The 53,681-nt window shown below is 69.2% G+C and carries 51 protein-coding genes and 1 tRNA gene (1 of these 52 only partly in view); 26 read left to right on the forward strand and 26 right to left on the reverse strand.

Annotated elements, in window-relative coordinates; translation table 11 throughout:
* On the reverse strand, nucleotides 1-786 hold the beginning of the coding sequence (locus GP2_RS10400) for an ABC-F family ATP-binding cassette domain-containing protein (RefSeq protein ID WP_006900467.1). 798 nt of this gene lie to the left of the window's left edge; the window shows 786 of its 1,584 coding nt (coding positions 1-786); the start codon lies at nucleotides 784-786; its stop codon lies beyond the left edge, outside the window.
* A gap of 262 nt (nucleotides 787-1,048) precedes the next feature.
* Between GP2_RS10400 and GP2_RS10405 the strand changes: the two genes are divergently transcribed.
* Nucleotides 1,049-2,056, forward strand: a complete 1,008-nt coding sequence (locus GP2_RS10405; RefSeq protein ID WP_006900468.1) for an enoyl-CoA hydratase/isomerase family protein — start codon at nucleotides 1,049-1,051, stop codon at nucleotides 2,054-2,056.
* Between the two features lie 8 nt (nucleotides 2,057-2,064).
* Here the strand turns inward: GP2_RS10405 and GP2_RS10410 are convergent, their stop codons facing one another.
* Nucleotides 2,065-2,862, reverse strand: coding sequence for a hypothetical protein (locus GP2_RS10410; RefSeq protein ID WP_174320718.1), 798 nt, complete (start codon nucleotides 2,860-2,862; stop codon nucleotides 2,065-2,067).
* Between the two features lie 11 nt (nucleotides 2,863-2,873).
* Complete coding sequence (locus GP2_RS10415; protein WP_006900470.1) at nucleotides 2,874-4,478, reverse strand: peptide chain release factor 3; 1,605 nt, start codon at nucleotides 4,476-4,478, stop codon at nucleotides 2,874-2,876.
* A 142-nt stretch (nucleotides 4,479-4,620) separates the two neighbouring features.
* On the opposite strand from GP2_RS10415, the gene GP2_RS10420 reads away from it, so the two are divergent.
* Nucleotides 4,621-5,490: a type IV toxin-antitoxin system AbiEi family antitoxin domain-containing protein gene (locus tag GP2_RS10420; protein WP_040526750.1), complete on the forward strand. Its 870-nt coding sequence runs from the start codon at nucleotides 4,621-4,623 to the stop codon at nucleotides 5,488-5,490.
* A gap of 77 nt (nucleotides 5,491-5,567) precedes the next feature.
* Here the strand turns inward: GP2_RS10420 and GP2_RS10425 are convergent, their stop codons facing one another.
* From GP2_RS10425 to GP2_RS10435, 3 genes are all read right to left on the reverse strand, one after another.
* The gene (locus GP2_RS10425) at nucleotides 5,568-6,584 is read right to left on the reverse strand and encodes a beta-ketoacyl-ACP synthase III (protein WP_006900472.1); all 1,017 of its coding nucleotides are present in this window, start codon (nucleotides 6,582-6,584) and stop codon (nucleotides 5,568-5,570) included.
* A gap of 193 nt (nucleotides 6,585-6,777) precedes the next feature.
* The gene (gene pth / locus GP2_RS10430) at nucleotides 6,778-7,344 is read right to left on the reverse strand and encodes an aminoacyl-tRNA hydrolase (RefSeq protein ID WP_040526773.1); all 567 of its coding nucleotides are present in this window, start codon (nucleotides 7,342-7,344) and stop codon (nucleotides 6,778-6,780) included.
* Nucleotides 7,345-7,372: 28 nt separating this feature from the next.
* The gene (locus GP2_RS10435) at nucleotides 7,373-7,984 is read right to left on the reverse strand and encodes a 50S ribosomal protein L25/general stress protein Ctc (protein WP_006900474.1); all 612 of its coding nucleotides are present in this window, start codon (nucleotides 7,982-7,984) and stop codon (nucleotides 7,373-7,375) included.
* Nucleotides 7,985-8,223: 239 nt separating this feature from the next.
* Here GP2_RS10435 and GP2_RS10440 point away from each other — a divergent pair, with 239 nt between their 5' ends.
* On the forward strand, nucleotides 8,224-8,682 hold the full coding sequence (locus GP2_RS10440; protein WP_006900475.1) for a limonene-1,2-epoxide hydrolase family protein: 459 nt from the start codon (nucleotides 8,224-8,226) through the stop codon (nucleotides 8,680-8,682).
* Between the two features lie 613 nt (nucleotides 8,683-9,295).
* Here GP2_RS10440 and GP2_RS10450 read toward each other — a convergent pair.
* From GP2_RS10450 to glmU, 5 genes are all read right to left on the reverse strand, one after another.
* Nucleotides 9,296-10,093 carry an SDR family NAD(P)-dependent oxidoreductase gene (locus GP2_RS10450; protein ID WP_040526775.1) on the reverse strand — a complete coding sequence of 266 codons (798 nt, stop codon included), beginning with the start codon at nucleotides 10,091-10,093 and terminating at the stop codon, nucleotides 9,296-9,298.
* A gap of 57 nt (nucleotides 10,094-10,150) precedes the next feature.
* Entirely contained in the window at nucleotides 10,151-10,504 is a 354-nt protein-coding gene (locus GP2_RS10455) for a VOC family protein (RefSeq protein WP_006900477.1), read from the reverse strand.
* Nucleotides 10,505-10,624: 120 nt separating this feature from the next.
* Nucleotides 10,625-10,966 carry an arsenate reductase (glutaredoxin) gene (arsC, locus tag GP2_RS10460; RefSeq protein ID WP_006900478.1) on the reverse strand — a complete coding sequence of 114 codons (342 nt, stop codon included), beginning with the start codon at nucleotides 10,964-10,966 and terminating at the stop codon, nucleotides 10,625-10,627.
* A 176-nt stretch (nucleotides 10,967-11,142) separates the two neighbouring features.
* Nucleotides 11,143-12,120: a ribose-phosphate diphosphokinase gene (locus tag GP2_RS10465; protein ID WP_006900479.1), complete on the reverse strand. Its 978-nt coding sequence runs from the start codon at nucleotides 12,118-12,120 to the stop codon at nucleotides 11,143-11,145.
* Between the two features lie 78 nt (nucleotides 12,121-12,198).
* The gene (gene glmU, locus GP2_RS10470) at nucleotides 12,199-13,683 is read right to left on the reverse strand and encodes a bifunctional UDP-N-acetylglucosamine diphosphorylase/glucosamine-1-phosphate N-acetyltransferase GlmU (protein WP_006900480.1); all 1,485 of its coding nucleotides are present in this window, start codon (nucleotides 13,681-13,683) and stop codon (nucleotides 12,199-12,201) included.
* Nucleotides 13,684-13,959: 276 nt separating this feature from the next.
* Between glmU and fabG the strand changes: the two genes are divergently transcribed.
* Nucleotides 13,960-14,715 (forward strand): 3-oxoacyl-ACP reductase FabG, encoded by a 756-nt coding sequence (fabG, locus tag GP2_RS10475; protein WP_006900481.1) that lies wholly within the window; start codon nucleotides 13,960-13,962, stop codon nucleotides 14,713-14,715.
* Between the two features lie 124 nt (nucleotides 14,716-14,839).
* Nucleotides 14,840-14,914, forward strand: a tRNA-Gln gene (locus tag GP2_RS10480).
* 117 nt (nucleotides 14,915-15,031) lie between these two features.
* On the opposite strand, the gene GP2_RS10485 is transcribed toward GP2_RS10480, so the two are convergent.
* Nucleotides 15,032-15,430 carry an ankyrin repeat domain-containing protein gene (locus tag GP2_RS10485; RefSeq protein ID WP_083900230.1) on the reverse strand — a complete coding sequence of 133 codons (399 nt, stop codon included), beginning with the start codon at nucleotides 15,428-15,430 and terminating at the stop codon, nucleotides 15,032-15,034.
* 602 nt (nucleotides 15,431-16,032) lie between these two features.
* Here GP2_RS10485 and GP2_RS10490 point away from each other — a divergent pair.
* Nucleotides 16,033-16,707: a hypothetical protein gene (locus GP2_RS10490; RefSeq protein ID WP_006900483.1), complete on the forward strand. Its 675-nt coding sequence runs from the start codon at nucleotides 16,033-16,035 to the stop codon at nucleotides 16,705-16,707.
* Between the two features lie 204 nt (nucleotides 16,708-16,911).
* On the opposite strand, the gene GP2_RS10495 is transcribed toward GP2_RS10490, so the two are convergent.
* Genes GP2_RS10495 through GP2_RS10510 form a run of 4 tightly spaced genes read right to left on the reverse strand, consistent with a single transcriptional unit; the run spans nucleotide 16,912 to nucleotide 20,682 of the window.
* Nucleotides 16,912-17,895 carry a glycine betaine ABC transporter substrate-binding protein gene (locus GP2_RS10495; protein WP_040526755.1) on the reverse strand — a complete coding sequence of 328 codons (984 nt, stop codon included), beginning with the start codon at nucleotides 17,893-17,895 and terminating at the stop codon, nucleotides 16,912-16,914.
* Nucleotides 17,892-18,695, reverse strand: a complete 804-nt coding sequence (locus GP2_RS10500; protein ID WP_006900485.1) for an ABC transporter permease — start codon at nucleotides 18,693-18,695, stop codon at nucleotides 17,892-17,894. Before GP2_RS10500 ends, GP2_RS10495 begins: the two co-directional genes overlap by 4 nt.
* The gene (locus GP2_RS10505; protein WP_006900486.1) at nucleotides 18,692-19,999 is read right to left on the reverse strand and encodes an ABC transporter ATP-binding protein; all 1,308 of its coding nucleotides are present in this window, start codon (nucleotides 19,997-19,999) and stop codon (nucleotides 18,692-18,694) included. The genes GP2_RS10500 and GP2_RS10505 overlap by 4 nt, the downstream gene beginning before the upstream one ends.
* On the reverse strand, nucleotides 19,996-20,682 hold the full coding sequence (locus GP2_RS10510; RefSeq protein ID WP_006900487.1) for an ABC transporter permease: 687 nt from the start codon (nucleotides 20,680-20,682) through the stop codon (nucleotides 19,996-19,998). Before GP2_RS10510 ends, GP2_RS10505 begins: the two co-directional genes overlap by 4 nt.
* A 145-nt stretch (nucleotides 20,683-20,827) precedes the next feature.
* Here GP2_RS10510 and GP2_RS10515 point away from each other — a divergent pair, with 145 nt between their 5' ends.
* Nucleotides 20,828-21,487 carry a vitamin K epoxide reductase family protein gene (locus GP2_RS10515; RefSeq protein ID WP_006900488.1) on the forward strand — a complete coding sequence of 220 codons (660 nt, stop codon included), beginning with the start codon at nucleotides 20,828-20,830 and terminating at the stop codon, nucleotides 21,485-21,487.
* Between the two features lie 65 nt (nucleotides 21,488-21,552).
* Entirely contained in the window at nucleotides 21,553-22,260 is a 708-nt protein-coding gene (locus GP2_RS10520; RefSeq protein WP_006900489.1) for a TetR/AcrR family transcriptional regulator, read from the forward strand.
* Nucleotides 22,261-22,300: 40 nt separating this feature from the next.
* Here the strand turns inward: GP2_RS10520 and GP2_RS10525 are convergent, their stop codons facing one another.
* Entirely contained in the window at nucleotides 22,301-23,089 is a 789-nt protein-coding gene (locus GP2_RS10525; RefSeq protein ID WP_006900490.1) for a dioxygenase family protein, read from the reverse strand.
* A 157-nt stretch (nucleotides 23,090-23,246) separates the two neighbouring features.
* On the opposite strand from GP2_RS10525, the gene GP2_RS10530 reads away from it, so the two are divergent.
* Nucleotides 23,247-24,830, forward strand: a complete 1,584-nt coding sequence (locus GP2_RS10530) for a cation:proton antiporter domain-containing protein (RefSeq protein ID WP_006900491.1) — start codon at nucleotides 23,247-23,249, stop codon at nucleotides 24,828-24,830.
* A 7-nt stretch (nucleotides 24,831-24,837) separates the two neighbouring features.
* Here GP2_RS10530 and GP2_RS10535 read toward each other — a convergent pair whose 3' ends face one another.
* Nucleotides 24,838-25,380 carry a GNAT family N-acetyltransferase gene (locus GP2_RS10535; protein WP_006900492.1) on the reverse strand — a complete coding sequence of 181 codons (543 nt, stop codon included), beginning with the start codon at nucleotides 25,378-25,380 and terminating at the stop codon, nucleotides 24,838-24,840.
* A gap of 75 nt (nucleotides 25,381-25,455) precedes the next feature.
* On the opposite strand from GP2_RS10535, the gene GP2_RS10540 reads away from it, so the two are divergent.
* From GP2_RS10540 to GP2_RS10560, 5 genes are all read left to right on the forward strand, one after another.
* A complete protein-coding gene (locus GP2_RS10540) occupies nucleotides 25,456-25,998 on the forward strand; it encodes a hypothetical protein (protein ID WP_006900493.1) in 543 nt (180 codons plus the stop codon).
* Between the two features lie 80 nt (nucleotides 25,999-26,078).
* On the forward strand, nucleotides 26,079-26,612 hold the full coding sequence (locus GP2_RS10545; protein ID WP_006900494.1) for a copper chaperone PCu(A)C: 534 nt from the start codon (nucleotides 26,079-26,081) through the stop codon (nucleotides 26,610-26,612).
* Nucleotides 26,602-27,858 carry a Dyp-type peroxidase gene (locus tag GP2_RS10550; RefSeq protein ID WP_006900495.1) on the forward strand — a complete coding sequence of 419 codons (1,257 nt, stop codon included), beginning with the start codon at nucleotides 26,602-26,604 and terminating at the stop codon, nucleotides 27,856-27,858. Before GP2_RS10545 ends, GP2_RS10550 begins: the two co-directional genes overlap by 11 nt.
* Before the next feature lie 47 nt (nucleotides 27,859-27,905).
* Nucleotides 27,906-31,490, forward strand: coding sequence for a transcription-repair coupling factor (gene mfd / locus GP2_RS10555; RefSeq protein ID WP_006900496.1), 3,585 nt, complete (start codon nucleotides 27,906-27,908; stop codon nucleotides 31,488-31,490).
* Between the two features lie 64 nt (nucleotides 31,491-31,554).
* Nucleotides 31,555-32,460, forward strand: coding sequence for a nucleoside triphosphate pyrophosphohydrolase (locus GP2_RS10560; protein WP_006900497.1), 906 nt, complete (start codon nucleotides 31,555-31,557; stop codon nucleotides 32,458-32,460).
* 13 nt (nucleotides 32,461-32,473) lie between these two features.
* On the opposite strand, the gene efeB is transcribed toward GP2_RS10560, so the two are convergent.
* From efeB to efeU, 3 genes are read right to left on the reverse strand one after another with little or no spacing between them, the layout of a single operon-like run.
* Entirely contained in the window at nucleotides 32,474-33,802 is a 1,329-nt protein-coding gene (efeB, locus tag GP2_RS10565) for an iron uptake transporter deferrochelatase/peroxidase subunit (RefSeq protein WP_006900498.1), read from the reverse strand.
* Nucleotides 33,799-35,007, reverse strand: a complete 1,209-nt coding sequence (efeO, locus tag GP2_RS10570) for an iron uptake system protein EfeO (RefSeq protein ID WP_006900499.1) — start codon at nucleotides 35,005-35,007, stop codon at nucleotides 33,799-33,801. Before efeO ends, efeB begins: the two co-directional genes overlap by 4 nt.
* On the reverse strand, nucleotides 35,004-35,957 hold the full coding sequence (gene efeU / locus GP2_RS10575) for an iron uptake transporter permease EfeU (protein ID WP_006900500.1): 954 nt from the start codon (nucleotides 35,955-35,957) through the stop codon (nucleotides 35,004-35,006). Before efeU ends, efeO begins: the two co-directional genes overlap by 4 nt.
* A gap of 379 nt (nucleotides 35,958-36,336) precedes the next feature.
* Here efeU and GP2_RS10580 point away from each other — a divergent pair, with 379 nt between their 5' ends.
* The 6 genes from GP2_RS10580 (at nucleotide 36,337) to GP2_RS21820 (ending at nucleotide 41,029) form a co-directional block, all read left to right on the forward strand.
* On the forward strand, nucleotides 36,337-37,104 hold the full coding sequence (locus GP2_RS10580; RefSeq protein ID WP_040526759.1) for a lytic murein transglycosylase: 768 nt from the start codon (nucleotides 36,337-36,339) through the stop codon (nucleotides 37,102-37,104).
* A gap of 138 nt (nucleotides 37,105-37,242) precedes the next feature.
* Nucleotides 37,243-38,526, forward strand: coding sequence for a phosphopyruvate hydratase (eno, locus tag GP2_RS10585; RefSeq protein ID WP_006900502.1), 1,284 nt, complete (start codon nucleotides 37,243-37,245; stop codon nucleotides 38,524-38,526).
* Between the two features lie 12 nt (nucleotides 38,527-38,538).
* Nucleotides 38,539-39,204 (forward strand): septum formation initiator family protein, encoded by a 666-nt coding sequence (locus tag GP2_RS10590; RefSeq protein WP_006900503.1) that lies wholly within the window; start codon nucleotides 38,539-38,541, stop codon nucleotides 39,202-39,204.
* A gap of 88 nt (nucleotides 39,205-39,292) precedes the next feature.
* Complete coding sequence (locus GP2_RS10595; protein ID WP_040526761.1) at nucleotides 39,293-39,835, forward strand: DUF501 domain-containing protein; 543 nt, start codon at nucleotides 39,293-39,295, stop codon at nucleotides 39,833-39,835.
* Nucleotides 39,832-40,779: a Ppx/GppA phosphatase family protein gene (locus GP2_RS10600; RefSeq protein ID WP_006900505.1), complete on the forward strand. Its 948-nt coding sequence runs from the start codon at nucleotides 39,832-39,834 to the stop codon at nucleotides 40,777-40,779. The genes GP2_RS10595 and GP2_RS10600 overlap by 4 nt, the downstream gene beginning before the upstream one ends.
* A 76-nt stretch (nucleotides 40,780-40,855) precedes the next feature.
* Nucleotides 40,856-41,029 carry a hypothetical protein gene (locus GP2_RS21820; RefSeq protein WP_006900506.1) on the forward strand — a complete coding sequence of 58 codons (174 nt, stop codon included), beginning with the start codon at nucleotides 40,856-40,858 and terminating at the stop codon, nucleotides 41,027-41,029.
* Nucleotides 41,030-41,101: 72 nt separating this feature from the next.
* Here GP2_RS21820 and GP2_RS10605 read toward each other — a convergent pair whose 3' ends face one another.
* The 4 genes from GP2_RS10605 to GP2_RS10620 all read right to left on the reverse strand — a co-directional run bounded on the left by GP2_RS10605 (nucleotide 41,102) and on the right by GP2_RS10620 (nucleotide 44,807).
* The gene (locus tag GP2_RS10605) at nucleotides 41,102-41,602 is read right to left on the reverse strand and encodes a DUF4395 domain-containing protein (RefSeq protein WP_006900507.1); all 501 of its coding nucleotides are present in this window, start codon (nucleotides 41,600-41,602) and stop codon (nucleotides 41,102-41,104) included.
* Nucleotides 41,603-41,735: 133 nt separating this feature from the next.
* Entirely contained in the window at nucleotides 41,736-42,236 is a 501-nt protein-coding gene (locus GP2_RS10610) for a hypothetical protein (protein WP_006900508.1), read from the reverse strand.
* 173 nt (nucleotides 42,237-42,409) lie between these two features.
* Nucleotides 42,410-43,609, reverse strand: coding sequence for a fatty acid desaturase family protein (locus GP2_RS10615; RefSeq protein ID WP_006900509.1), 1,200 nt, complete (start codon nucleotides 43,607-43,609; stop codon nucleotides 42,410-42,412).
* Between the two features lie 70 nt (nucleotides 43,610-43,679).
* Nucleotides 43,680-44,807 (reverse strand): ferredoxin reductase, encoded by a 1,128-nt coding sequence (locus GP2_RS10620; RefSeq protein ID WP_006900510.1) that lies wholly within the window; start codon nucleotides 44,805-44,807, stop codon nucleotides 43,680-43,682.
* 157 nt (nucleotides 44,808-44,964) lie between these two features.
* Here GP2_RS10620 and GP2_RS10625 point away from each other — a divergent pair, with 157 nt between their 5' ends.
* From GP2_RS10625 to GP2_RS10640, 4 genes are all read left to right on the forward strand, one after another.
* Entirely contained in the window at nucleotides 44,965-45,642 is a 678-nt protein-coding gene (locus GP2_RS10625) for a TetR family transcriptional regulator (RefSeq protein WP_006900511.1), read from the forward strand.
* Between the two features lie 310 nt (nucleotides 45,643-45,952).
* Nucleotides 45,953-47,131: an LLM class flavin-dependent oxidoreductase gene (locus tag GP2_RS10630; protein WP_006900512.1), complete on the forward strand. Its 1,179-nt coding sequence runs from the start codon at nucleotides 45,953-45,955 to the stop codon at nucleotides 47,129-47,131.
* 53 nt (nucleotides 47,132-47,184) lie between these two features.
* Entirely contained in the window at nucleotides 47,185-48,297 is a 1,113-nt protein-coding gene (gene sfnG / locus GP2_RS10635) for a dimethylsulfone monooxygenase SfnG (protein WP_006900513.1), read from the forward strand.
* Nucleotides 48,294-49,535, forward strand: coding sequence for an SfnB family sulfur acquisition oxidoreductase (locus GP2_RS10640; protein WP_006900514.1), 1,242 nt, complete (start codon nucleotides 48,294-48,296; stop codon nucleotides 49,533-49,535). The genes sfnG and GP2_RS10640 overlap by 4 nt, the downstream gene beginning before the upstream one ends.
* Before the next feature lie 133 nt (nucleotides 49,536-49,668).
* On the opposite strand, the gene GP2_RS10645 is transcribed toward GP2_RS10640, so the two are convergent.
* Nucleotides 49,669-50,964, reverse strand: coding sequence for a TerD family protein (locus GP2_RS10645; protein WP_006900515.1), 1,296 nt, complete (start codon nucleotides 50,962-50,964; stop codon nucleotides 49,669-49,671).
* Between the two features lie 167 nt (nucleotides 50,965-51,131).
* Between GP2_RS10645 and GP2_RS10650 the strand changes: the two genes are divergently transcribed.
* Nucleotides 51,132-52,694 (forward strand): serine/threonine-protein kinase, encoded by a 1,563-nt coding sequence (locus GP2_RS10650; protein ID WP_006900516.1) that lies wholly within the window; start codon nucleotides 51,132-51,134, stop codon nucleotides 52,692-52,694.
* A 98-nt stretch (nucleotides 52,695-52,792) separates the two neighbouring features.
* Nucleotides 52,793-53,680 carry a serine hydrolase gene (locus GP2_RS10655; protein ID WP_006900517.1) on the forward strand — a complete coding sequence of 296 codons (888 nt, stop codon included), beginning with the start codon at nucleotides 52,793-52,795 and terminating at the stop codon, nucleotides 53,678-53,680.
* The last annotated feature ends 1 nt before the right edge of the window (nucleotide 53,681 follow it).

The raw sequence follows: 53,681 nt of genomic DNA on the forward strand, positions 1-53,681 counted from the left end.
CAGGTCACCGGCGGCGTTGGCGACCGCTGCCGCCGCGGCCTGCTGCTCGGCGTCGACGACCTCGCGGTAATGCGAGTAGGGGCCGCCGAACACCCGCACCTCGCCCCGGTACAGCTCCAGGGTGGCATCCACGCGTTCGAGGAGCTCGAGGTCGTGACTGACCACGACGACCGTGCCGGCGAAGTGTTCGATGGCGTCGAAAAGCCGTGCACGCGAGTCGGTGTCGAGATTGTTCGTCGGCTCGTCGAGCAGGAGCAGCGACGGGCGCCGCATGAGGGCCGCCACGATGGACAGCAGCGTCGCCTCGCCGCCGGACATCGAGCCGACGGCGCGGTCGAGGTCGGGCGGCAGGCCCATCTGTGCCAGCAGGGCAAGGGCCCGTTCTTCGACGTCCCACTCGTCGCCGACGATCTCGAAGTCGTCGGGGTCGACCGATCCGTTCTCGATGCGGCGAAGCGCCGACCGGACGTCTGCGATGCCCAGTGCGGCGTCGACCGTCGCGCGCGGATCGGACTGCGGGTCCTGCGTCACCAGGCCCACCTCGGCGTCGGCACCGGCGGACAGGGTGATGCTGCCCGACGCCGGTTCGAGGCGACCCGCGAGCAGCGCCAGCAACGTAGACTTGCCTGCGCCGTTGGCGCCGATGAGCGAGTACGTCCCCGCGTTCAGCGTGAGGTCGAGGTGGTCGAAGACGGCGGTGCCGTCCGGCCAGGCGAACGAGACATCGGACAACAAGACCGACGATGCGGTCGACGGGTTGCGGAAAGGGGAGGTGGAAGCAGACACACGGACTCCTGAAGTGGTCGGGATTCACCGGCGAGATCACGCCGGCCGGGGCCACTTCAGCTGTTCATCGTGTGAGATCACTCCTCGCATGTCGGGAAGCCGCCGAAGGCGACGACAACTCCACGGTAGCGCGGCACGCGTGGCCCGCCAACGGGTTTTCTCGACGGGGTACTTCCCGGCCGGGTTCTTCCCGACCCGCGCTCCCACCGCCGGTTTTCCCCACCGCGTCGCCTCCACCGGTGACATCGCTACGGTTGAGGGCATGTCCTTCATCCGCACCTCGGTGAGCAACGGCGTCGGTGAGATCGTCCTCGATCGGCCGAAGGCCCTGAACGCGCTGGACCAGACCATGATCGACGAGATGTACCGGACTCTCGGCGAGTGGGGCGACGACGACTCGATCGAGACGGTCCTCGTCACCTCGGTGAGCGACCGCGCCTTCTGCGCGGGCGGCGATATCAAGTCGATCCGCGAGTACGCGCTGAACGGGGACTCCGCCGCCATCAGCCGGTACTTCCGGAGTGAGTACCGGCTCGACCAGCTGATCGCCGAATACCCCAAGCCCTACGTCGCCCTCATCGACGGCGCCGCGATGGGCGGAGGCCTCGGCATCAGCGTCCACGGAGAGATCCGCGTGGTCACCGAGAAGGCGATGATCGCGATGCCCGAGACCGCGATCGGCTTCTTCCCGGACATCGGCTCCACCTACTTCCTGCCCCGGCTGCCCGACGGCGTCGGCATGTGGCTCGGTCTCACCGGTGCCCGCATCCACGGCATCGACGCCGTGGCCATCGGTCTCGCAACGCATTTCGTGTCCTCGGCCGATCTGCCCGCGGTCGCCGGATCGATCCGCGCCGGCGAGGACCTCGTCGACGCGCTGGCGAAGTCGGGGACGTCGGAAACCAGCGACGTGCCGCTGCGCAAGATCGGGGAGTACTTCGCCGACGACAACGTCGCCGCGATCATCGGCGGCCTCCGCGGCGCGGTCGGCGACGAGTGGGCGCAGGAGATGGTCGGACTGCTCGAGAAGGCCTCGCCGACGAGCCTCTGGGTCACCGCCGCGATGCTCGACGCGGGCGCCCACTCGGGTCTCGACGAGTGCTTCGACCGCGAACTGCATGCGGCAGAACAGATCACGAAGACGCACGACTTCGCCGAAGGCGTGCGGGCGGTGTTGGTCGACAAAGATCGCAACCCCAGGTTCGATCCGGCCTCCGTCGACGACGTCGACCCGAAGCTGGTGGCGCGTATCGTCGGCGAGTCGGTGTAGTCCGCTCGCTACGGCCTGAGCTCGAACCAGCCGCCGAGGAGCACGGTGTCGGCCGTCGCCCCCGGATCCGGCTGCGGCGCCGCCGACGACTCGTCCGCGTCGAAGGGCACGTCGTCGTCGGGAGCGAACGGATTCGCGTCGACCCGCGTCGCCGCCGGACACGTGAACGAGCCGGCCGCGAGCTTGCCCGACATCGCGGTCAGCGCGAGCTGACAGGCGGGCGAGTGGTGGTAGACGCCGTCGACCGACACACCGATCTGCGCGTTGATCGGCCGCAGCAGCGGGCCGGCCGTCGGACGGGGACCGCCGCCCGCGGGCGGGACGATCCCTCCGGTGAGTTCGCTGATGACGAACTCGATCTGGGCGCCGTCGGTCCCGGCGCCCTTGAACACGAACAGGAGTGAGTCCGGAGGGACGTCGGGCTGCTGCGGGCCCCAGCGCTCGAACTCGTAGCAGCGCGACTCGGGTTCGGCATCTGGTCCCGGCGCGCCGGATTCCGTCGCCTTGGGTGTCGCCGAGGTGGTGGCCCCGGGCGGCGATCCGGGCGGTGGGGGAGCCTGCGAGATCGCGATTCGGATGCTCCCGGTCGAGAACTTCAGGTTCTGGCCGCTGCGGTCGACCGAACCCTGGGGCGGGGTCTGTGCGCACGCCTCCGGATCGACGGGGCGCGAGGCCGGGGTCGTGGTCGTCGCCGACGACCCGGCGCTCGGGGTCTCGTCTGCGCCGCACCCTCCGACGAGGACGGCCACCGCCGAGACCGAGGCCAGCACGCCGAGGGCGCGGGTGCACACGCTGGGAAGCCTCATCGGTGCAACGGTCAGTCCGCCGCCGCGACGAGCGGCTCGAGCGTCAGGTCGGGATGTTCTTTCTCGATGTACTGCAGTCGCCACTTGTCGCTGAACAGCGCCAGGATCGCGCCGTCGGTGCGGGTGAACACCTCGACGCCCCGCTGACGGTCGAGTTCGGGTGCGCTCTCCGCGTCGGTCCGGCGGGCGATCGTGTACCCGAGCGGCTCGATGATGGTGTCGACGTTGAACTCCGCCTTCATGCGCGCGGTCATGACCTCGAACTGCATCGGGCCGACGGCTGCGAGCACCGGCGACATCTCGCCGCGCGTGTCGTTGCGCAGCACCTGCACGACGCCCTCGCTGTCGAGCTGATCCATCGCCTTGCGGAACTGCTTGTACTTGTCGGCCGTCGTCGCGCGCAGCGCCGAGAAGTGCTCGGGCGCGAAGGACGGGATCGGCGGGAACTGGACCTTCGGGCCGTCGTACAGGGTGTCGCCGGGGGCGAGTGCGGTCGCGTTGACCAGGCCGACGACGTCGCCGGGGTAGGCGGTGTCGACGGTCGAGCGGTCACGCCCGAACACGGCCTGGGCGTACTTGGTGGCGAACGGCTTTCCGGTCTGGGCGTGGGTGACGACCATGCCGCGCTCGAACTCGCCGGAGACGATCCGCATGTACGCCAGGCGATCCCGGTGGCTGGCATCCATACCGGCCTGCACCTTGAAGACGACGGCCGAGAACGGGTCGGTCACCTGCCGCTCGCCGCCCTCGACGTCGGTGCGCGGGCCGGGCGGCGGCGCCAGTTCGACGAGGGTCTCGAGCAGTTGGCGCACGCCGAAGTTCAGCATCGCCGAGGCGAAGATCATCGGCGAGGTCTGCCCGGCGAGGAACAGCTCCTGGTCGTGGTCCTGGCCCATCTCGGAGAGCAATTCGCTCTCCTCCACGGCCGCGGTCCACGCGTCGCCCTCGCGCTCGGCCGCGGCGTCGGCGCTCATGATCTCCTCGGGCGCGATCTTGGCGCCGCCCGCGGTGCGGGTGAAGTGGACGTACTCGCCGGTCCGCCGGTCGAGCAGGCCGCGGAAGTCGCCGGCGATGCCCACCGGGAAGAACAGCGGCGTCGGCACCAGGCCGATGCGTTCGGTGATCTCGTCGATCAGCTCGAGCGGCGTCTGGCCGGGCCGGTCCCACTTGTTGATGACGGTGATGACCGGGATGCCGCGGTGGCGACACACCTGGAACAGTTTCAGCGTCTGCGGCTCGAGGCCCTTCGCCGCGTCGATGAGCATGACCGCGGCGTCGACCGCGGTCAGCACACGGTAGGTGTCCTCGGAGAAGTCGGCGTGGCCGGGGGTGTCGACGAGGTTGATGACGCTCGGGACACCCGGCTCGCTGTGCTCGGCGAGGTAGTTGAACTGCAGGGCGGTCGAGCTGACGGAGATGCCGCGGGCCTTCTCCATCTCCATCCAGTCGGAGACGGTGGACTTGCGTCCGGCCTTGCCGTGGATCGCACCCGCCTCGCTGATCATGCGCGCATGCAACGCCAACGCCTCGGTCATCGTCGACTTACCGGCGTCCGGATGGGAGATGATCGCGAAGGTACGTCGGCGCTTGACCTCGGATGCGACGTCAGAACTCACGAGATCCGAGGCTACTCGGCTGGTCGGGGGCCTCCAAACCGGCGGCCACACGGCAGGTGCGGCAACTGGTGCCGGATGGCGAGACCAGATGCCGCAATCTCAGATGCCGGAACCGGCCAGGGCTCGGCGGCGTCCAATCCGCGTGCAGACGCCACCGGGCCTTCGACGCCACGCACTCGGCCGTGACGGAGTGTTCACCATCGGCGACGCCGTCGAACATGGACTCACCAGGTCAGGAGTCCACCGGCGCTTGAAGGCCGGACTCTGGACGCCGCATTCGCGCGGGGTCTACACCCTCGCCGACCATCCCGTCACCGCACGGACCCGAGCACGCCTGGCCGTGGCCGCGGCCGGCAAGAACGCCGTCTTGTCCGGGCTGGGGGCCGCCTGGTGGCACAAGATCGTCGACGATCCGCCGAAGAGGTTCACCGTCACGGCGCCTCGCAGCCGTCACGGCACTCGGATCGAAGACGTCCGGGTGCGCTACCGGACACTCGACGACGCGGAGACGGTCACGAGGGATCATCTGCCGATCACATGTTTGCCGCTGACGGTGTTGGAGGCGGCGGTGGAGGGAGACAGCCAGATCCTCGACAACGCGCTGCTCCTGCGCCGTGTCTCGATCGAGCAGTTGTGCAAGGCCGGGCGCCGTCGTCGAAACAAGGAAGACGCCGCGGAGATCGCAGCGTTGATCGCGCGCGTCGGCGAGGGTGCTCGGTCGGAGGCGGAGCGTCGGGCGGTTGCGGTCTTGCGCCAAGCCGGACTCAGCGGCTTCGTCTGTAACCACCCCGTCGGCGGGTACTTCGTGGATGTGGCCTACCTCGACGCGCTGCTGGCCGTCGAGATCGACGGCATGGCCTTCCATCGCGACGCCGACACGTTCCAGCGCGACCGTCGGCGCCGAAACGAACTCATCGCGCTCGGATGGACCGTCCTCAATTTCACCTGGGCAGATCTGCAGGAGCGGCCCGAGTACGTCGTCGCGTGCGTCCGCACGGCGCTCGACGTCTGACGACAGATGCGGCAATTGGTTCCGCTCTCCGAAACCAACTCCCGCATCTGTGAAAAGTTGTCGGCGACGCTGATGTCCTACTCGAACGGCACCGGCGGCAGCTTGACCACCTGCGAGGCGTACGAGAGCCCGGCACCGAAGCCGAGCAGCAGGGCGGTCTGGCCGGGCTGGGCCTTGCCGGTGGAGAGCAGGTCCTCCATGGCGAGCGGGATCGACGCTGCGGAGGTGTTGCCGGTGTACTCGATGTCGTTGGCGACGACGGCGTCCTCGCGCAGCTTCAGGCTCCGGGCGAGGAGTTCGTTGATGCGGGCGTTGGCCTGGTGCGGGACGAAGACGTCGAGATCCTCGGCGCCGATCTTGGCGGCCTCGAGGGCGCGGTGGGCGACCTTGCCCATCTCGAAGGCGGCCCAGCGGAAGACCGCGGTGCCCTCGAGGCGCAGGTAGGGGCGCTGCTTGCGGTCGCTGTCGAGGAAGGTCACCCAGTCGAGGTCCTGGCGGATGGCGTTGAACTGCGAGCCGTCCGAGCCCCAGACGACCGGGCCGAGCTCCTGCTCCTCGGTGGGGCCGACGACCACGGCGCCGGCGCCGTCGCCGAAGATGAAGCAGTTGGTGCGGTCGGTCATGTCGAGCGTGACCGAGAGCTGCTCGGCGCCGATGACCAGCACGTGGGTGGCGCTGCCGCCGCGGATCATGTCCGACGCCAGGGCCATGCCGTAGCCGAAGCCGGCGCAACCGACGGTGACGTCGAAAGCGGGGACGCCGTTGGCGCCGAGTTCGGTGGCGACCTTGGTCGCACCCGCCGGGGTCAGGAGCAGGTGCGTGTTGGTCGCGAGGATCACCGCGTCGATGTCCGAACCGTGAAGCAGGGCGTTCGCGATCGCCTTGCGTCCGGCGTTGACGGCCATCTCCATGACGCTCTCGTCGCGTCGGGCGAAGCGGCGGGTCTTGATGCCGGTGCGGGTGTAGATCCACTCATCGGAGGAATCGATGTGCTGGCAGATCTCCTCGTTGGTGACCACGCGCTCGGGCCGGTAGGCGCCGATGCCGAGCATGCCGATGTTCTTGATGCCTGTGGTGTCCGCGATGACTGCCATGGTCTTCCTTCCGATATGTGACCCGGCATATGACGGTACTCACCCGGCCACCTACTAGGAAGTACCGCACCCCGACCCGTCATCGTTACCGATGGGGCGGTCCGGCGGACAGGTGTTCGTGAGGGGGAGGGCGCCGTCGGTGCGGGCGGAACCCGCAGACGGCCGGGGACGAACAGATGAGGGTGGGTTCGCGCTACCAGGCGTGAACGGTGTTCTGAGCGGCTTCGAGACCCTGCGTGACGAGCAGTTCGACGGCGTCGCAACCGTTTCGGACCAGGAGCTCGACCTCGGCCCGGTCGGCGGCCGGAAACGGTTTGAGCACGAAGTCGGCGGGGTCCTGCCGCCCGGGCGGCCGTCCGATGCCCATGCGCACCCGCAGGTAGTCCTTGGTGCCCATGACCTGGCTGATCGAACGCAGCCCGTTGTGGCCGCCCTCGCCGCCGCCCTTCTTCAGGCGCACGAGTCCGAAGTCGATGTCGAGTTCGTCGTGCACGACGATGAGGTCGGCGGGGTCGACGGAATAGAACTTGGCCAGTGGGCCGATCTGCCGGCCCGACTCGTTCATATAGACGCGGGCCTTGGCCAGAAGAACAGGCAGGCCGCCGAGGCGGACCTCGGCGACCTCTGCGCCGGACTTCTTGTGAACCTTCCAGCGCTCGCCTGCCGAGGAGGCGAGGCCGTCGACGACCATCGCGCCGACGTTGTGCCTCGTCTTCTCGTACTTGGGCCCGGGGTTGCCGAGCCCGACAATCAGTTTCACCACTCGGGTCGAGTAGTTCGGGTCCGGACTACTCCGAAGCCTCGGCAGCCTCACCCTCGGCTTCCTCTGCACCCTCGTCCTCGGCGACGACGCGCTGCGCCTCGGTGACCGAGACGACCGGGAGCTCCGCATCGGAGACCAGGGTGACGCCCTCGGGCAGCTGCACGTCGGAGGCATGGATGATGGTGCCGGCCTCGAGGCCCTCGACGCTGACGGTGACGTTCTCGGGGATCTCGAGCGCGTCGGCCTCGATCTCGATGTTGGTGGCGTCCTGGACGACCAGGGTGCCCGGGGCGGCGTCACCCTCGACGACGACCGGGACCTCGACGGTGACCTTCTCGCCGCGGCGGACGATGAGGAGGTCGGCGTGCTGGATGAAGTTGCGGATCGGGTGGACGTCGACCTGCTTGGTGAGCGCGAGCTGGCTGGTGCCCTCGATGTCGAGGTCGATCAGGGCGTTGGCGCCGTGCGAGCGCAGGATCGCGGCGAACTCGCGGGCCGGGAGGTTCAGGTGCTGCGGGTCGGTGCCGTGGCCGTAGAGCACGGCGGGAACGTTGCCCTCGCGACGGGCACGACGGGCGGCGCCCTTGCCCTTCTCGGTGCGGGCGGTGACAGACAGCTTCTCGGCCTTGGTGGCCATGGTGATCTCCTCTGATCGGTGTTGCGGTCGTTTGTCCGTCGCGACGAGCAACGGGCACGGAGCCCGACCGCGAGACACCCGCGGGGCCGCGCAGAAGGGCGCCCGGAGGAGCAGCGGTGGTCGCGCCGATCACGGTGACAACGTCACCCTCGCCGAGACAACTGGGCCAGGATAGTCGATGACCTGCCCAGATGTCACATCAGGTACCTCCAGAGAGTGGCAGCCGCCATACTCGGGACATGACCTCACACACCCCGATCCGGATCGTGACCGACTTCCTGGATGCGTTCGCACGCGGCGACACCGCCGCCGCGATGGAGAACGTCGACGACGACATCGCCTACACCAGCGTGTCCCTGCCGACCATCCACGGGAAGCGCAAGGTCGCGGGCGTCCTCGGCGGGGTCGGCAGCAAGCCCTGGATCGGCTTCAACTATCGGATGATCAACGTGAGCTCGGACGACGCCGGGGTGGTGCTGACCGAGCGCGTCGACGAACTGCGGTTCGGCAGGTTGCACCTGCAGTTCTGGGTGTGCGGACGCTTCGAGGTCCGCGAGGGCCGCATCGCGGTGTGGCGGGACTACTTCGACTACTTCGACATGACGAAGGCGCTCGTCCGCGGAATCGCGGCGCTGGCCGTGCCGTCGTTGCAGAAGCCGCTGCCGGGTCCCGCACCGGCGGTCGTCGGCAGGGGCTGAGCCTTCGGCGGTGAGCTGCGTCCGGCGGTCAGGGCCTGACGGTGAGCTCTGGCCGGCGGTGAGGGCCTGGCGGTGAGGGCCTGGCGGTGAGGGCCTGCCGGTGAGGGCCTGGCGGTGAGGGCCTGGCGGTGAGCGTCCGCCGGTGAGCTCTGGCGGGGTTGAGCGCTCGCGGGTGAGCTCTGATCGGCGGTGCGAACGAGGGCAGCGACCCCATGATCATCCCGCCGCGGTGGTACCAGACCAGGGCCGGTGCGCTGGTGGCCGGCGCCTGCACGGGACGGTAGATAGCGCTCGCGGATGAACTCCGGCCGGCGTCGATCGCCGGCGGTGGGCGCGGCCGACGCCGAACCCGTAGGGGTGGTCGTCGTCGTGCAGAGTGCCCGTAGCGCGATCGGTCGGCCGGCGATCGTGCTGCAGCGTGGTCGCCGGCCATGCGGTGGCGGGTATCGGCCGTCGGCTGAGTCGAGTCCCGAAGGTGCTCGGCCGCCTCGGCGAGTCGGCCGGCGTCGGGCGAATCGTCGCTCTGGCCGCTCGCCACCGCCCCCACGACGTCGGTCAGCGCGAAAGTGCCCCCGTCGACCTCGTTCTGCGGGGTCGGTAAGGAGTTGGGGTTTCAGTAGAAGACCGGCCCCGGGATCCCGCCGCCGGCCGCGACCGCGTCGCCGTTGATGGCGATGCTGCGCGGCGAGGCGAGGAAGGTGACCACGTCGGCGACCTCGCTCGCGTCGATGATCCGCCGCAGCGAGTTGGTGGCCAGTTCGGCCTCGAGTTCCTCCACCGGCACCCCGGTCTCGGCGGACTTCTTCGCGAGACGGTCGGTGAGCCGTTCGGTGCGGGTGCGGCCGGGATGGACGACGGTCACGTTGATGCCGTGTGGCCCGAGTTCGTCGGCCAGGTTCTTCGTCAGGGCGGAGACACTGACGTTGCGGATGGTCTGGGCGATCGAGTTCGCTTGTCGCGCACCGAGTCCGCTGATGTTGATGATGCGGCCCCAGCCCTGGGAGATCATGTGCGGGGCGACGGCCCGGGCGGCGCGCAGGTAACCGAGGACCTTGATCTCGACCTCGCGGCGGACCAGGTCGTCGGAGGTGGCGGCCCAGTCGGCGGGCTTGCCCGCGCTCCACGGGGTGGCCGCCGAGTTGACCAGGATGTCGATGCCGCCGAGTTCGTCGACGGCGCGGTCGACGAGCGCGCGGACCTGCTCGTCGACGCCGGTGTCGGTAGGGACCGGGATCACCCGGCCACCGGTTTCGGCCGCCACCGCCCGTGCGGCGGCCTCGAGAGGCTCGGCCGAACGGGCGGCGATGACCACGTCCACGCCCTCCGCGGACAGCCCGCGTGCCACCGCGAGCCCGATGCCCTTGCTGCCGCCGGTCACGATGGCCCGTTTACCTGTCAGCTGTAGATCCACGTCGTCACGGTAGCGCCGCACACGCGGCGGGTGCCCAGCGGAGGGACGTGATGTTCGTCAGCGCTTCAGCGGGCTGTAGAAGACGAGGCCGTTGCCCTCGTTGTCGTAGACCACGGCACGGCGCTCGTGGGCGTCGTCGTAAGGGCCCTTGATGATCGCGCCGCCGTTGTCCTCGATGGCCTTGGCAGCGGCGTCGACGTCGGCGGTCTTGATGCCGAGGACGATCTTGCCCGGGATCGGGTGGTCGACGGGGGTGGCCAGGGCGATGGTGACCGCGCCGCCGTCCAGTGCGGCGAAGTGCGCGCCGTCGCGGAACTTCAGGGAGAATCCGAGGGTCTCGGTGTAGAACTTGATCGACTCGTCCAGGTTCTCGGTGGACAGGATGATCATCTTGGGCTCGTACCCGCTCATGAAACCTCCATGACTCGAAGGGGATGGGTGGCGCCTCGACCGAGGCCGGGCGCCGCCGGGATGTTAACGCCGTCTCCCCGGGGCGGGGAAGAAGGCGCCCCGGTTGGGGTCAGCGTGGTCTCAAAGGATCTCGTCGAGCTTCTCGAACGGACGCGGGATGCGGGTTCCCTTGTCCGTCACCACGATCGGACGTTCGACGAGGATGGGATGGGCGACCATCGCGTCGAGGATCTCGTCGTCGGTGGCGGAGGCCAGGTCCAGTTCCTTGTAGAGCGCCTCGCGCTTGCGGACCGCCTGGGAAGGGGCCAGGCCGGCATCGGCGAAGAGCTTCACCAGCTGCTCGCGGGTGTAGGGCTCGTCGAGGTACTTGACGACGGTGGGTTCGATCCCGGCGTCGCGGAGGGCCTGCAGCGCCTTGCGGGAGGTCGAGCACTTCGGGTTGTGATAGATCGTCGCGTCCACGTCGTCAACGGTACCCAGCGAACGGCGAATCGGGCGGCGGAGGGGCCGGGGCGGACCGGCGTTTTCGTGCCCGGTTCGGGGGCGGGTGCCGCGGAGTCGTCGAGGGGTGGGTGGAAACGACCGCGCCCGGAGGCTCGTGTGAGCATCCGGGCGCGGCGTGTGAGAGAACGGAGGGCCTACGCGCTGCCGTCGAAGAGGCTTGTGACCGAGCCGTTCTCGAAGACCTCGCGGATCGTCTGGGCGAGCAGCGGGGCGATCGAGAGCACGGTGAGGTTCTCGAAGCGCTTCTCCGGCGGGATCGGCAGGGTGTCGGTCGCGATGACCTCCTTGGCGCCGCAGTTCGCGAGACGCTCGGCGGCCGGGTCGGAGAACACGCCGTGGGTGGTGGCGATGATGACGTCGCCGGCACCGGCGTCCTTGAGGACGCGGACCGCGCCGGCGATGGTGCCGCCGGTGTCGATCATGTCGTCGATGAGCACACAGGTGCGGCCCTCGACCTCACCGACCACGCGGTTCGACTTGACCTGGTTGGGCACCAGCGGGTCGCGGGTCTTGTGGATGAACGCCAGGGGAGCGCCGTTGAGGGCGTCGGCCCACTTCTCGGCGACGCGGACGCGGCCGGAGTCCGGGGAGACGACGGTGACGTTGTCGGTGCCGTAGTTGTCGCAGACGTACTGAGCGAGCTGGCCGAGGGCGTGCATGTGGTCGACCGGGCCGTCGAAGAAGCCCTGGATCTGGTCGGTGTGCAGATCGACGGTGATGATGCGGTCGGCGCCGGCGGTCTTGAGCAGGTCGGCGATCAGGCGAGCGGAGATGGGCTCACGGCCGCGGTGCTTCTTGTCCTGACGCGCGTAGGGGTAGAACGGCAGGATCACGCTGATGCGCTTGGCCGATCCGCGCTTGAGCGCGTCGATCATGATGAGCGCCTCCATGACCCACTGGTTCATCGGGTAGGGGCAGCTCTGCAGCACGAAGGCGTCCGAGCCGCGGACGGACTCCTCGAAACGGACGAACAGCTCGCCGTTGGCGAAGTCGCGTGCCGTCTGGGGTGTCACCTTGATGCCCAGTTCTTCGGCGACGGCTTCAGCCAGTTCGGGGTGGGCACGACCAGAGAACAGCATCAGGTTCTTCTGGTTGTCGGTGGTCCAGGTCATGAAAACTCTTCTGTCCGTTTCGATGTCGATCTTCTGCTGGGTGATGCCCGACGGGGACGGGCACCGTCTGCGGGTTCGCTAGGCGGACCCGGAGTCCTTGTCGCGTGCCTCGGACACATTGTCGCGTGCCTCGAGTGCCGCCCGTGCCGACGCGGTGTCGGGCCGCTTGTTCACGACCCAGTCCTCGATGACACGCTGTGCTCCCGCCGAGACCGCAAGGGCTCCCGGCGGTACATTTTGCCGTACGACGGTTCCGGCGCCGGTGTACGCCCCGTCCCCGACGGTCACGGGGGCGACGAACATGTTGTCCGAACCGGTCCGGCAGTGGCTGCCGATCACTGTGCGGTGCTTGTTGACGCCGTCGTAGTTCACGAAGACGCTCGACGCCCCGATGTTGGAGTGTTCGCCGATGGTCGCGTCGCCGACGTAGGTGAGATGGGGGACCTTCGAGCCGTCGCCGATGGTGGCGTTCTTGGTCTCCACGAAGGTGCCGATCTTGCCGCCGACGCCCAGGAGCGTGCCGGGGCGCAGGTAGGCGAACGGCCCGACGCTCGCGTTGCCGCCGATGACGGCGTCGCTGCCATGGGTGCGGATCACCTGGGCGCCCTCGCCGACGGTGACGTCGGTCAGCGTGGTGTCGGGGCCGATCACGGCGTCGGTGGAGATGTGGGTGCGGCCCTTGAGCTGGGTTCCGGGCTCGATCCGGACGTCGGGCTCGATCGTCACGTCGATGTCGATCCAGGTGGTGGCCGGGTCGACGACGGTCACGCCGTCGAGTTGGTGGCGGCGCACGATGCGCCGGTTGAGTTCGGCGGCGAGGTCGGCGAGCTGGGCGCGGTCGTTGCAGCCGGCGACGAGGACCGGGTCGTCGACGGTGAATCCGCGGACGGTCTGGCCGGCCTCGCGCGCGATCTCGACGATGTCGGTCAGGTAGTACTCGCCCTGGACGTTGTCGGTCGACAGCTTCGACAGGCCGTCGCGCAGGACCCCCGCGTCGACGGCGTAGACACCGGCGTTCACCTCGTCGATCGCGCGCTGCTCGGCGGTGGCGTCCTTGTGCTCGACGATGGCCCGGACCGCGCCGTCGTCGGTGCGGATGATGCGTCCGTACCCGGTCGGGTCGTCGGCGATGAAGCTGGTGAGCGTGACCGCGGCGCCGTCGCCGGCGGTGTGGGTCTCGATGAGGGCGCGCAGGGTGTCGGCGTCGAGGAGCGGGACGTCGGCCGCGGTGACGACGACGGTGCCGTCGAAGCCCTCGGGGAGGGCGGTGAGTCCGGCGCGGGCCGCGTCGCCGGTGCCGCGGGGTTCGTCCTGCTCGGCGATGCCGATCTCGCGGCCGAGCTCGGTCGCGATGTCCTCGACGGCGGCGACGACCCGCTCCCGCTGATGGCTGACCACGACGACCAGATGGTCGGGGTCGAGCCCGGCGGCGCCGTGGAGGGCGTGTCCGACGAGGCTTCGGCCGGCGATGGTGTGGAGGATCTTCGGGGTCTTGGACTTCATCCGGGTACCGGCGCCCGCGGCCAACACGATCACGGCCACCGACGACGACGTTCCCGACATCGAATGTCCACCCTCTTCCTGATCGGTGTTCACGTCGGGTGCGATCCTACGCACCGGTAGTCGGTGGTGGACACGCGCCGCGCCTTTTGGGACGAATGCGCCCGCGGGTTGCACTTTTCATCCCCTGTTGTTCGACGGTCGCAGCTGATAGAACACAAGAGATCTGCTTCCCCGAGCGTTCGATCGGTGAGTCGTGCCGTTCGACCGCGGGCGGGGAGGCGGGCCGCACGTGTGCCGGGGTGTCTCCCGGTGCCCATCGACCAACGGAGGTATGCAATGAGCACGCAGAAGACCGCCATCGTCACCGGCGCCGCCCGGGGTATCGGCGCGGCGATCGCCAAGCGCCTGTCCGACGACGGTCTGGCCGTGGCCGTCCTGGACCTCGACGCCGACGCCTGCGCCGACACCGTGAAGGCGATCACCGACAAGGGCGGCAAGGCCATCGCCGTGGGCGCCAACGTCGCCGACGCCGACTCGGTCAACGCCGCGGTGGAGAAGGTGGCCGCCGAGCTGGGTGCTCCGACCGTCGTGGTGAACAACGCCGGCATCACCCGCGACAACCTGCTCTTCAAGATGACCGTCGAGGACTGGGACGTCGTCATGGCCGTCCACCTGCGCGGTGCCTTCAACGTCACCAAGGCCGCCCAGAAGTACATGGTCGACGCCAACTGGGGCCGGATCGTCAACCTCTCGTCGACCTCGGCGCTCGGCAACCGCGGCCAGGTCAACTACTCGGCCGCCAAGGCCGGCATGCAGGGCTTCACCAAGACCCTCGCGATCGAGCTCGGCAAGTTCGGCGTCACCGCCAACGCCATCGCCCCCGGCTTCATCGAGACCGAGATGACCGCCGCCACCGCAGAGCGCATCGGCGTGCCGTTCGAGGACTTCAAGAAGGCCGCCGCCGCCCAGATCCCGGTCAACCGCGTCGGCGTCCCCGAGGACATCGCCCATACCGCGTCGTTCCTCATCAGCGAGGGCGCCGGCTTCGTCTCCGGCCAGGTCATCTACGTCGCCGGCGGCCCGAAGGACTGACGACTGCCAGACCTCGTTTCGGCGGTGCGACTTCGATCGACGTCGCACCGCCGAAACGAGGTCGCGCCGGCGAGTGCCCGGGCGAGGCGTTCCTGCGCCTGTGGCACAATCGTCTGCGCGTTGATCCCCCATGGTGTAATCGGCAACACTCCTGATTTTGGTTCAGGCATTCCAGGTTCGAGTCCTGGTGGGGGAGCCAGGCGCGAGTGTCCGTGTAGCACTCCCACGCACTTCACTGAAGGTCTGCGAACCCCGCCATCACCGGGAAGTCCTTGTTGGCTGTCCTTGACATTGAGAGCGGCGGTCGCCGTACATATCAGGTTTGTTCGGTCGGCGCCCGCGCTGCGGAGTACTCGTACAACGTCGTCGGCCACTGGACGTCCGCCCTTCGGCGCGGCAATGCCGAGGGGGTCTCGCCGAGGTCGCTGACAGCGTCGACTACGGCCCCGGCGTTTATCAGCTTCTCTGCAACCTCTACGTGCGTCTGTTGCGCGGCGAAGTGCAGGGGCGTCCACCCGCTCGCCTCGCGTGCATTCACGTCCGCACCATCCGCGGCATCGCCACTCGGCCGGTTCATCCGTCTGTTGTTCGAGTGTCCCACTGCTGCAACGAATCTCGGTGTATCCACCAACGTGTGCCGGTGGGCTCCACGCATCCCGAACCCAGAGACGACCACCTCGCACAGCGCTACAACGACGTGAACGAGACCGGCCATGTGGATGTGGGTCGTACGCGGGGGACGCACGATGCGGATCAGTCTCCGCGACGACGGCTAGGTCGACTGGGCGGCTGTGTGGCGAAGACCTTCGACGACTTCGGTCTCTCGTACCCCGGCGACATCTACCTGCAGGCCCGAAACGAAAGCGTCGCATCCACCGGCTTCGCGATGATCCCCGTGTACGACACCCCGAGCGGCATCGAGAAGCGCGGTGCCGAGCGTGGGGGCGGCGATCCTGATTCGACGCGCTGCACTCCGCCAGGTTGTGGGCGTCGGTGGTCCGGGGTCGTCAGCGCGACCTTGCTGCTCTCGCGACACCGTCCGCGGCACGGGTCGGGCTGCCGAACCCGAGATCGCCGGGCCGTCCTGAGCGGTCGCGGGACGTCGATCTCGAAGCGGACCCGGCGAAGGGCGATTCTGCCCGGCGGTGCCTGTCGGTCGACAGTCCCACTATGCCAACACATCTCGGCGGCATCGCGAGGGCATCGGAGAAGGGGGCTTGTCCGACGAATGTCGAGCAAACCGGGATGTCCGAGATTATCCTGCACTCTCGAAAGAGTCGCGAGACCTGCCTGCGTTGCCGATTCGGGGAGGACGACATGATCAGAATCGCCAAGCGTGCGCTCGTGGCGGCAGTCGCCGCCGTCATCCCGCTGGTGGCGTTCGCCCCGCCGGCAACTGCCGACGAGGTGACCTGGAAGGGGGTCACCTGGAACGGCTCGGTGAGACTCGAGGGCGGCAATCTCGTGGTCGACTCCGGAACGGCCCATTATGAGCCGCCGGTGGCGTCGCGTCGTCTCGGTACTGCGTTCCAGGCGACCTACATCGACCACGGATCAGGCCATCCGAAGCCCAGCGTCTACGTCGTCGAGAAAGAAACAACGGAGACTCCCTTCGCGGTCGCGTGGTTCGGTGTGGCGACCAATCCGCGTCCGGTGGACGCCACGCATCCCGAACCCTGGGACGACTACATCGCGCAGCGCTACACCGCGACCATCAACGAGATCCCCTATGTGGATGTGGGTCGTAAGCCCGGGATTCACACGATGCGGATCGGTCTGCGCGACGACGGCAAGGTCGATTATTGGCTGGATGGTTGCGTGACGAAGACCTTCGACGACTTCGGTCTCTCGTACCTCGGTGACATCTATCTGGAGGCCCGCCACGGGAGTGTCACGTTCACCGATTTCACGATGATCCCCTCGTACCGCACCCCGACGGAGGCCAAGAACTGCGGCGCCGACAACGCCTGGGGGTCGCTGGGTCTCTCCTGAGACCATCCTCGTGGTCACGAGCGACGGAGGCCGATGGTGCCGGTGGGGGATCGATATCGCCCGCGACCTCGATCCGTGCCGGCGACCCCGGTCGACGTCGCCGCGCCGGGGTGATGTCGCGGGCGACAAGAGTTCGAGTCGGGGGCGCTCGGTCACCGGCCCTTCGCAGCTTGTCGTCTCGCTCCGCGTCCCTCGGCGCCACGTCTAGGCGATGAAGCCCTCTGCCTTCAGCCAGTCGTAGGCGACGTCGGCCGGGTCCTCGCCGTCGATGTCGACGCGGCCGTTGAGCTCCTGCATGAGCTCGTCGGTGAGCTTCTTCGACACCGGCGCCAGCAACTCGGCGATCTCCGGTGACTTCTCGTTGAGACTCGAGCTGATGACCGCGCAGCCGCTGTAGGGCAGGAAGAACTTGCGGTCGTCCTCCAGCACCACCAGGTCGAGGTTCTTGATGCGGCCGTCGGTGGAGTAGACCATGCCGAAGTTGCACGGTGCGCTGCGGGCGGTGGAGGTGTAGACGACGCCCGAATCCATGGTCGTCACATTGCCTTTCGGCACGCCGTCGGGGCTGCCGAGGGGGATGCCGTAGGCCTCGAGCATCGGCACCATGCCGTCGGCGCGGCTCAGGAATTCGTCGTTGATGCAGAACGTCCGTTCGGACACGGGCAGTTTCGCGATGTCCGACATCGTCTTCACCCCGAGTCGCTGCGCGGTCGGAGACGACGCGGCGAACGCGTAGGTGTTGTTGAACGACGCGGGCTCGAGCCACTCCACGCCGTTGGCGCGGTCGGCGTCGCGGACGCGTCGCCACAGCTCGTCCGGGTCGGAGATCGTGTCGGTCTCGCCGAGATACGTCTGCCACGCCGTACCCGTGTACTCCCACAGGATGTCGGCGTCGCCGTTGAGTTGCGCCTGACGCGACGACATCGAACCCGGTGCGTTGGTCAGGTCCTCGACCGCTGCTCCCGCCGCGGCGAGGTAGGTCGCGGTGATCTTGCCGAGCAGCACGGACTCGGTGAAGTTCTTCGAGGTGACGCGAACCTTGGTGTCCTCCAACGGAGTCGAGCCGTCGGCCAGGAAGGCCTCCCGGAACGCACCCGACGAGCTGACGAGCCCGCACGCGGCGAGGATCACCGCCAGCAGCGTCGTCAGTGCCACGGTCGCGGTCGATCTCCCGCGCCGCGCGATCATGCGACACCTCGCGGCGTCGCGGCCAGTTCGACGAGGCGTCCGAGCCAGTCGATCGTCATCGCCAGCAGCGCGACGAGGATGGCGCCGGCGACGAGCAGCTTGGGCAGGAACAGGGTGATCCCGGTGGTGATGAGCGTGCCGAGGCTCGGGGCCCCGATGAAGGTGCTCAGCGTCGCGGTGCCGACGAGGATCACGAGCGCGGTGCGCACGCCGTTGAGGATGACCGGGACGGCCAGCGGCAACTCGACCTGGAGAAGCGTTCGGAAACCGGAGAAGCCGATGCCGCGCGCCGCCTCGACCGTGCGCTGGTCGACCTGCCGCAACCCGACGATCGTGTTCTGGAGGATCGGCAGCACCGCGTACACGACGAGGCCGACCACCGCGGTGTTGAACCCGGTGCCGAGCCAGAACGTGAAGAGCACCAGCAGGCCGATGGCCGGTGCGGCTTGCCCGATGTTGGCGATGTTCACCGCGATCGGGTTGAGCCACCGCAGGGACGGGCGCGTGAGCGCGATCCCGAGCGGGATGGCGATACACACCACGATCACCGTCGCGACCAGGGTCAGCCGGATGTGGTCGAGGATCGTCGATCTCAGCGCCGGCCAGGCCATCGACGCGCTCTCGGTCGCCGTGAAATCGGTGTTCTGATACCAGATCACGAAACCGACGCCCACGACGAGGATGACCAGGGGCTCGAACCAGACGTCGATCGGCACCTTGGCGAGTCGGCGCCGGAAGCCGCTGCGGGCAGGTGCCGCCGACGCGGTGGTCTCGCCGGCCCCGGTGGCGAGGGAGGTCATCGCGGCCCCGTCTCGTCGGCCGGCTCGTCGTCGGCTGCGACTACCGGCGTCTCGACCGGCGCCGTGCCCTCGGTGTGCTCGACATATCCGACGGTGTCGTCGTCGCGGACATCGGCGAGCTGGCCGCGGATCTTCTCCATCACCGAGGCGATGGTCAACGCGCCGACCACCGCGCCGTGCCCGTCGGTGACGAGGACGCCGCCCTGACTGGTGGCGAGCATCGAGTCGAGCGCGTCGTTGAGGGTCGACGACTGGGCCACGACGGGCAGTCGCGGGTCGAGGTAGTCCGACACCTCGGGCTTGGTCGAGACCTCGTCGATGGTCGGCCACGACCGCGGGCGGCCGTGCGCGTCGACGACGACCAGCCAGTCCTCGCCGGCGGCCTTCGTGCGTGCGATGACCGAGCCGGACGCCTCGCCGACGCGCGCGGTGACCACCGGCTTGATCTCGACGTCGCGGACCCGGGTCAGCGTCAGATGCGCCAGCGTCGCCCCGGAACCGACGAACTCCTCGACGAACGGCGTGGCCGGGTTGGCGAGGATCTCCTCCGGCGGCGCGTACTGCTCGACGTGTCCGCCCGCGGAGAGGATGAGGACCTTGTCGCCGAGCTTGGTGGCCTCCTCGAAGTCGTGGGTGACGATGACGATCGTCTTGCCGAGCTCCTGCTGGATCGCGATCAGCTTGTCCTGTAGGCGGGCCCGGGTGATCGGGTCGACCGCGCCGAAGGGTTCGTCCATCAGCAGCACCGGCGGGTCGGCGGCCAGCGCGCGGGCGACACCCACACGCTGCTGCTGGCCGCCGGACATGTCCTTGGGTAGCCGGTCGGCGAAGACCGCGGGGTCGAGACCGACCAGGTCGAGTAGGTATTCGGTGCGTTGGTCGATGCGCTTCTTGTCCCACTTGAGCATTCGCGGGACCGCGCCGATGTTCTTGCGCACCGACCAGTGCGGGAACAGTCCGCCGGACTGGATGACGTAGCCGATCGACTGGCGGAGCCTGTCGGGGTTCTCCTCGGTCACGTCCCGGCCGCCGATGTAGATCCGGCCCTCGGTGGGCTCGATCAGCCGGTTGATCATCTTGAGCGTGGTGGTCTTGCCACAGCCGGACGGTCCGACGAAGGCGACGATGTCGCCGGCCTCGATCTCGAGATCGAGCTTCGCGACGGCGGGCTTCGGTTGGCCCCGGTAGCGCTTGACGACTCCGTCGAGCCGGATCGACTCGCCTGTCACGACCCGGTCGGAACGCTGCGAGGATGCCTGGGCGGTCGTCGTTTTCGACGTCGGGGCAGTGGTGGAGTCCGTCATGAGAGTCCCTTGGAGATGGTGAGCCGGCCGAGCAGTACCAGGAGGGCGTCGAAGACGAGCGCGATGATGACGATGAGAATGGTTCCGGTGAGCGCGGATTCGAGTGCGTTGGCGCCGCCGAGGCGGGCGAGGCCGTTGAAGATCAGCGATCCCAGGCCGGGTCCGAGGACGTAGGCGACGATCGCGGCCACACCGACGATCATCTGCGTGGACACGCGGATCCCGGTGAGGATCACCGGCCACGCGATGGGCAGTTCGACGGTGAGCAGGATGCGCCAGCGCGGAAGTCCGATCCCCCGTGCGGATTCGACCACCGCCGGCGGCACCGAGCGCAGGCCGACCACCGCGTTGCCGATGACCGGCAGCATCGCGAAGAACGCGAGCATGAGAAACGACGGGGTGACCCCGAGCCCGAACGGGACGATCAGCAACGCGAGCAGGGCCAGCGACGGAATCGTCAGTGCCACACGACTCGACGTCAGCGTCAGCGCGCTCACCAGCGGAAGCCGGTACACCAGCGCCGCGATCACGATGGCGGCGAGGGTGCCGACGAGCACGGTCTGAAACGACAGCGAGGCATGCTGATACGTCAAGAACGTGAGGGAACGAGCGTTGTTCCCGATGTAGTCCCACAGCTGCACGATCGTTTCCCATCCCCAGGTGGCATATCCGACATTACGCATCGGCGAGTAGGGGAGGGCACATTTCGGCGCGGGCGTGTGTCATTTCGCTCATGCCGGGTCCATCGGTTGCGCGATCCGCGGAGTCGGCACGATTCGGCACCCACCGGCCGCCTGCGACGACCGCGAACGGTGTCATCCTGGATGGGTGAGCGAGACCGTCACCGACCACGAGAACACCGGCCCCGGCGCAGAGCCCGACGATCGGGCGCTGCTCGCCGAAGCGGTCCGGTCCTGGACCCGGATCGTCGCCTGGGTGCTGACCGTCGGCGGCCTGATCGCGTTCATCGCGTCGTTCACGCTCACCGTGGAGAAGATCGAGCTCTTCAAGAACCCCGACTACATTCCGTCGTGCAACTTCAGTCCCGTGCTCAGCTGCGGGTCGGTCATGGCGACGCCGCAGGCAGGGGTGTTCGGGTTCCCCAACCCGCTGCTGGGCATCGCCGGGTTCGCGGTGGTGATCACCACCGGCGTCGCGATCCTCGCCGGCGCACGCCTCGCCGGCTGGTACTGGGCCGGATTGCAGATCGGCGTCACGTTGGCGATGGCGTTCGTGTGCTGGCTGATCTACACCAGCCTCTACACGATCGGCGCGCTCTGCCCCTATTGCATGGTCGTGTGGGCGATGACCCTGCCGATCTTCGTCTTCGTCAGCGTTCGCAACCTCCACGCGAGCGGTCTCACCTCGCGGTCCGGGCTCGCGCTCGCGGTGGCCCGCAGTCATGCCCTCGTCCTCGTCGGCGTCGTCGCGGTCGTCATCGTCCTCATCGCGGTGCGGTTCTGGGACTACTGGTCGAGCCTGTACTGAGCGCGCGCCGCGGGTTCGTGGCGCATTATTCGTGATTCCGGCGCGTCCCGTCCTAGGCTGGGCGAATGACGATCGGACGTCCGACGGAGGGATCGGCCGAGGTACAGCGCGCGCCTCGGGCCCGCATGACCGGCGCCCAGCGGCGGTTGCAGCTGATCGAGGTGGCCCGCGGGCTCTTCGCCGAGCGCGGGTTCGAGGGAACCTCCATCGAGGAGATCGCCCAGCGCGCGGGGGTGTCCAAGCCGATCGTCTACGAGCACTTCGGCGGCAAGGAAGGCCTCTACGCGGTCGTCGTCGACCGCGAGATGGAGACCCTCCTGGAGATGATCACCGCCTCGCTGACCAGGAACCGCTCGCTGTACCGCATCCAGCAGGTGGCCCTCGCGCTGCTGACCTACATGGAGGAGCGCACCGACGGCTTCCGCATCCTCGTTCGCGGCGCATCCACCGCGTCGAGCAACGAGAACGCCACCTACTCGAGTCTGCTCAACGACGCCGTGAGCCAGGTCGAGCACATCCTGGCCGGCGACTTCGAACGGCGCGGCTTCGACCCGGCGCTCGCGCCGCTGTACGCGCAGGCGCTCGTCGGCATGGTGTCGGTGACCGCGCAGTGGTGGCTCGACGTCCGCGAGCCGTCCAAGGAGGTCGTGGCCGCCCACCTGGTCAACCTGTGCTGGAACGGACTGACCAGGCTGGATCCCGACCCGAGGCTCGTCGGCCCGGATTACGTCGACCCGGTGGAGCGGACCACCGCGGACGACGCCGACCGGTAGCCCGAACGGCGCGGTCCGGGCTTGCGCCGCGGGGGCGGGCTCAGCTCAACACCAGGCTCCGCTTGGACAGTCCCATCCAGAACCCGTCGATGACCTGATCGGGGCGTTGTTCGGCGTCGTCGGAGGCGCCGAGTGCGACGAACAGCGGCGCGAAGTGCTCGACCGTGGGATGGGCGAAGGGCATGCCGGGTGCGGTCTCTGGGAACCTGACGAGCGATTCCACGTCCCCGGCCTCGAGTCGTTCCCGCGCCCAGGCGTCGAACTCCGCCGACCAGCCCGGGGGAGTGGCCTCGGGACGCCAGTCCCGCAGGAACGGCAGGCCGTGCGTGGTGAAGCCGGAGCCGATGATCAGCACGCCCTCGTCGCGCAGCGGGCGCAGGCGCCGACCGAGCTCGAGTAGGCGCTCGGGGTCGAGTGTGGGCAGCGAGATCTGCAGCACGGGCACGTCGGCGTCGGGGTACATGACCGTCAGGGGCACGTAGGCGCCGTGGTCGAGGCGGCGCCGCGGATCGTGGGCGATCGGCTCGCCGTCGGGCATCAGGGCCGCCACGCGTCGCGCGAGGTCGGGGGCGCCGGGCGAGGGGTAGAGGACCCGGTAGTACTTCTCGGGGAAGCCGCCGAAGTCGTAGGTGAGCGGCGTCTGCGAGTCGGTGGAGCCGATCGTCAGGGGAGCGGCCTCCCAGTGTGCGGAGACGACGAGGATCGCGGTCGGCCTCGCCAGGGTGCCGGCGAGAGTCTGCAGCTGGCCGACCCAGGTCGGGTCGTCCACCAGGGGCGGAGCCCCGTGGGAGAGGAACAGCGCGGGTTGGCGCGTCGGGATGCTGGTCATGCCCGATTCTAACCGGACTGCGGTCCGTTTTGTTCCGGTCGGGTCTCCGCGCCGGACCGTCGGGCGGGTGTGGCCGAAGCGCCGCGACCTGCGCCCGATACCGTTTCGACAAACGCTGCACGAGCGCGGAGCGGCGGAGAACGGAGGAACTGACCGCGTGGAGACGATCGCCATCTACCTCGTCGTCATCTTCGGATGCGGGTTCCTCGCGCGCCTGATCAAACTGCCCACCCTCGTCGGCTACCTGGCGGCCGGCTTCATCCTGCACGCGCCCGGCATCGAGGAGCTGCCGATCATCGACGCCTTCGCCGAACTGGGCGTGACGATCCTGCTGTTCACCATCGGCCTCAAGCTCGACGTGCGGATGCTGTTCCGGCGCGAGGTGTTCCTCACCACCGCGGTCAACCTGCTGGTGATCCTCGGTCTCACCACCGGATTCCTCGGGCTCCTCGCCGCGATCGGCTTCGGCACGATCGCCGGGGAGGGCTGGAAGACGTTGGCGCTCCTCGGTTTCGCGCTGTCGTTCTCCAGCACGGTGTTCGTGGTGCAGGTCCTCGACGAGCGCTCCGAATCGCATTCGCTCTACGGGCGCATCGCGATCGGCATCCTCGTGCTGCAGGACGTCGTCGCGGTCGGTTACCTGACCGCCATGCGCGGCGAGCCGCCGAGCCTCTGGGCGTTCGCGCTCATCCTGCTGATCCCCGGCGCCTGGATCGTCCAGAAACTCTGGAATCGCCTCGGGCACGGCGAACTCCAGGCGCTGTTCGGCGTCACGATGGCGTTCGTCCCCGGCTACTGGCTGTTCGAGACGGTCGGCATCAAGGGCGACTTCGGGGCGATGATCGTCGGCCTGCTCCTGGCATCCCACCCGCGGGCGGCCGAGTTGTCGCGCACCCTCTTCGGGTTGCGCGAACTGTTGCTGGTCGGATTCTTCGTCTCGATCGGCCTGCACGTCACCCCGACCTTCGAGACCGTCGCGCTCGGCCTGATCCTGGTCGTCCTGCTCCCGATCGAGGCGGCGCTGTTCACCTTCCTGCTGGCGATGTTCGGGTTGCGCAGGCGCACCTCGATCCTCGCCGGTCTCGCCCTGGCGAACTTCTCCGAGTTCGGTCTCATCGTGATCTCCACCGGTGTCGACGCCGACCTCGTCGGCGAGGACTGGCTCGTGGTGATCTCGGTCGCGGTGGCGGCGAGCTTCGTGGTGTCCACTCTCGTCAACCGGCGCGGTTCCCGCTGGGTCGCGCGCCTGTCGGCGTTCGTGCCCACCACGGCCGCCGCCCGCGCCCACCCCGACGACGCGCCGATCGACCTCTCGGAGGCACGCGCGATGGTCCTCGGCCTGGGCCGGGTCGGCAGTTCTGCGTACCGGCGCCTGGTCGACGAGTACGGCCTCGAGGTCATCGGGGTGGAGAACGACCCGATCAAGGTCGCCGACCTCCGTGAACGGGGCTTCGACGTCATCGAGGCCGACGCCACCGAGACCGACTTCTGGGAACGCTGCGTCGGTGTCGACGGGCTGGAGCTGCTGGTGCTCGCGATGCCCTTCCACGGCTCCAATCTGATCGCGCTCGACCGGCTCGAGCGGCGACAGTTCGACGGGTCGGTCGCCGTCGTCGCGCAGTACGACGACGAGCGCGAGGAACTCCTGCGGCGGGGCGCCGATGTGGCGTTCCACATCTACGAGGGCACCGGGGTCGGTTTGGCCGACGCCGCAGCCGAGGTTGCCGGACTCCAGCGGTGAGCCGGCCTCAGCCGTCGGACCAGAGGTCCTTCTGCATGTAGACGCAGTCGATCCACTGCCCGGCCTTCTGTCCGATCGAGCGCAACCTGCCCACCTCGGCGAAACCGAAACGGGAATGCAGTGCGATCGAACCCTCGCCGCCGGTGGCCGCGATGACCGCGACGATCTGCCGGACGTTCTCCCGGTCGGCGCGCCCGAGCATGCCCGACATCAGCGCCGACCCGATGCCGCGTCCGCCGTAGCCGGGTCGGACGTAGATGGAGTCCTCGGTGGACCAGTCGTAGGCGGGCATCGTGCGAAACGTCCCGAGATACGCATAGCCGACCACGTGCTCGCCGCTCTCGGCCGGCAGGGTGGCGACCAGGAAGGGGCGGTCGGCGTCCCGGATCGTGCGGTACTTCACCAGCCAGGCGGTGTGGGAGGGGACCACGTAGTCGAAGGTCGCGGCCGTGTTCTCCACGTAGTGACGGTAGATGTCGGCGACGCCGGCGAGATCGTCCTCGGTCGCGTCGCGCACCGTCACCCGCTCGCCTGTCTGGGCTGCCTGCATGACCCCAGACAATAGCGGCGGGCGCCGGTCACCTCTCTACTACTGCCGGTAGTACCAGGGAGTAGGCTGGAGGCCATGCGTGGGGCGTCCGATCCGGCCGGCCGACTTGTGCGCGTGCACTGGTCGGCCGGCGCCGCCATGGCGTCGGCCTCGCTGAGCATCGGAGCGCATGCGCTCGCCGGCGGGGGGCTGCCGACCACTGCGCAGGTGATGCTCGTCATCGCGGTCAGCGCCGGTGTCGGCCCGGCCTTGGGTGCCGTCGGCCACATCCGCAGCAGGTCCGCCGAGATCGCCTCGGTCGGTTCGGCCCTCGCCGTCGCGCAGGTGCTCGGCCATCTCGCGATGCACTCGGGCGGTCACCACGCGGCGACGCCGTTGGTGCCCGGCCCGACCATGCTCGTCCTCCACGCCGCGGCGCTGCTGACTGCCGCGGTGCTGCTCGTCGGCGGCCAGGAATGCGCCCGCCGCATCGGATCGCGCATCCTCGCCTCGGCGTCGCGTCGATCGCTGCCGGTCCTCGGCGGCGCACCCGTGGTCGCGGGCGCCGAAATCGTGCTGCGGACCCGGTTCCGCCTCTCGGGTATCGGTACGCGAGGTCCACCGGTCGTCTCGGCCTGACCCCGTATCTCTTCCTTCCTCCCGCCGGCGACGCACCGCGTGTCGGTGGTGACCCACGCATCCGAAAAGGCGAAACGCTCATGCGCACAACTTCATTCATCACCCGTGCCCGCCGTCCGCTGGCCATCCTGGCGGCCTTGGCGCTGCCCCTGGCGGCGACCGCGTGCTCCGACGACACGGAGGCCACGCAGGCCGAGTCGGTGACCATCAGCGACCAATGGATCAAGGCGACCGACAAGGACATGACCGGTGTGTTCGGCAAGCTGACCAACACCTCCGGTGAGGAGGTGACCCTCGTCGGCGGGAAGACCGGCGTCGCCGGACGCGTCGAGGTGCACGAGATGGCGATGAACGCCGACGGCACGATGGCGATGCGGCAGGTGGACGGCGGCCTGAAGATCCCGGCCGGCGACACCGCCGACCTCGAGCCCGGCGGAAACCACATCATGTTGATGGACCTGAAGGGGCCCATCCTGGCCGGCGAGGCCATCACCGTCACGCTGCGCTTCGGCGACGGTTCCCAGAAGGACCTCGTGGCCGATGCCCGGGACTTCCGCGGCGCCAACGAGGAGTACGCGCCGGGCCACGGCTCGGGCGGTTCCAATGACGGATGACGATCGCGATCACCGGGAACGGGGAAAGCGCGGCCGGGGTCCGGCACTCTCGCGACGCAGCCTGATCGCAGGCGTCGCGGGCGCGGCCGGCCTCGGCGTCGGCGCCACCGCGATCGCGCGTTCGGCGGACAGCGCCGGGGCGAGTGTGCACGGCGGCGACGTCATCGAGTTCTACGGCGAGCACCAGGCCGGGGTGACCACCCCGCCCACCGCGCACGTCAATTACATCGGGTTCGATCTCGCGGCGGATTCGGAGCGGCAGGCGCGGGAGGCGCTCGCCGGGATACTCCGCGTCTGGACCGAGGACGCCGCCAGGCTCACGAGGGGTGCTCCGGCACTGGCCGACAGCGAACCGGAACTCGCCCGCGTGCCGGCCCGGCTGACCGTCACGGTGGGCCTCGGACCCGGCTCCTTCACGAGGACCGGACTCGAGGGCCGGCGGCCCCGGTGGCTGCATCCGCTTCCCGCGTATCCCATCGACCGGCTCGACGAGCGGCGCTGGCCGCAGACCGACCTGCTGTTGCAGATCTGCTCCGACGATCCGATCACCGTGGCGCACGCGACCCGTGTGCTGACGTCCAACGTCGCCGGGCGGATCCGTCTGCGCTGGGTGCAGCGCGGGTTCCGCAACGCGCGCGGCAGCCAGGACGAGAAGGTGACGATGCGCAACCTGATGGGGCAGGTCGACGGGACGGTCAACCTCGGTCCCGGCGACTTCGACACGCTCGTCTGGGACGACGGTGGCGAGCAGCCGTGGTTCGCGGGCGGGACGTCGATGGTGCTGCGGCGGATCGCCATGGACCTCGACCGATGGCAGGAGCTCGATCCGGCCAGCCAGGAGCTGACGGTCGGTCGGCGCCTCTCCGACGGGGCGCCGCTGAGCGGGGGAGGCGAACACGACGACCCCGACTTCGACAAGCTCGTCGACGGGCTGCCCGCGATCCCGGCGTCGTCGCACATCGCCCGCGCCCGCCACCGGACGCCGGCCGAGCAGTTCCTGCGTCGCGGCTACAACTACGACGACCCGCCCGAGCCCGGACCCGACGGCGTGCTGCCGATATCGAACAGCGGGCTGCTGTTCGCCGCCTACCAGCGCGACGTCGACACCCAGTTCGCGCCGGTGCAGGCCCGTCTGGCCGAGCACGACGCGCTGAACGAGTGGACGACGCCCATCGGGTCCGGGGTCTACGCGATCCTGCCCGGCGCGCGTCGGGGGCAGGCCCTGGGGCAGAGCCTGCTGGCGTGAACGACCGGCGTGCGGCGACGCCGGGCAGGGCACATACAATCGGCGGAGTGTCGACGCCTCGTGCCCTGTCCGGTCTGGCCTCCCTCGCGTGTGCGGACAAGTCGTTCCGCGAGGTCCACGAGCGTCTCGGCGAGCGACTGCTCGAGATCACCGCTCCGGATGCGGCGCGCCCCTTCCTCGTGACCTGCCTGGCCTCCGTCGCCGCCGATGCGCCGCTGCTGGTGGTGTCGGCGAACGGACGCGAGGCCGACGACCTGACCGCCGAGCTGCGCGAGATGCTCGCCGACGCCGACGCAGTCGCGCAGTTCCCCTCGTGGGAGACGCTCCCGCACGAGCGCCTGTCGCCGAGCGCGGACACCGTCGGACAACGCCTCGCCGTCCTGCACCGGCTGGCGAACCCCGGCGACAACCCGTTGCGCGTCGTCATCACCACGGTCCGGTCCCTGGTGCAGCCGATGGCCCCCGGACTGGGCGACGTCGCCACCATCACCCTGCGGGAAGGTGTCGAACTCGACTTCGACGGCCTGCTCACCCAGCTCGTCGAGATGGCCTACGAGCGGGTCGACATGGTCGCGCGCCGCGGCGAGTTCGCGGTGCGCGGCGGCATCCTCGACGTGTTCCCGACCACCGCCGACCATCCCGTCCGCGTGGAGTTCTGGGGCGACGAGATCACCGAGATCCGCGCGTTCTCCGTCGCCGACCAGCGCAGCCAGCCGGAGATCGACGTCCCGCAGGTGCGCATCCACCCCGGTCGCGAGTTGCTGTTGACCGAGGAGGTCCGCACGCGCGCAAGCGAACTCGCGGCCGAGAACCCGGACGACCAGACGCTCGTCGACATGCTCGGCAAGCTCGCCGAGGGTATCCCGGTCGACGGCATGGAGGCGCTCATCCCCGCGCTGGTCGACGGGAAGATGCAACTGCTCACCGAGGTGCTGCCGAAGGGCAGTCGGGTCCTCGTCCTCGACCCGGAGAAGGTGCGCACCCGCGCCGCCGACCTGTCGAAGACCGGTGCGGAGTTCCTCGAGGCGTCCTGGACGGCCGCGGCGATGGGGGCCGACGCGCCGCTCGACGGCCGCGCGACGAGCAGCTTCGGCATCGATCTCGAGGCCAGCGCCTACCGGCCCCTCGACGAGGTGCGGGCCGCCACGCTCGAGGCGGGGCTGCCGTGGTGGACGGTCTCGCCGCTGTCCACCGGCGTCGGCGACGAACTCGAACTCGACCTCGCCCCGGGCCCGGCCCCGCGCGGCGACGAGAAGGAGATCGCCGCGACGTTCGCGCAGTTGCGCGCCCACGTCCTCGACGGCAAGACCGCCGCGATCGTCGTCGCCGGCAAGGGCACCGCCCAGCGCGTCGGCGAGCGACTCTCCGAGGCCGAGGTGCCCTACGTCATCGCCGAAGCGGGGCACCGTCCCGAGCCCGGCGTGGTCTCCGTCTTCCACTCGACCCTGCGCGGCGGCCTGGTCTGCCCCGACTCCGGGCTCGTGGTGGTCACCGAGGCCGACCTCACCGGCACCCGGGTCGCGAATGTCCGTGACGGGCGCAAACTCCCGGCCAAACGCCGCAACCAGGTCGACCCCCTCGCGCTCAAGGCCGGCGATCTCGTCGTGCACGACCAGCACGGCATCGGCCGGTTCGTGGAGATGATCGAGCGGACCGTGTCGGGAGCCCGGCGCGAGTATCTGGTGCTCGAGTACGCGTCGAGCAAGCGCGGCCAGCCGGCCGACCGGCTGTACGTGCCCATGGACTCGCTCGACCAGCTGTCGCGGTACGTCGGCGGCGAGCAGCCGGCGCTGTCCAAGCTCGGCGGGTCGGACTGGCAGAACACCAAACGCAAGGCGCGAAAGGCGGTTCGCGAGATCGCCGGCGAACTCGTCCAGCTCTACGCCGCGCGGCACGCGGCGCCCGGCCACGCCTTCGGGCCCGACACGCCGTGGCAGAAGGAGATGGAGGACGCCTTCGACTTCACCGAGACCGCCGACCAGCTGCAGGTGATCGCGGAGGTCAAGGCCGACATGGAACGGCCGGTCCCGATGGACCGCGTCATCGTCGGCGACGTCGGCTACGGCAAGACCGAGATCGCGGTCCGCGCGGCGTTCAAGGCCGTGCAGGACGGCAAGCAGGTCGCCGTACTCGTGCCGACGACGATCCTCGCGCAGCAGCACCTGCAGACGTTCACCGAGCGCATGAGCGGCTTCCCGGTGCGCATCCGCGGCCTCTCGCGGTTCACCGACGCCAAGGAGTCCCGCGAGATCATCGACGCGATGGCCAAGGGCGAGGTCGACATCGTCGTCGGCACGCACCGGCTGCTGCAGACCGGTGTCACCTGGAAGGACCTGGGCCTGGTCATCGTCGACGAGGAGCAGCGGTTCGGCGTCGAGCACAAGGAACACATCAAGTCCCTGCGCACCCACGTCGACGTGCTGACCATGTCGGCGACCCCGATCCCGCGCACCCTGGAGATGTCGATGGCCGGCATCCGGGAGATGTCGACGATCCTCACCCCGCCGGAGGAGCGCCACCCCGTGCTGACCTACGTGGGCGCCTATTCGGCCAAGCAGGTCGCCGCCGCGATCCGCCGCGAGCTGCTGCGCGACGGGCAGGTGTTCTACGTCCACAACCGGGTGTCGACGATCGACAAGACGGCCAAGGAGATCGCCGCGATGGTGCCCGAGGCCCGCGTCGTGGTCGCGCACGGCCAGATGGGGGAGGACCAGCTCGAGCGCACGGTCAACGGGTTCTGGAACCGCGAGTACGACGTGCTGGTCTGCACGACGATCATCGAGACCGGTCTCGACATCTCCAACGCCAACACCCTCATCGTCGACCGCGCCGAGAACCTCGGCCTGTCGCAGTTGCATCAGCTCCGCGGACGCGTCGGCCGCAGCCGCGAACGCGGCTACGCCTACCTGTTGTACAGCCCGGACCGTCCGTTGACCGAGACCGCCTACGACCGGCTTGCGACGATCGCGCAGAACAACGAGCTCGGCGCCGGCATGGCCGTCGCGCTCAAGGACCTCGAGCTGCGCGGCGCCGGAAACGTTCTCGGCGCCGAACAGTCCGGCCACGTGGCCGGCGTCGGCTTCGACCTGTACGTGCGGCTCGTCGGCGAGGCGGTGGAGGCCTACCGCGCCGCCGCCGACGGCAAGCCGGTCGAGCAGCGCGAGAACCTCGAGGTGCGCATCGACCTCCCCGTCGACGCGCACATCCCGGTCGAATACGTCGATTCCGACCGTCTTCGCCTCGAGGCCTACCGCAAGCTGGCCTCGGCCGCCGACGACGCCGAGGTCGACGCGGTCATGGCCGAACTCGCCGACCGCTACGGTCCGCCGCCGGTGGAGACCACGCGCCTGGCGTCGATCGCGCGACTGCGCCTGCGGTGCCGGGAACGCGGGATCACCGAGATCGGCCTGGCCGGACAAGGTGTCAAGATCTCGCCGCTGCCGCTGCTCGACAGCGAGCAGGTGCGCCTGAAGCGCCTGTACTCGTCGGCGTCGTACCGGGCCACCACCTCGGTGGTGACGCTGCCGATCCCGCGCACCGGGGGTGTGGGTTCGGCTCGTCTGCGTGACGACGAGCTGATCGAGTACCTGACGACGTTCCTGACGCAGATCAAGCCGCAACCGACCGGCTGACGCCGCGTACGGACATCCGGGGGCGGACGAGATCGTTGGGGGGTCGAGAAAGGGCGTACGACGAATGACGGTGGTGCTGCTGGATTCCGTGCGGCCGGAGCTGATCCCGCTGCGGGCCTGCAGGTATCTGCGAGGACCGGTCCGGGTCACCGAGGACGTCCCGGGCACCGTGCTGTGGGAGTTCGACGGCGTGGAGGCGGTCTTCGACGAGGTGCTCGCCGACACCCCGCCCGACTCCGTGCTGGTCAGCACCGACCCCGATCACCGCCTCGTCCGCGCCCGCGTCGCCCGCGGCGAGCAGGTGATCGATGTGCGGAGCGTCTCGGGCATGGCGCTCCTCGAATCGGTCGCCCTCATGGACCGACTCCGCCGCAACGGACCGTGGGAGAGCATGCAGACCCACCGGTCGCTGCGCCGCTACCTGCTCGAAGAGGTCTACGAGCTCCTCGACGCGATCGACGCCGGCGACGCCGCCGAACTCGAGGAAGAGCTCGGGGACCTGTTGCTGCAGGTGCTCTTCCACGCCCGCATCGCCGCCGACGACCCGGAGTCGCCGTTCGACATCGACGACGTCGCACGCAGTTTCACCACGAAGGTGATGGGCCGGACCCCCGGCGTGCTGTCGGGCGCGCACTCCGATCTCGAGACCCAGATCCGGGAGTGGGAGGAGCGCAAGGCCGCGGAGAAGAAGCGCGGTTCGGTGCTCGACGGGGTCGCCACCACCCAGCCGGCGCTGGCACTGCTGCAGAAGATCCTCGAACGCCTCACCGCCGCCTCGTATCCGGTGGACACCATCCCGGCCGAGACGTGGACGGTCACCGTGACGGCCGACGACGACAGCGTCGAGGCGCAGGCCCGCGACCGCGCGCTGGCACTGATGGAGTCCGTGCGGGTGGCCGAGGCCCGCGCGAAAGAACAGGGCGTCGAACTGGATTCGCGCGAGGCCTGGGAGAGCGTGCTGGGGAACTGAGCCCCGGCCGGGATCACTCGAAGATCCGCTGGCCCCACCACTCGCCGCGTTCGAGCCCCGGCGGGATCGCGAAGTGCGCGGAACCGTTCGGGATCAGGTACTCGGTCATCGCGTCCTGGCGCGACAGGATCTGCTGCATCGGCACGAACTGCTTGCCCGTGTCGCGGTTGAAGGCGATGAAGAACAGGCCGGCGTCGAGGTGGCCGAAGCCGTCGGTGCCGTCGGTGAAGTTGTACCCGCGACGCAGAATGCGCACGCCGCCGAGGTTCTTCGGATTGGCCAGCCGCACATGGGAATTGCGCGGGATGATCGGCGCACCGCCCGAGGTGATCTGAAAGTCGGGCTCGTCGAACTCGTCCTTCTGGCCGAGCGGGGCGCCGGTCTTCTTGGTGCGCCCGACCACCTGCTCCTGCTCGAACAGGTTGGCGCGGTCCCAGGGCTCGATGTCCATCCGGATGCGGCGGGCGACGAGGTAGGTGCCGCCGGTCATCCACTGCGCGCCGGGCGGGTTGTCCTCCGGTGCGACCCACACCCAGCGATCGAGCAGGTCGGTGTCCTCGGCGCGGATGTTCGCCGTCCCGTCCTTGAAACCGAACAGGTTTCGCGGCGTCTCCTGCGACTGCGTGGTCGACGACGTGCGGCCGAAGCCGAGCTGCGACCACCGGACGGCCATGACGCCGAAGGCCATCCGCGCCAGGTTGCGGATCGCGTGGACGGCGACCTGCGGGTCGTCGGCGCAGGCCTGCACGCAGATGTCGCCGTAGGAGCGGTTCGGATCGATCTTCTCGGCCGCGAAGATCGGCAGGTCGACGAGCGTGGGCGGCCGGCGGTCGGCGATGCCGAACCGGTCGCGCCGATCGGGATTCGACGAGCTCGGGCCGAACAGGCTAGGCCCGACGCCGAAGGTGAGAGTGAGATGAGCGGCCTTGAGCCCGAGCGCTTCTCCGGTGTCCGCCGGCACGGAGTACTCACCGAGGCCGGTGGCGCCGTCGGGAACGGTCTCCTCGCCGCGGGTCATGCGCTCGGCGGCCTCGGTCCACTTCCGCAGCACCGCGATCAGCTCGTCCCGCGAGTCGGTGATGACGTCGAAACTCGCGAAGTGCAGCCGGTCCTGCGCGGCGGTCGTGATACCGGCCTGGCGCGGCCCCCGGAACTCGACGATCTGGTTGTCGGGCGCGGCGGGTGGGGTCGTCGCACGACCGACGGCGGCCCCTCCCGCGGCGGCGATCAGCCCGATGCCGGTCCCGCCGAGGATGGCGCGGCGGGACAGGCCCCGCCGCCCGCCGCGTGCGGCGGGCTCGGCGGTGGTCTCCTCGCCCGGACCCTGTTCCCGCTCGCTCATTGCTGCAGGACGAGTCCCGGGACCTGCGACAGAGTGGCCGAGAGCGCGTCGATCTGGTTCGACAGTTCCTTGCGCTGGTCGGGCGTGACCTTGGTGTAGGACTCGTATCCGTCGCCCTCGCGGTAGGAGTTCACCGTGTCGCGGACGGTCTGGAACTGGGCGGTGATCTTGTCCATCAGCGCCGGGTTCTTCGCGCTGATGATCGGCTGCATGGTCGCGATCGCGGTCTCGGAACCGTCGATGTTGGCGGCGATGTCCCACAGGTCGGTGTGGGAGTAGCGGTCCTCCTCGCCCTCGACCTTGGTCGCGGCGACCTCGTCGATCAGCGCCTGCGGGCCCTTCACGAACGACAGCGTCTCGAACTCGAAGTCGGGCTTGTTGACCTCCTCGCGCAGCGTCGTCACGTCGGCGAGGAGCTGGTCGGCAACCTTGGCGATGTTCTGCGGGTTGTCGGTGGCCTTGGCGTTGGCGGCATCCGACGGCGTGATCTGGCCGGGGCCGTCGCCGATCTCGGCGGGCTGCGGCGGCCACAGGTACCGCTCGATGCGGTGGAAGCCGGTGAACGGCTGGGCGCCGTCCTCGGTGTCGTCCCAGCGCATGTCGATCGCGGGGTCGAGGTCGGGGAACGACTCGGCGACCGGCTCGATCCGCTCGTACGGGGTGCGGACGAGTCCGTACTGCGCCCGCGCGGCGTCGAGGTCGCCGCTCTTGACGTGGTCGACGAAGGTCTTGGTCTGCGCCTCGAGGGTGTTGAGCTGGTTGCGGACGTATTCGAGGTACTGGGCCTTGGCCGCCATCACGTCGGCGGGGACCTCGGCCTTCTCCTTGCGTTCGCCGCCGACCTCGATCTCGGTGCGGATGCCGGTGCCCACCATGCCGGGCTTGCACGCGACCGTGTAGGTGCCGGGCTCGACGATCTCGACGGTCAGGTTGCCGGTGACGCCGGGACCGATGTTCTCGACCTCGCCGAGCACGCGGTTGTTGTTGCCGTAGACGTAGAACTCGGTGACCTTGCTGCCGGAGTTGGTGACCGTGAAATCGACCTCGCCAGTGGTCGCCTCGGTGGTCTCCAGGTCGCAGGCGTCGTCGGTGGAGGTCACCACGATCGCACCTTCTGAGCTGCCCTTCGAGGTGCAGCCGGTGAGGACGATCGGGGTGATCACCGCCAGGGCCGCACCTGCGGCCGCCAGGGTCCTACGGTTCACTGAGAGTTCCTTTCGCTGGTGGCCTCCGCGGTCGCGGGGCTCTGCTCGGGGGTCTGGTTCTTGCCGGTCGCCGGGTGGGCGGAGCGCTGCCGACGAAGGAAGATCGTGGTCACCACGGCCACGTAGGCGATCCACGCGATCACCTGCAGCACGGTCGGATCCGGCTGGACGTTGAAGATGCCGCCGAGGATCGTGCCGTACCAGGACGACGGGTCGTAGACGCCGGAGATGTCGAAGGCGACGGCGTCGGCGCCGGGCAGCCAGCCGACCACCTGAAGGGCGTGGATGCCGTAGGTGAGGATGCCCGCGGCGACGATGATCAGGAACAGCCCGGTGTAGGTGAAGAACACGGAGAAGTTCATCCGGATCGCGCCGCGATAGATCAGGACGGTCACCACGACGGCGGCGAGGATGCCGAGCACGAGCCCGAGCAGCGGCCAGAGCCCGCCGGAGACGCTCTCGGCGTATCCGACCATCAGCAGCGCCGTCTCGAACCCCTCGCGCCCGACGGCCAGGAAGGACAGGCCCATGATCGAGGCCCCGCCGGCGACGAGTGCCTTGCTCATCCCGCTGCGCAGGTCGGCGGACATGTGGGACGACGCCTCGCTCATCCAGAGGACCATGAAGGTCACGATCGCGACCGCGACCAGGGAGGCGACGCCTGCGATGGTCTCCGCCGCGAGCGGCGTCATCGTCGAGGTGCCGAAGTGGATGCCCAGGAACACCCCGAGCGTCATGGCGATCGCGGCGGCGACCCCGGCCCAGATCCACTTGAGGGCGTCGCGGCGGCCGGTCTTGACGACGAAGGCGATCAGGACCATCACGACGATCCCGCATTCGAGTCCCTCACGCAGGCCGATGAGACCGCTGCCGAACATCTGGGTGTAGATCGACGGGCCCTCGGCGAGGACGCTCGTGCTGCTCGCGGTCAGTGCCGACAGGTGATCCATCCAGTTGTCCGTTTCTCCGACGCCGCCGGGCGTCTCCGTTGCTCCGACTCCGCCGGGCGTCATGGGTTTGGTGAGGCTAACCAGAAGAACGATAGACCTCTCGCTCCGGAGGGGAATAGGGCAGTTCGCCTCAACCGGTGATCGACGACGTCCCGGACGCCGGCCTCGGGCCCGGGAACCGAACACGGGCGTCGACAGTTGTCCTTGCGAGTGTGATGTCGCCGGGTCACGTGCCCGACACATGTGAGTTGCGTGCGAGCCGACCGCGAGCCGTGTGGGATCGTGGACGGTCGGCGCGCGGCCGGTCGGGGGACTTCTTCTCACCGCGTGGTGCCGACGACATCGAACATCTCGACGACGAGACGGGAGTGAGCGGGGAATGCGGGTGCACGGTGGGCGACGCCATCGCGGCAGGTGGCGGGACGGACTGGTGGCGGGAGGTGTCGCGATCGCGTCGTCGCTGCTGGCCGGCTGCATCGACATCCCGTCGCTCAGTCGGCCCGACATCCCGGAGGGCATACCGCCCGGCCCCGGCGTCACGCAGCCCTACATCGACATCAACGCACCCGGCCGCACCGCCGACCTGATGCGCGAGTGGGCCGAACCGATCGCCGAGGCGACCGGCATCCCCCTCGTCTCGCTGCAGGCCTACGGCAACGCCGCGGAGATCCAGCGGCAGCAGCACCCGGAATGCGGCATCACCTGGACGACGCTGGCCGGCATCGCCGGGGTGGAGAGCAAGCACGGTCGACACCGCGGCTCGAAGGTCGCCGCCAACGGCGACGTGAGCCCGCCGATCCGGGGCGCCAAGCTCGACGGCACGCGCGGGAACATGGAGATCGTCGACACCGACGGCGGCCGGCTCGACGGCGACGCCACGCATGACCGCGCGATGGGTCCCTTCCAGTTCATCCCGGAGACCTGGAAGCGGTTCGGGGTCGACGCCAACGGCGACGGGGTGCCCGACCCCGACAACATCGACGACGCGGCGCTGTCGGCCGCCCGCTACCTGTGCGTGTCCTCGGGCAACGACATGACCGTGCCGGAGGGCTGGGAGAAGGCGGTCCGGACCTACAACAACTCGAGCGCCTACGTGCTCGACGTCCGCGATCACGCCAACGCCTACTCGGTCAACGTCAAGTTCTGACAGGCGTCTTCGGGCGACGGTCCGCGCCGCGCGGCCGAACGCGGTGACCTTGTCTCGTGGACCACAGGTGCAGCCACTACTCTTTGACCTACCGACCGGCACGAGAGCCGGCACGTCCACCGAGATCGGAGTTCAGTCGTGGCAATCATCGAGCAGGTAGGTGCGCGCGAGATTCTCGATTCGCGGGGAAACCCGACGGTCGAGGTCGAGGTCGTCCTGGATGACGGCACCTTCACCCGCGCCGCTGTCCCGTCCGGGGCATCCACCGGCGAGCACGAGGCCGTCGAGCTGCGTGACGGCGGTGAGCGTTACCTGGGCAAGGGTGTCACCAAGGCCGTCGAGGGTGTTCTCGGCGAGCTGGCACCGGCGGTGATCGGTATCGAGGCCGAGGAGCAGCGCCTCGTCGACCAGGCCCTCCTCGACTGCGACGGCACCCCCGACAAGAGCCGAATCGGCGCCAACGCGATCCTGGGTGTGTCCCTGGCCGTGGCCAAGGGCGCGGCCGAGTCGGCCGGCCTGCCGCTGTTCCGCTACATCGGCGGACCGAACGCCCACATCCTGCCGGTCCCGATGATGAACATCATCAACGGCGGCGAGCACGCCGACAACGGCATCGACTTCCAGGAGTTCATGATCGCCCCGGTCGGCGCGCCGACCTTCAAGGAGGCCCTGCGCTGCGGCGCCGAGGTCTACCACGCGCTCAAGTCGGTCCTGCACAAGCAGGGGCTCAACACCGCGCTGGGTGACGAGGGCGGCTTCGCCCCCGACCTGCCCAACACCGAGGCCGCCATCGCCGCGATCGGCGAGGCCGTGGGCAAGGCCGGCTACAACTTCGGTCGCGACGTCGTCATCGCGCTCGACGCCGCGTCGACCGAGTTCTACTCCGACGGCGTCTACAAGCTCGAGGGCAAGGAGCTCGGCGCCGACGAGATGGTGTCGTTCTACGAGAAGCTGATCAGCGACTACCCGATCGTGTCGATCGAGGACGGCCTCTCCGAGGACGACTGGGCCGGCTGGGCCAAGCTGACCGAGGCCATCGGCGACAAGGTGCAGCTCGTCGGTGACGACCTGTTCGTCACCAACCCCGAGCGTCTCGAGGAGGGCATCTCCAAGGGCATCGCCAACGCGCTGCTGGTCAAGGTCAACCAGATCGGCACCCTGACCGAGACCCTCGACGCCGTCGCGCTCGCCCACAACAACGGCTACAAGACGATGATGAGCCACCGGTCCGGCGAGACCGAGGACACCACCATCGCCGACCTGGCCGTCGCGTGCAGCTGCGGACAGATCAAGACCGGCGCCCCCGCCCGCTCCGAGCGCGTCGCCAAGTACAACCAGCTCCTCCGCATCGAAGAAGGCCTCGGCGACGCGGCACGCTACGCGGGCGATCTCGCCTTCCCGCGTTTCTCGTTTGGTTCGTGATTAGCTGTTCACATGGCTTCGGAGCGACGTCACCGCGGTGACGGGCGTCGCCGTGCCCGGGATCGCCGCGTCGATCCCCGCACGCGCGACGCCCGTCGCACGCGACGCCACGAGCGGCCGAGCCGACCGATCCGTCCCGTCCCGCCGGTCTCGGTCACCGAGACCGGCGAGACGGAGCCGGTCACCGCTGCCGACTCGGCAGTCTCGGCCGACACCGCGGTCCGGACGTCACGCCGAGCGGCCGCACCAGGACGCTCGCGGGTGTCGTCGGGCTTCGCGGCCCGGCTGCGCCGCCTCGAGATGACCCCGGCCACGGTCGCCACACTGGTGATCACCGTGGTCGTCGTGTGCGTGGTGGCGCTGACGCTCGCGATGCCGCTGCGCACCTATTTCAGCCAGCGGTCGGAGTTCAACCAGCTGGCCGCGGCCAACGAGCAGCTGCGACGCGAGGTCGCGGACTACCAGCAGAAGGTCAACGAGCAGAACGACCCCGCGTACATCGAGGCACAGGCGCGGGCACGCCTGCAGTTCGTCAAGCCGGGGGAGATCCCGCTGGTGATGCTGTTCCCCGCCGACGAAGCGCGCCGGGAGGCGCAGGAGCGTGCGGAGAAGCGGGCACGCGCTCCCTGGTACGGCAACCTGTGGGACACCCTGTCGACGCCGCCTTCCGCGCAGTGAGCGATGCCCCGGTCACCCTTCCCGCCCGGAGGTCATCGCCCGCACCCCCCAGTTCGCCCAGACACCCGATCACAGTGAGGCACCGGACGTGAGCGTGTCAGAGGAAGATCTCGCCGTCGTCGAACAGCAGTTGGGACGCCGGCCGCGCGGGGTCATCGAGATCAGCTACCGGACCCCGGACGGTCGGCCCGCGGTCGTGAAGACCGCGCCGCGGCTGCCCGACGGAACCCCGTTCCCGACGCTGTACTACCTGACCGACCCGCGGCTGACCGCCGAGGCGAGCCGCCAGGAGTCGGCCGGGGTGATGAAGGGGATGACCGCGCGCCTGCAGTCCGATCCCGAACTGGCCGAGGCCTATCGCCGCGCGCACGAGTCCTACCTGGCCGAGCGCGACGCCATCGAGCCGCTCGGCACCGACTTCACCGGCGGCGGCATGCCCGACCGGGTGAAGTGCCTGCACGTGCTCATCGCGCACTCGCTCGCCAAGGGGCCGGGCGTCAACCCGCTCGGCGACGAGGCCGTGGCCCTCGCCGCGGCACACGGGCTGCGCGGCACGGCGATCCCCGCAGACTGGCCCGACACCCTGCCGCCGGAGGTCCGCGACACCGACGGGGCGGGAGACGGCTCGTGACGGTCGTCGGCGCCGTCGACTGCGGCACCAACTCCATCCGCCTGCTCGTGGCGAAGCCCGGGCCCGACGGCCGGCTCGTCGACCTGCACCGGGAGATGCGCATCGTCCGTCTCGGTCTCGGCGTCGACGCCACCGGCCGGTTCGCGCCCGAGTCGATCGAGCGCACCCGCGTGGCGCTCGCCGACTACGTCAAGATCATGGAGTCGCTCGGGGTCGAAAAGGTCCGGATGGTCGCGACCTCGGCGACCCGCGACGCGTCGAACCGCGACGAGTTCTTCGCCATGACCGCCGACCTGCTCGGGTGTGTCGCCGACGGCGCCATCGCCGAGGTGATCTCGGGCGACGAGGAGGCCCGGCTGTCGTTCCGCGGCGCGGTCGGCGAATTGGACCCCGCCAGTGGACCTTTCGTCGTCACCGACCTCGGCGGCGGATCGACCGAGGTGGTGATCGGCGACGCCGACGGCGTCCACGCCGCGTACTCGGCCGACATCGGCTGCGTGCGACTCACCGAACGCGCGCTGCCGTCGGACCCCCCGACCGCCGCCGAGATCGACGCCGCACGCGTCTTCGCGGCCGAGCGGCTGGCCGAGGCCTTCGCCGCCGTGCCGGTGGATTCGGCGCGCACCTGGGTCGGCGTCGCGGGCACGATGACCACGCTCGCCGCGCTCGCCGCAGGCCTCGACGACTACGACTCGGAGAGGATCCACCTGTCGCGGGTCTCGTTGTCCGATCTCGATCGCATCTGCTGGGACCTGATCCACATGCCGCGCGCCGAGCGGGCGGCCCTGGGGCCGATGCACCCGGGACGCGTCGACGTGATCGGCGGGGGATCGATCGTCACCCTCGAGCTGGCGAGGACCCTGTCCGAGCGGGCCGGGATCACCGAGCTGGTCGTCAGCGAACACGACATCCTCGACGGGATCGCACTCGGCATCCTCGACTGAGTCGCTCGGATCGGGTCGGCGGGAACCCGTTCGGGCCCGTCGAGCGGGTCTCACATCCGCGGATAAGATGTGAGCCATGGCATACAACCTGCGTTGCCCCTGCGGCGAGTCCATCACCGCGCTCGAGGACGACTTCGTCGCCAAGGTGCAGGCGCACCTGGCGGCCGAGCACCCGGGCCGCGAGTACACCGAGACCGAGATCATGCTCATGGCGATGACCGTGCCCGATCGCGCGGTCAAGTCCGACTAGCCAGAGATCGGCCCGAGACGTATGAAGCCGGCACCCATGAGGGTGCCGGCTTCGTCGGTGAACTGTGCGACGCTACGCCGCGGCCGCGGGGTTGCGCAGCGAGATGTTGTTGCAGGCCTCGCATACCGATTCCGGGATGATTCCCGCACGCTGCAGGAAGCCGAAGATCGTGCAGCCGAGACAGAATCCGAGCACCGACTCCAGGCTCGCGGCGACCACCAGCACGCCGGTGACGATCTGGGCGGCCAGGCCGAGGCCGAACAGGCTCAGCACGAAGGCCGCGCCGCTGACCACGAGACCGATGGCCTGCGCGAAGCGCTTCGGCGGACCCGGGACCAGCTTCTCCTTGCGGACGAGCTTCGGGACGAGGACCTTCACCGAGAGCTGACCGAACGGGGAGAGCGTCGGACCCGAGGCCACGCGGAGCACGAAGCCGAGGGCCAGCAGACCGTAGAGAACGGGGTTGTTCACCGCGATCGCGATGATGGCGAACACCACGACCAGACCAGCGGTCGTGCGTGCCGCATAGTCGTTGACGGGGTTGGGGAAGGAGAAGACCTCACGCGCCGACATCGACGTACCTCTCGAATCTGCGGAGTGACCCGCGCTGGACGATCAGCAACAAGCTACGGACGTCAACGCGCCTTGGCAAAGGTTCCATCCACGCAGATCGGAAGACGGTGAGGTCGGTCTCACAAGCCCTCGTTCACAGATGATCGGTGTCGGGGTCGATGCGCGGCTCCTCGGCCGCGATCTCGCGCGGGTCGGCCACGTCCGGCTCGTCCTGTCCGGTCACGCCGCCGTCGGTCGCCGTCTCGGCGTTCCGCGAGATCTCGCCCTCCTGGTCGATGCCGGTCTGCTCGCCGACGTCGATGCGCTCCGGCAGATCGTCGAGCTCGGTCCCGGTGACCTGCCCGGCCTGTTCGGAGTCGGCGAACGGCCGCGAGAAATCGACTTCGCCGGTGACCTCCGCGTAGGCGAACTCGGCGTCGAGGATGGAGTCGTCGGCTCGGCGGTCCTCGTCGTCGGCCCTGGCCCGGCGGGCGGCCTCCCGCATCTCGAACCCGTCGGTGACGATCTCGCCGATCTCCCGGGTCACCCCGACGACCGCGCCGGTGATGATCGTCGCGATGCGACCCACGTGCGTGGCCGTCGATTCGATCAGCTCCTGCAACAGGTCCTTGTTCCGCTCGATGTTGTCGATCATCTCGTGCCCCCTGGATTCGCGGGATGTCTGCCGTGGATTCGCGGGTGGTTCCCGCGATCGCCGTCGACGCCGCCCGTGTGCATGGAAGAGCGGCTGGTCCCGAGCGTACCCGCGGGACCAGCCGCTCAAACGGCGTTCGCCGAGCGGTCGGCGGGAGCCGACGTCCGCGCTGCTCAGGCCGCCGACGCGGGCTCGCGCTCGACGATGACGGTGAGGTCGTCGTCGTCACGGGTCATGAAGTTCGGCAGCGACAGCTTGGCGATCTTCTTCCAGGTCGACCCGAGCTGCCGGCTCAGCGGCCCGGTGTTGTAGGGCAGGCCGTGGCGTTCGCAGATCTCGCGGACCTCCTCGGCCATCTCGGGGTAGCGGCAGGCCGGGATGTCGGGGAAGAGGTGGTGTTCGATCTGGTGCGACAGGTTGCCGCTCATGACGTGGAACAGCGGGCTGCCGGTGATGTTGGCCGAACCGAGCATCTGGCGCAGGTACCACTGGCCACGCGTCTCGTTCGCGCACTCCTCCGACGTGAATGTCTGTGCGCCGGTGGGGAAGTGGCCGCAGAAGATGATGGAGTACGTCCACACGTTGCGGACGAGGTTCGCGGTGGCGTTGCCGAGCAGCGTCGGGATGAACAACGGTCCCGTCAGCGCCGGGAACACGACGTAGTCCTTGAGCACCTGGCGACCGGCCTTGCGCCACATGCCCTTCAGCAGACCCTTGACGTCACTCCACTTGCGCTTGCCCGCGATGACGTTCTCCGCCTCGAGGTCGTGCAGCATGACGCCCCACTCGAACAGGAGCATCAACGCGGTGGCATAGCCGAGATTGCCCAGGTAGTAGGGATTCCACTTCTGGTCGCGGGCCATCCGGAGGATGCCGTAGCCGATGTCGCGGTCCTCGCCGAGGATGTTGGTGAAGGTGTGGTGCAGGTAGTTGTGGCTGTGCTTCCACTGGTCGGCCGGGCATACGGTGTCCCATTCGAATTCGCGGGAGTTGTAGGAGTCCTCGCGCATCCAGTCGTACTGGCCGTGCATGACGTTGTGGCCGATCTCCATGTTGTCGAGGATCTTCGACACCGAGAGCGCGCCGACCGCGGCGATCCACGCCGGCGGGAAGAAGCCCAGATACATCAGCGCACGGCCGCCGATCTCGAACCCGCGCTGGGCGCGGATGACGGAGTACAGGTAATCGCGGTCCTTCTGCCCGAGGTCGGCGACGACGCGGGCGCGCAGTTCGTCGAGGTCGCGACCGAGCGCCTCGACCTGTTCGTAGGACAGGACCACGGTGTTGGGATCGTCCGCGGAGTGGTCGGCGGTGGTGGGCGCGCCGGCGGGGCGGGTGTCGCCGACGGTTTCGCGGGTGAGTTCGAGGGTCATGTTTGCCTCCTCAGGTGGTAGGCGGAAGGTGATGTGGGAGCGGGTGTTCGGCGGCGGGGTGACGGTGGCCTCAGATGTCGATCTCGACCGAGCCGACCGGCGCGTTGATGCACAGCTGGATCTGCTTGTCGGATTCGACGTCGGTCTCTCCGGTCAGCACGTTGCGCGTGCACCCGGACTTCTTGACCGCGGTGCAGGAGAAACAGATCCCCATCCGGCATCCCGATTCCGGGGTCAGGCCGGCGCTCTCGGCCTGATCGAGCAGCGGGCGTCCGTCGTTGGCGGCGGTTGCGCCCGAACGCGAGAACCTGACCTCGCCGTCTGCCGAGTCCGGGTCGGCGACGACGGGCGCGGTGAGCGTGAACGCCTCCCGATGCAGGGGCCGGGAGATCCCGAGATCGGCGTGTGCGGCGGCCACGGCGTCCATGAGCGGGGCGGGCCCGCAGACGAACACGTCGGCGTCGGCCAGCGCCGGGACCCCGTCGAGGTGGTCGACGGTGAAGTGGCCGTCGTCGGCCTCACGGGTGAAGTGCAGGCGCAGGTCCAGCTGCGGATGCGCCTGCTCGAGCTCGGCGAGCTCGGCGCGGTAGGCGACATCGTGCCGCGTCGGTGCGTAGTGGACGAAGGTGATCGGTCCGGCGAAGGATTGCGATACGAGCGTCCTCAGCATTGAGAGTACAGGTGTAATCCCGCTGCCACCGCTGATGAAGACTGCGGAGGCCGGGTCGGTCTCGGGCAGGACGAACTCCCCGTCGGCCTGGGACAGTCCGACGACGTCGCCGGGGCGGGCGTGGCGGGCCAGGTGCTTGGAGACCAGGCCGTCCTCGTTGGCTGTGACGGTGAGTTCGATGGTGCCGTCGGGACCGGACCCGGCGTTGGCGGGCGAGAAGCAGCGGGTGTGCCGCACACCGTCGATGACGACGCTGAGCTGCACGAATTGCCCGGCGCGGTGGCCCCGCCACTGGCGCGTGGGGCGGATGGTCAGGCGGACCGTCCGGGCGGTCGGGTGCTCGACCCGCACGATCTCGCCGCGCAGGTCGCGCCAGGTGAGCATCGGGTCGAGGAGTTCGAGGTAGCGGTCGACCGGATGCGGCGACAACGCCGCCTCGACGATCGATCCGACCAGTCGGTTCCATCGGCCGGAACGTGCGGCGACCGGGCGCGACTGGCTTCGGGTCTGGGGGCTGCGGATGCTCATGGCGGGCTCCGTTCGAGTAATTCGGTGTACATGTGTACACCGACAAGTGTGACACCGTGATCACCCCTGGCGTCAACCCGTGGCCGTTGTGTCGGCGGTCACACGCCATGCCGGGGTGGGGCGGGGGAGGTGCGAAACGGACACATAGACTCGGCCTGTGGCACGCACGCGGAGTACGAGCCGGGGTCATTCCTCGGGCAACGGTGAATCGCACTCGCGTGCCGATCGCAAGAACCAGACGCGTGAGGCGCTGCTGGACACGACGAGGTCGCTCGTCGCCGAGCGAAGCTTCGGCAGCATCAGCCTCCGCGAGGTGGCCCGCGGGGCGGGGATCGTGCCCACGGCCTTCTACCGGCACTTCGCGTCGATGGAGGACCTGGGCGTCACGCTTGTCGAGGACTCGATGCGGGTGTTGCGGCGCGCGTTGCGCGAGGGGCGGCGTGACCTCGCCGAACGCCAGGCGATGCCGACGGCCAAGACATCGCTGGAGATCCTGCTGCGTCACGTGCGCGAGAACGAGGCGCAATTCCGCTTCCTGGTCCGCGAACAGCACGGCGGCATCGCCGAGATCCGCCGCGCCATCGACACCGAATTGCGCTTGTTCTCCAAGGAACTCGCGATCGACCTGGCGCGCCTGCCCGCGCTCGCGGAGTGGGAGCCGGAGGATCTGGAGACGGCCGCGGAGCTGATCGTGACGATCATGCTCACCGCGGTCGCCGACCTCCTCGACGGCGAGTATCGCGGACGCGGGGCCGAGAAGGACATCGTGGAACGCACCGAGCGGCAGCTCGTGATGGTCTTCCTGGGCATGGCGCAGTGGCGCCCCTCCCGCTGAGCATCGGGTCGGGTGGCGTCGCGAACCCCCCGGATCGGGACACACCGTCCGCCGGGCGGCGGCGAATTGTCCGATCCCGGTTCCAGGCGCTTCGAGGCCCAACGCCGTCACCAGCGGAAACGCGCCGGATAGCGTAGTCGGCGGCACCTTGTCGAGTTGGCGTCACGCCGATTTCAATTGTGGTCGCACCTGTTGCCGGTGATCGACACTTGCCGTCGGCGAGTGTGCTGCCGCGCGGCCCGCGTCCGGTCCGTGGGGATCACACCTGCCGTAGTCCTCCTGCTGTTCGACGACGAAAGGTGCCCTCGCGGTGTCTCTGCATTTCCACTGGTTCCTGCCCACCTATGGTGACTCCCGCAACCTGATCGCGGGTGGGCACGGCAGCCAGATGAACGGGGACCGTCCGGCCGACCTGAAGTACCTGAAGCAGCTGGCCAACGCGGCCGAGACCAACGGGTTCAAGGCGGTGCTGACGCCGGCGGGCCTCTGGTGTGAGGACGCGTGGCTGACCACCGCGGCCCTCATCGACTCGACCGAGACCCTCAAGTTCCTCATCGCGTTCTGCCCCGGTCTGATCTCGCCGCTGCTCGCCGCCCAGATGTCGGCGACCTTCCAGTGGCACTCGCAGGGCCGACTGCTCATCAACGTCGTCACGGGTGGGGAGTCGAGCGAGCAGCGCGCCTTCGGCGACTTCCTCGCCAAGAACGCCCGCTACGAGCGGTGCGACGAGTACCTGGAGATCATCCGCAGCCTCTGGACCTCCGACGAGCCGGTCGACTTCGTCGGCAAGTACCTGCGCGTGGAGAACGCGCTGCTCGGCCGTCGCCCCGACCCGACGCCGCAGGTGTTCTTCGGCGGATCGTCGCCGGCGGCCGGCGACGTGGCGGCCAAGCACGCCGACACCTACCTCACCTGGGGCGAGCGTCCCGAGGACGTGTCGAAGAAGATCGCCTGGATCAACGGCCTGGCCGCCGCGCAGGGGCGCACCCTCGACCACGGCATCCGTTTCCACGTGATCGCCCGCGAGACCTCCGAGCAGGCGTGGGCCGAGGCCTCGCGCCTGCTGGGCGCCCTCGACCCCGCGCAGGTGGAGGCGGCGCAGCGCAACCTCGCCCGGTCCGAGTCGGAGGGGCAGCGCCGGATGAGCGAACTCCACGGTCGCGGAAAGGCTTTCGGTTCGTCGACCGATCCGCGCTCGCTGGAGATCCACCCCGGTGTCTGGGCCGGGGTCGGCCTGGTCCGCGGCGGTGCCGGCACCGCGCTGGTCGGCTCCTACGACGAGGTCGCCGCACTGATCGGCGAGTACGCCGCCCTCGGTCTCGACCACTTCGTCCTGTCGGGCTACCCGCACCTGGAGGAGGCCTACCACTTCGGCGAGGGCGTGCGTCCCGCGCTGGCACGCCTCGGCCTCCTCGACGAGGGCGGCTCCCGCCCGAAGGAAGAGGTCCGCACCGCCTTCCTGCCGCGCCTGCAGGCCGCGTCCTCCTGATCCCGCCCACTCCCGTTCCACTCACGCTCCACGACCACCAGCGGAGGTAAACCATGTCCACCGAATCCATCGCGGACCAGATCAAGTTCGCCTACTGGGTGCCCAACGTCTCCGGCGGCCTGGTCACCAGTGACATCGAACAGCGCACCAACTGGGACTACGACTACAACGTCAAGCTCGCCCAGACCGCGGAGAACAACGGCTTCGAGTACGCGCTGTCGCAGGTGCGCTACGAGGCCAGCTACGGCGCCGAGTACCAGCACGAGTCGACCAGCTTCAGCCTCGCGCTCCTGCTCGCGACGCAGCGTCTGAAGGTCATCGCCGCCGTCCACCCGGGCCTGTGGCATCCGGTGGTGCTGGCCAAGTTCGGCGCCACCGCCGACCACCTGTCCAACGGCCGCTTCGCGATCAACGTCGTCTCCGGGTGGTTCAAGGACGAGTTCACCCACCTCGGCGAGCCCTGGCTCGAGCACGACGAGCGCTACCGCCGCAGCGCCGAGTTCCTGCAGGTCATGCGCAAGGTGTGGACCGAGGACGATGTGGAGTTCCGCGGCGACTTCTACCGCATCCACGACTTCACCCTGAAGCCCAAGCCGCTCAACACCCCCGAGCGTCCGAACCCCGAGCTGTTCCAGGGCGGCAACTCGACCGCCGCCCGCCTCAACGGCGGCAAGTACGCCGACTGGTACTTCTCCAACGGCAAGGACTTCGACGGCGTCACCGAGCAGATCGACGACCTGCGCAACGTGGCCCGCGCGAACAACCGCGAGGTCAAGTTCGGCCTCAACGGCTTCATCATCGCCCGCGACACCGAAAAGGAAGCCCGCGACACCCTGCGCGAGATCGTCGAGAAGGCCAATCGTCCTGCGGTGGAGGGCTTCCGGGACGCCGTCCAGCAGGCCGGCAACGCCACCGGCGACAAGAAGGGCATGTGGGCGGACTCGACCTTCGAGGATCTCGTCCAGTACAACGACGGTTTCCGCACCCAGCTGATCGGCACCCCGGAGCAGGTCGCCGAGCGCATCGTCGCCTACAAGCGCCTCGGCGTCGACCTCATCCTCGGTGGCTTCCTGCACTTCCAGGAGGAGATCGAGTACTTCGGCGAGAAGGTGCTCCCGCTCGTCCGCGAGCTCGAGGCCGCGCAGGCTCCCGTGGGGGTCGCGTGACGGCAGTGGGGCAGGCTGCCCGGCCCGTCGTGGCCGACCGGATCTCCTCGACGCAGGAGGCCCTGTCCGTCGCGCGGGAGCTGGCCGCGTCCTTTGCGGCCGGCGCGGCCGAACGGGATCGTGATCGCAGGCTGCCATTCGAGGAGATCGACCGGCTCTCGGCGTCCGGACTGCTCGCACTGACCGTGCCCGCCCGGTTCGGCGGACTCGACGTCGCACCGAGTGTCCTGGCCGAGGTCGTGTCGATCCTGGCGGCCGCGGACCCGAGCATCGCGCAGATCCCGCACAGCCACTTCGTGTATCTCAACCTGGTGCGCCTCGCCGCGCCGGAGCAGCTGGCCGAGCGCATCTTCGCCGATGTGCTCGCCGGCGGGCGCATCGCCAACGCGCAGTCCGAGCGCGGGGGCAAGACCATCGCCGACATCTCGACGAGGCTGACCCCGGTCGACGGCGACGGCACGCGGTTCAGCCTCGACGGTGAGAAGTTCTACTGCACCGGTTCGCCGTACGCGCACACCCTCGCGGTGCTGGCGAAGCTGGACGCGGCGGTCGGCGACTTCGCGCCCGGCGAGTACGTGGCGTTCATCCCGGCTGACTCCGCAGGCGTGGAGATTGTCGACGACTGGGACGCGGTGGGGCAGCGGACGACCGGCTCGGGCACCGTCCGGTTCACCGGCGTGGGGGTTCGCGCCGACGATCTGGTCGCCCGTGCCGCGGCGACCGCCGCACCGACCGCCTACGGTGCGTACGCACAGCTGCTGCACGTCGCGATCGACACGGGCATCGCCCGCGGAGCGCTGAACGCGGCCGCCGAGTTCGTGCGCACCAAGGCGCGCCCGTGGTTCGAGGCCGGCGTCGAGCGCGCGGTCGACGACCCGCTGGTGGTCCAGCGCTTCGGCGAACTCGACGTCGACGTGGCCACCGCCGAGGCCATGCTCGCCGCGGCCGGCCGGGCCGTCGACGAGGCCGTGGCCGCCGGTACGCGTCCCGAGCTCGCCGCGGAGGCGTCGATCGCCGTGGCGCGGGCCAAGGCCGTCGCCGACCGGGTGTCGACGCCGGTGGCGTCGGCGCTGTTCGAGGTGAGCGGAACGCGTGCTGCGGCAGCCGGATCCGGACTCGACCGGTTCTGGCGGGACGCCCGCACCCACACGCTGCACGACCCCGTCCGCTGGAAGTACCAGCACATCGGCCGCCGCCTGCTGCGCGGCGAGGACCCGCCGCTGCACGGCGTCATCTGAACCACGGGGTCATCTGAACCACGGGGTCATCTGAACCACGGGGTCATCTGAACACTGCCGTCACGACGATCGCGTTGCGTTCGTGCCCGCCGACCGGGCACTCACGCAACGCGATTCGTCGTTGTGGGGCGCGTCAGAGGTAACGGCCGACGTGGGGCAGCGCCTTCTTCGGCGTCTTCGCGTTGAAACCGTCACCGATCGCGCGCAACCGCCAGTCGCCGCCGTCTCGGCTGATGACCGCCATCGCGACCGCCGTGAACGGCATGCCGCCCTTGAGGGTGTAGCGGGCGAGTTCGGCTCCGGTCGTGTCGTCGACGAGGCGGCAGAACGCGTTGTCGATCTCCTCGAAGGTCTGCCCGCGGTAGGAGGTCACGATGAACACCAGCGCGTCGATGTGCGGCGGGACCGATTGCAGCGCAACGCGGATCACCTCGTCGTCGCCCTCGCCCTCGCCGGTGAGGTTGTCGCCGGAATGGACGATGGAACGGTCGTCGCTCGTGAGATGTCCGTAGTAGACGATCTCCGTGCACTGGCCGCGCGAGTACATCAGCACCGATGCGTCGAGGTCGATGTTGCTCGACCGGCCGAACCGCCGGGGGACCGGGTCCCACCCGAGTCCCATGCTGATGTTGGTGAGCTTCACCCCGCCTTCCTTGCGGAGGGTGACCTTCTGTCCCTTCACCAGGCTGACCGGGCGGTCCTTGCTGAGACTGATCTCCGGGGCCCGCGGCGGCGCGGGAGGCGGCGAAGCGGCGGCCGGGGTGTGCGCGGGCGGCGTGGAGTACGTGGGCGGCGGTGTGTGGGTGGGCGGCGGCGTGTACGCAGGCGGCGTGGCCGGCGGCGGCGTGTACGCGGGTGGTGTGGCCGGCGGGGGCGTGTACGCGGGTGGTGTCGTCGCAGCCGGAGTGGGTGCCGGTGGTGGGGTCGGCTCGTCGTCGACGCTCACGCCGTGATCCCGGACGAGGTCGGCGAAGCCGCCCGCGTAGCCCTGTCCGACGGCGCGGACCTTCCAGTCGAGACCTCGCCGGTACACCTCGAGCGCGATGACCACCGACTCCGTCGTCAGGCCGGTGATGGCGTAGTCGTAGAGCTCTCGGCCGGCGGCGTCGGAGACCCGCGCGACCGGCGGGGCGAAGCGGCCGAACGTCGAACCCGGGTCCGCGAGGGTGATGACGGCGCGGACGGAGTCGATGTCGGCCGGGAGGCTGTTGGTCGAGATGCGCAGCCGTCCCGGGCCGCCGGGGGTCTGCTCGAGCGAGACGCCCGGCCCGGTCGGCTGGTTGTAGAAGACGAAATCGGCGTCGCTGCGGACGACGCCGCGGTCGGTCACGAGCAGCGCCGACAGGTCGGCTGCGGTCGCCAAGTCGACGGAGATGACGAGTTGGGAGGTCGACAGCGGGCCGTTCTGGCCCTTGATCAGCGCAGGCATGCGAGCGGAGGAGTCCTTTGCGGTCGGTCGTGAGCACGAGAGGGGCGGGCGGACCGGCATCCGGTCCCTTGGTCAGCCTAGCGAGGCCCGCGACAGGACGGCACCCGTCGAGTTGCGATCGACCGACGGACAGATTGATGTCGGTATGTCCGAATAGGCTGCTCGTCATGGTTGGTAACCGGGTTGGCACGCAGTTCGGTCCCTATCGTCTCGACGAACTGCTGGGCCGCGGCGGCATGGGCGAGGTCTACCGTGCGTACGACACGGTGAAGGACCGGACCGTCGCGCTCAAGCTGCTGAACCCGGGTCTCGCCGACGACTCGACCTATCAGGAGCGTTTCCGCCGGGAGTCGCGTGCCGTGGCGCGCCTCGGCGAACCACACGTCATCCCGATCCACGACTGGGGTGAGATCGACGGCGTCCTGTTCATCGACATGCGGTTGGTGCACGGCGAGGACCTCCGCGCGCTGTTGACCCGCGAGACCAAGCTCGACCCCGAGCGTTCGGTGTCGATCATCGAGCAGGTCGCCGCAGCGCTCGACGCCGCGCACGGCGAGGGTCTCGTGCATCGCGACGTCAAGCCGGAGAACATCCTGGTCGGCACCAACGACTTCGCCTATCTCGTCGACTTCGGCGTGGCCCACGCCGACGAGGACACGCATCTGACCCAGACCGGGACCGCGGTCGGGTCGCTCGCGTACATGGCGCCGGAACTGTTCGACGCCGCGCCGCTGACCCCGGCGAGCGACATCTACGCACTCGCCTGCGTGCTCTTCGAGTGCCTCACCGGCCGCGTGCCGCACCCGGCGACCACGGTGAGCTCGGCGATCAAGGCCGCCCTGTTCGAGCCCCCACCCGCGCCCAGTACCGTCACCGCCGGCGTCCCGGCCGCGATGGACGAGGTCATCCGGCACGGACTCGCGGCCGATCCGGCACAGCGCTTCTCCTCGGCCGCCGAACTCGCCCGCGCAGCACGCGCGGCGTTGACCGGGGAGCCGGCACCGCGGTCGTACTCCGCGGTGAACCTGAGCAAGGCGCCCTCGACCGTGATCGCGCCGCCGGACCCAGCCTACGATCAGACCCAGGTGCGCCAGACCGGGCCGGAGTCCGTCGTAGGCACGAATCATTCAGGTGCCCAACAGGTTTCGGAGCCCCACGATTTCCCCGGCACACGTCGGTTCACCGATTCCCAGCCGTACCCGACGGGGCAGCAGTTCTCCGGGCCCCAGCCGTACCCGGCCGCCTATGCGCCGCCGCCGGCCTACCCGCCCGCGTACCCTCCGGCCGAGCGTCGGCGTTCGCCGGCGATCCCGATCCTCATCGGACTGATCGTCGTCGCGCTCATCGGTCTCGCGGTGGTCGCGGGCGTGTTGCTGGCGGGGACGGGCGACGACACCTCGGACACGGCTTCCGAGCCGACGACGCCGACCGTCACCGAGACCGTCGTCCCGCCGCAGACGCAGAATCCGCAACCCGCTCCGCCGCAGCCCGCCGTACCGAGCGGTTCGACACCGTGCGACTCCACGGTCGGGGTGGGGACCTCGGTCACGAGCTGCCCGTTCGCCTTCGCCGTCCGCGACGAGTACTTCCGCGCCGGTGGTGCGCGGACCGCCCGCGTCATCTACGCGGCGAGTCCGGTGACCGGCCTGACCTATGCGATGACCTGTGTGCCCGAGGGGTCGGTCGTCACGTGCCGGGGCGGCAACGATGCGGTGGTGCACATCTACTGATGGCTCAGCCCACGAACGCGAACCCGCGAGACATGACACAACCGGCATCACGAGGCCCGGCACGGGGCGGTTCGCTCCTCACACGCTCGAGGGCGGGGGTGGCACTGGCCGGCGCGGTGGCTCTTGGTCTCGCCGCGATCACGTCCGCGTGTGGGAACGCACCCGATCCGGAGCCGATCACCCCGGTGACGGTGACGGTCACCTCGACCCCGCCGAGCCCCACCCAGCCCCCGACACCCGGTTCGTCCGCGGTCCCGCCGGCGTCCGACGCCGCTCTGGCGGCCGGGTTCGACAAGGTCGCCGCGGCAACGGGATCGACGGTCGGCATCTCGATCGCGCCGGTCGGAGGGAATGCCGTTCCCGGTTTGACGCTCGGCGACCAGACCCCGCAGGTCGCCTGGTCGACCATCAAGGTGCCGCTGGCGATCGCCGCAGAACGCCGCAACGGTCCGAGTCCGGCGGCGCGCGCGGCGATCGTCGACTCCGACAACGCCTCTGCCGAGGCCCTGTGGTCGTCGTTGGGAGGTGGACAGGCGGCCGCCGACGCGGTCACCGAGGTGTTGCGTGACGGTGGCGACACGACGACGGTCGTACCGGCCACCCAGCGTCGGGCGGGTTACACGACCTTCGGCCAGACCGTGTGGTCGTTGCCCGATGCCGCAACCTTCACCGCGCATCTGCCGTGCATGTCCGGCGCCGGCAACGTGCTCTCGCTGATGGGGCAGGTGGCCGGCAACCAGCAGTGGGGAGTGGAGATCATGTCCGCGCCGCGGGCCACTGCGGTCAAGGGCGGATGGGGGCCGGGGATGTCGTCGGGCTACCTGGTGCGCCAGATCGGGCTGTTCACCTTTCGCGACGGCCGACGCACCGCGGTCGCCATGAGTGCCGTGGCGGGAACGATGAGCGGCGGGATCGCCGCGCTGAACGCGATCGCCAACTGGTTGAACCGGAACATGACCAAGCTCCCGCGCGGCAACTGCACGTGAC

It is taken from the genome of Gordonia paraffinivorans NBRC 108238, assembly GCF_000344155.1.
Lineage (GTDB): Bacteria > Actinomycetota > Actinomycetes > Mycobacteriales > Mycobacteriaceae > Gordonia > Gordonia paraffinivorans.

Coding starts and splice junctions, on each gene's coding strand:
- GP2_RS10405 (WP_006900468.1), top strand. CDS start 1,049: ATGTCCTTCATCCGCACCTCGGTGAGCAACGGCGTCGGTGAGATCGTC.
- GP2_RS10410 (WP_174320718.1), bottom strand. CDS start 2,862: ATGAGGCTTCCCAGCGTGTGCACCCGCGCCCTCGGCGTGCTGGCCTCG.
- GP2_RS10425 (WP_006900472.1), bottom strand. CDS start 6,584: ATGGCAGTCATCGCGGACACCACAGGCATCAAGAACATCGGCATGCTC.
- GP2_RS10435 (WP_006900474.1), bottom strand. CDS start 7,984: ATGGCCACCAAGGCCGAGAAGCTGTCTGTCACCGCCCGCACCGAGAAG.
- GP2_RS10440 (WP_006900475.1), top strand. CDS start 8,224: ATGACCTCACACACCCCGATCCGGATCGTGACCGACTTCCTGGATGCG.
- GP2_RS10455 (WP_006900477.1), bottom strand. CDS start 10,504: ATGAGCGGGTACGAGCCCAAGATGATCATCCTGTCCACCGAGAACCTG.
- GP2_RS10465 (WP_006900479.1), bottom strand. CDS start 12,120: ATGACCTGGACCACCGACAACCAGAAGAACCTGATGCTGTTCTCTGGT.
- glmU (WP_006900480.1), bottom strand. CDS start 13,683: ATGTCGGGAACGTCGTCGTCGGTGGCCGTGATCGTGTTGGCCGCGGGC.
- fabG (WP_006900481.1), top strand. CDS start 13,960: ATGAGCACGCAGAAGACCGCCATCGTCACCGGCGCCGCCCGGGGTATC.
- GP2_RS10485 (WP_083900230.1), bottom strand. CDS start 15,430: ATGGCCGGTCTCGTTCACGTCGTTGTAGCGCTGTGCGAGGTGGTCGTC.
- GP2_RS10490 (WP_006900483.1), top strand. CDS start 16,033: ATGATCAGAATCGCCAAGCGTGCGCTCGTGGCGGCAGTCGCCGCCGTC.
- GP2_RS10495 (WP_040526755.1), bottom strand. CDS start 17,895: ATGATCGCGCGGCGCGGGAGATCGACCGCGACCGTGGCACTGACGACG.
- GP2_RS10500 (WP_006900485.1), bottom strand. CDS start 18,695: ATGACCTCCCTCGCCACCGGGGCCGGCGAGACCACCGCGTCGGCGGCA.
- GP2_RS10505 (WP_006900486.1), bottom strand. CDS start 19,999: ATGACGGACTCCACCACTGCCCCGACGTCGAAAACGACGACCGCCCAG.
- GP2_RS10510 (WP_006900487.1), bottom strand. CDS start 20,682: ATGCGTAATGTCGGATATGCCACCTGGGGATGGGAAACGATCGTGCAG.
- GP2_RS10520 (WP_006900489.1), top strand. CDS start 21,553: ATGACGATCGGACGTCCGACGGAGGGATCGGCCGAGGTACAGCGCGCG.
- GP2_RS10525 (WP_006900490.1), bottom strand. CDS start 23,089: ATGACCAGCATCCCGACGCGCCAACCCGCGCTGTTCCTCTCCCACGGG.
- GP2_RS10535 (WP_006900492.1), bottom strand. CDS start 25,380: ATGCAGGCAGCCCAGACAGGCGAGCGGGTGACGGTGCGCGACGCGACC.
- GP2_RS10540 (WP_006900493.1), top strand. CDS start 25,456: ATGCGTGGGGCGTCCGATCCGGCCGGCCGACTTGTGCGCGTGCACTGG.
- GP2_RS10545 (WP_006900494.1), top strand. CDS start 26,079: ATGCGCACAACTTCATTCATCACCCGTGCCCGCCGTCCGCTGGCCATC.
- GP2_RS10550 (WP_006900495.1), top strand. CDS start 26,602: ATGACGGATGACGATCGCGATCACCGGGAACGGGGAAAGCGCGGCCGG.
- GP2_RS10560 (WP_006900497.1), top strand. CDS start 31,555: ATGACGGTGGTGCTGCTGGATTCCGTGCGGCCGGAGCTGATCCCGCTG.
- efeB (WP_006900498.1), bottom strand. CDS start 33,802: ATGAGCGAGCGGGAACAGGGTCCGGGCGAGGAGACCACCGCCGAGCCC.
- efeU (WP_006900500.1), bottom strand. CDS start 35,957: ATGGATCACCTGTCGGCACTGACCGCGAGCAGCACGAGCGTCCTCGCC.
- GP2_RS10580 (WP_040526759.1), top strand. CDS start 36,337: ATGCGGGTGCACGGTGGGCGACGCCATCGCGGCAGGTGGCGGGACGGA.
- GP2_RS10590 (WP_006900503.1), top strand. CDS start 38,539: ATGGCTTCGGAGCGACGTCACCGCGGTGACGGGCGTCGCCGTGCCCGG.
- GP2_RS21820 (WP_006900506.1), top strand. CDS start 40,856: ATGGCATACAACCTGCGTTGCCCCTGCGGCGAGTCCATCACCGCGCTC.
- GP2_RS10605 (WP_006900507.1), bottom strand. CDS start 41,602: ATGTCGGCGCGTGAGGTCTTCTCCTTCCCCAACCCCGTCAACGACTAT.
- GP2_RS10610 (WP_006900508.1), bottom strand. CDS start 42,236: ATGATCGACAACATCGAGCGGAACAAGGACCTGTTGCAGGAGCTGATC.
- GP2_RS10615 (WP_006900509.1), bottom strand. CDS start 43,609: ATGACCCTCGAACTCACCCGCGAAACCGTCGGCGACACCCGCCCCGCC.
- GP2_RS10620 (WP_006900510.1), bottom strand. CDS start 44,807: ATGAGCATCCGCAGCCCCCAGACCCGAAGCCAGTCGCGCCCGGTCGCC.
- sfnG (WP_006900513.1), top strand. CDS start 47,185: ATGTCCACCGAATCCATCGCGGACCAGATCAAGTTCGCCTACTGGGTG.
- GP2_RS10645 (WP_006900515.1), bottom strand. CDS start 50,964: ATGCCTGCGCTGATCAAGGGCCAGAACGGCCCGCTGTCGACCTCCCAA.
- GP2_RS10650 (WP_006900516.1), top strand. CDS start 51,132: ATGGTTGGTAACCGGGTTGGCACGCAGTTCGGTCCCTATCGTCTCGAC.